General features: G+C 46.7%; 62 protein-coding genes, 1 tRNA gene and 1 pseudogene (1 of these 64 running past the window's edge). 24 read left to right on the top strand and 40 right to left on the bottom strand.

Annotated features, from left to right (window positions below; all coding sequences use genetic code 11):
• The 4 genes from BQ5809_RS03405 to BQ5809_RS11540 all read right to left on the bottom strand — a co-directional run.
• Window positions 1-837, bottom strand: the 5' portion of a protein-coding gene (locus BQ5809_RS03405; protein WP_003785202.1) for a galactose ABC transporter substrate-binding protein. It extends 207 nt beyond the left edge of the window; the window shows 837 of its 1,044 coding nt (coding positions 1-837); its start codon is at window positions 835-837; its stop codon lies off the left edge, out of view.
• Window positions 838-1,072: 235 nt separating this feature from the next.
• Window positions 1,073-1,780, bottom strand: coding sequence for an energy-coupling factor ABC transporter permease (locus tag BQ5809_RS03400; protein ID WP_003785200.1), 708 nt, complete (start codon window positions 1,778-1,780; stop codon window positions 1,073-1,075).
• Window positions 1,781-1,840: 60 nt separating this feature from the next.
• On the bottom strand, window positions 1,841-2,851 hold the full coding sequence (gene pdxA / locus BQ5809_RS03395; RefSeq protein ID WP_032827574.1) for a 4-hydroxythreonine-4-phosphate dehydrogenase PdxA: 1,011 nt from the start codon (window positions 2,849-2,851) through the stop codon (window positions 1,841-1,843).
• A 46-nt stretch (window positions 2,852-2,897) separates the two neighbouring features.
• On the bottom strand, window positions 2,898-3,068 hold the full coding sequence (locus BQ5809_RS11540; RefSeq protein ID WP_420911737.1) for a hypothetical protein: 171 nt from the start codon (window positions 3,066-3,068) through the stop codon (window positions 2,898-2,900).
• Here BQ5809_RS11540 and BQ5809_RS03390 point away from each other — a divergent pair.
• The gene (locus tag BQ5809_RS03390) at window positions 3,057-3,335 is read left to right on the top strand and encodes a 5-oxoprolinase subunit B family protein (RefSeq protein WP_420911736.1); all 279 of its coding nucleotides are present in this window, start codon (window positions 3,057-3,059) and stop codon (window positions 3,333-3,335) included. The two genes, BQ5809_RS11540 and BQ5809_RS03390, sit on opposite strands and share 12 nt — an antisense overlap.
• Window positions 3,336-3,516: 181 nt before the next feature.
• On the opposite strand, the gene putP is transcribed toward BQ5809_RS03390, so the two are convergent.
• A complete protein-coding gene (gene putP, locus BQ5809_RS03385) occupies window positions 3,517-5,010 on the bottom strand; it encodes a sodium/proline symporter PutP (protein ID WP_003785191.1) in 1,494 nt (497 codons plus the stop codon).
• A 159-nt stretch (window positions 5,011-5,169) separates the two neighbouring features.
• Between putP and miaA the strand changes: the two genes are divergently transcribed.
• On the top strand, window positions 5,170-6,126 hold the full coding sequence (miaA, locus tag BQ5809_RS03380) for a tRNA (adenosine(37)-N6)-dimethylallyltransferase MiaA (RefSeq protein WP_032827654.1): 957 nt from the start codon (window positions 5,170-5,172) through the stop codon (window positions 6,124-6,126).
• A gap of 2 nt (window positions 6,127-6,128) precedes the next feature.
• Window positions 6,129-6,644, top strand: coding sequence for an RDD family protein (locus BQ5809_RS03375; protein WP_032134018.1), 516 nt, complete (start codon window positions 6,129-6,131; stop codon window positions 6,642-6,644).
• 175 nt (window positions 6,645-6,819) lie between these two features.
• Here BQ5809_RS03375 and BQ5809_RS03370 read toward each other — a convergent pair whose 3' ends face one another.
• The 3 genes from BQ5809_RS03370 to BQ5809_RS03360 form a co-directional block, all read right to left on the bottom strand.
• A complete protein-coding gene (locus BQ5809_RS03370) occupies window positions 6,820-7,227 on the bottom strand; it encodes a YidB family protein (protein ID WP_003785184.1) in 408 nt (135 codons plus the stop codon).
• Between the two features lie 36 nt (window positions 7,228-7,263).
• Window positions 7,264-8,142 carry an NAD(+) kinase gene (locus tag BQ5809_RS03365; RefSeq protein WP_003785182.1) on the bottom strand — a complete coding sequence of 293 codons (879 nt, stop codon included), beginning with the start codon at window positions 8,140-8,142 and terminating at the stop codon, window positions 7,264-7,266.
• Window positions 8,143-8,361: 219 nt separating this feature from the next.
• Window positions 8,362-9,024: an NAD(P)H-dependent oxidoreductase gene (locus tag BQ5809_RS03360; RefSeq protein ID WP_003785179.1), complete on the bottom strand. Its 663-nt coding sequence runs from the start codon at window positions 9,022-9,024 to the stop codon at window positions 8,362-8,364.
• Between the two features lie 280 nt (window positions 9,025-9,304).
• Between BQ5809_RS03360 and hscB the strand changes: the two genes are divergently transcribed.
• Window positions 9,305-9,808 (top strand): Fe-S protein assembly co-chaperone HscB, encoded by a 504-nt coding sequence (gene hscB / locus BQ5809_RS03355; protein WP_003785177.1) that lies wholly within the window; start codon window positions 9,305-9,307, stop codon window positions 9,806-9,808.
• Between the two features lie 80 nt (window positions 9,809-9,888).
• Here hscB and hemA read toward each other — a convergent pair whose 3' ends face one another.
• Complete coding sequence (hemA, locus tag BQ5809_RS03350) at window positions 9,889-11,139, bottom strand: glutamyl-tRNA reductase (RefSeq protein WP_003785176.1); 1,251 nt, start codon at window positions 11,137-11,139, stop codon at window positions 9,889-9,891.
• A gap of 219 nt (window positions 11,140-11,358) precedes the next feature.
• On the opposite strand from hemA, the gene pdxH reads away from it, so the two are divergent.
• From pdxH to tpx, 4 genes are all read left to right on the top strand, one after another.
• Entirely contained in the window at window positions 11,359-11,991 is a 633-nt protein-coding gene (gene pdxH, locus BQ5809_RS03345) for a pyridoxamine 5'-phosphate oxidase (protein WP_003791386.1), read from the top strand.
• A gap of 79 nt (window positions 11,992-12,070) precedes the next feature.
• Window positions 12,071-13,249, top strand: a complete 1,179-nt coding sequence (locus tag BQ5809_RS03340) for a phosphoglycerate kinase (RefSeq protein WP_003785170.1) — start codon at window positions 12,071-12,073, stop codon at window positions 13,247-13,249.
• Between the two features lie 90 nt (window positions 13,250-13,339).
• Window positions 13,340-13,840: a hypothetical protein gene (locus tag BQ5809_RS03335; RefSeq protein ID WP_003785168.1), complete on the top strand. Its 501-nt coding sequence runs from the start codon at window positions 13,340-13,342 to the stop codon at window positions 13,838-13,840.
• Window positions 13,841-13,933: 93 nt separating this feature from the next.
• Window positions 13,934-14,431, top strand: a complete 498-nt coding sequence (tpx, locus tag BQ5809_RS03330) for a thiol peroxidase (RefSeq protein WP_003785166.1) — start codon at window positions 13,934-13,936, stop codon at window positions 14,429-14,431.
• 59 nt (window positions 14,432-14,490) lie between these two features.
• Here tpx and BQ5809_RS03325 read toward each other — a convergent pair whose 3' ends face one another.
• Entirely contained in the window at window positions 14,491-14,898 is a 408-nt protein-coding gene (locus BQ5809_RS03325; protein ID WP_003785163.1) for a type II toxin-antitoxin system VapC family toxin, read from the bottom strand.
• Window positions 14,895-15,137 (bottom strand): antitoxin, encoded by a 243-nt coding sequence (locus tag BQ5809_RS03320; RefSeq protein WP_003785161.1) that lies wholly within the window; start codon window positions 15,135-15,137, stop codon window positions 14,895-14,897. The genes BQ5809_RS03325 and BQ5809_RS03320 overlap by 4 nt, the downstream gene beginning before the upstream one ends.
• Window positions 15,138-15,277: 140 nt before the next feature.
• Between BQ5809_RS03320 and uvrB the strand changes: the two genes are divergently transcribed.
• Both uvrB and BQ5809_RS03310 read left to right on the top strand, forming a co-directional pair.
• A complete protein-coding gene (gene uvrB, locus BQ5809_RS03315; protein ID WP_003785160.1) occupies window positions 15,278-17,317 on the top strand; it encodes an excinuclease ABC subunit UvrB in 2,040 nt (679 codons plus the stop codon).
• A gap of 86 nt (window positions 17,318-17,403) precedes the next feature.
• Complete coding sequence (locus tag BQ5809_RS03310; protein WP_003785159.1) at window positions 17,404-18,213, top strand: hypothetical protein; 810 nt, start codon at window positions 17,404-17,406, stop codon at window positions 18,211-18,213.
• Between the two features lie 369 nt (window positions 18,214-18,582).
• Here BQ5809_RS03310 and BQ5809_RS11535 read toward each other — a convergent pair whose 3' ends face one another.
• Window positions 18,583-18,885, bottom strand: a complete 303-nt coding sequence (locus tag BQ5809_RS11535; RefSeq protein ID WP_003785157.1) for a transposase — start codon at window positions 18,883-18,885, stop codon at window positions 18,583-18,585.
• A 111-nt stretch (window positions 18,886-18,996) separates the two neighbouring features.
• Entirely contained in the window at window positions 18,997-19,740 is a 744-nt protein-coding gene (locus BQ5809_RS03295; RefSeq protein WP_003785156.1) for an IS110 family transposase, read from the bottom strand.
• Window positions 19,741-20,134: 394 nt separating this feature from the next.
• Between BQ5809_RS03295 and BQ5809_RS03285 the strand changes: the two are divergent.
• Window positions 20,135-20,968: pseudogene (locus BQ5809_RS03285) on the top strand (adenosine deaminase family protein).
• A gap of 79 nt (window positions 20,969-21,047) precedes the next feature.
• Window positions 21,048-21,176 (top strand): hypothetical protein, encoded by a 129-nt coding sequence (locus BQ5809_RS11395; protein WP_003785152.1) that lies wholly within the window; start codon window positions 21,048-21,050, stop codon window positions 21,174-21,176.
• 65 nt (window positions 21,177-21,241) lie between these two features.
• Here BQ5809_RS11395 and BQ5809_RS03280 read toward each other — a convergent pair whose 3' ends face one another.
• A complete protein-coding gene (locus BQ5809_RS03280; protein ID WP_003785150.1) occupies window positions 21,242-21,820 on the bottom strand; it encodes a biliverdin-producing heme oxygenase in 579 nt (192 codons plus the stop codon).
• A 298-nt stretch (window positions 21,821-22,118) separates the two neighbouring features.
• On the opposite strand from BQ5809_RS03280, the gene BQ5809_RS03275 reads away from it, so the two are divergent.
• From BQ5809_RS03275 to murU, 6 genes are all read left to right on the top strand, one after another.
• Window positions 22,119-22,397, top strand: a complete 279-nt coding sequence (locus BQ5809_RS03275; protein ID WP_003785148.1) for an accessory factor UbiK family protein — start codon at window positions 22,119-22,121, stop codon at window positions 22,395-22,397.
• Between the two features lie 10 nt (window positions 22,398-22,407).
• Window positions 22,408-23,910, top strand: coding sequence for a YifB family Mg chelatase-like AAA ATPase (locus BQ5809_RS03270; RefSeq protein ID WP_003785146.1), 1,503 nt, complete (start codon window positions 22,408-22,410; stop codon window positions 23,908-23,910).
• Between the two features lie 114 nt (window positions 23,911-24,024).
• Entirely contained in the window at window positions 24,025-24,489 is a 465-nt protein-coding gene (locus BQ5809_RS03265) for a hypothetical protein (protein WP_003785143.1), read from the top strand.
• Between the two features lie 61 nt (window positions 24,490-24,550).
• The gene (locus BQ5809_RS11080; protein ID WP_003785141.1) at window positions 24,551-24,724 is read left to right on the top strand and encodes a protein MIGRI; all 174 of its coding nucleotides are present in this window, start codon (window positions 24,551-24,553) and stop codon (window positions 24,722-24,724) included.
• 32 nt (window positions 24,725-24,756) lie between these two features.
• A complete protein-coding gene (locus BQ5809_RS03260) occupies window positions 24,757-25,089 on the top strand; it encodes a zinc ribbon domain-containing protein YjdM (protein ID WP_003785140.1) in 333 nt (110 codons plus the stop codon).
• Between the two features lie 14 nt (window positions 25,090-25,103).
• Window positions 25,104-25,805 (top strand): N-acetylmuramate alpha-1-phosphate uridylyltransferase MurU, encoded by a 702-nt coding sequence (gene murU / locus BQ5809_RS03255; protein ID WP_003785138.1) that lies wholly within the window; start codon window positions 25,104-25,106, stop codon window positions 25,803-25,805.
• 73 nt (window positions 25,806-25,878) lie between these two features.
• Here murU and BQ5809_RS03250 read toward each other — a convergent pair whose 3' ends face one another.
• The 9 genes from BQ5809_RS03250 to proB form a co-directional block, all read right to left on the bottom strand.
• Window positions 25,879-26,979, bottom strand: a complete 1,101-nt coding sequence (locus BQ5809_RS03250) for a hypothetical protein (RefSeq protein ID WP_003785136.1) — start codon at window positions 26,977-26,979, stop codon at window positions 25,879-25,881.
• Complete coding sequence (locus tag BQ5809_RS03245) at window positions 26,976-27,671, bottom strand: tetratricopeptide repeat protein (protein ID WP_003785134.1); 696 nt, start codon at window positions 27,669-27,671, stop codon at window positions 26,976-26,978. Before BQ5809_RS03245 ends, BQ5809_RS03250 begins: the two co-directional genes overlap by 4 nt.
• Window positions 27,672-27,774: 103 nt before the next feature.
• Window positions 27,775-28,506 carry an acid phosphatase AphA gene (aphA, locus tag BQ5809_RS03240; RefSeq protein ID WP_003791412.1) on the bottom strand — a complete coding sequence of 244 codons (732 nt, stop codon included), beginning with the start codon at window positions 28,504-28,506 and terminating at the stop codon, window positions 27,775-27,777.
• A 204-nt stretch (window positions 28,507-28,710) separates the two neighbouring features.
• On the bottom strand, window positions 28,711-30,033 hold the full coding sequence (gene miaB, locus BQ5809_RS03235; protein ID WP_003785131.1) for a tRNA (N6-isopentenyl adenosine(37)-C2)-methylthiotransferase MiaB: 1,323 nt from the start codon (window positions 30,031-30,033) through the stop codon (window positions 28,711-28,713).
• A gap of 271 nt (window positions 30,034-30,304) precedes the next feature.
• Window positions 30,305-30,562 carry a type II toxin-antitoxin system YafQ family toxin gene (locus BQ5809_RS03230; RefSeq protein WP_003785127.1) on the bottom strand — a complete coding sequence of 86 codons (258 nt, stop codon included), beginning with the start codon at window positions 30,560-30,562 and terminating at the stop codon, window positions 30,305-30,307.
• Window positions 30,549-30,833 carry a type II toxin-antitoxin system RelB/DinJ family antitoxin gene (locus tag BQ5809_RS03225; protein ID WP_003785126.1) on the bottom strand — a complete coding sequence of 95 codons (285 nt, stop codon included), beginning with the start codon at window positions 30,831-30,833 and terminating at the stop codon, window positions 30,549-30,551. The genes BQ5809_RS03230 and BQ5809_RS03225 overlap by 14 nt, the downstream gene beginning before the upstream one ends.
• A gap of 177 nt (window positions 30,834-31,010) precedes the next feature.
• On the bottom strand, window positions 31,011-31,841 hold the full coding sequence (locus BQ5809_RS03220; RefSeq protein ID WP_162129779.1) for a basic amino acid ABC transporter substrate-binding protein: 831 nt from the start codon (window positions 31,839-31,841) through the stop codon (window positions 31,011-31,013).
• An 83-nt stretch (window positions 31,842-31,924) separates the two neighbouring features.
• Window positions 31,925-32,278 carry an SEL1-like repeat protein gene (locus tag BQ5809_RS03215; protein WP_003785123.1) on the bottom strand — a complete coding sequence of 118 codons (354 nt, stop codon included), beginning with the start codon at window positions 32,276-32,278 and terminating at the stop codon, window positions 31,925-31,927.
• Window positions 32,279-32,332: 54 nt separating this feature from the next.
• The gene (proB, locus tag BQ5809_RS03210; RefSeq protein WP_003785122.1) at window positions 32,333-33,460 is read right to left on the bottom strand and encodes a glutamate 5-kinase; all 1,128 of its coding nucleotides are present in this window, start codon (window positions 33,458-33,460) and stop codon (window positions 32,333-32,335) included.
• A gap of 177 nt (window positions 33,461-33,637) precedes the next feature.
• On the opposite strand from proB, the gene BQ5809_RS03205 reads away from it, so the two are divergent.
• Window positions 33,638-33,713: transfer RNA gene (locus BQ5809_RS03205), tRNA-Phe, on the top strand.
• Between the two features lie 45 nt (window positions 33,714-33,758).
• Here the strand turns inward: BQ5809_RS03205 and BQ5809_RS03200 are convergent.
• The 3 genes from BQ5809_RS03200 to BQ5809_RS03190 form a co-directional block, all read right to left on the bottom strand.
• The gene (locus tag BQ5809_RS03200) at window positions 33,759-34,562 is read right to left on the bottom strand and encodes a tetratricopeptide repeat protein (protein WP_003785120.1); all 804 of its coding nucleotides are present in this window, start codon (window positions 34,560-34,562) and stop codon (window positions 33,759-33,761) included.
• 71 nt (window positions 34,563-34,633) lie between these two features.
• Window positions 34,634-35,179, bottom strand: a complete 546-nt coding sequence (locus BQ5809_RS03195; protein WP_003785119.1) for a hypothetical protein — start codon at window positions 35,177-35,179, stop codon at window positions 34,634-34,636.
• Window positions 35,176-36,909 carry a biotin--[acetyl-CoA-carboxylase] ligase gene (locus BQ5809_RS03190; protein WP_003785118.1) on the bottom strand — a complete coding sequence of 578 codons (1,734 nt, stop codon included), beginning with the start codon at window positions 36,907-36,909 and terminating at the stop codon, window positions 35,176-35,178. The genes BQ5809_RS03195 and BQ5809_RS03190 overlap by 4 nt, the downstream gene beginning before the upstream one ends.
• 258 nt (window positions 36,910-37,167) lie before the next feature.
• On the opposite strand from BQ5809_RS03190, the gene BQ5809_RS03185 reads away from it, so the two are divergent.
• Complete coding sequence (locus BQ5809_RS03185) at window positions 37,168-37,716, top strand: carboxymuconolactone decarboxylase family protein (RefSeq protein ID WP_003785117.1); 549 nt, start codon at window positions 37,168-37,170, stop codon at window positions 37,714-37,716.
• A gap of 89 nt (window positions 37,717-37,805) precedes the next feature.
• On the opposite strand, the gene BQ5809_RS03180 is transcribed toward BQ5809_RS03185, so the two are convergent.
• Both BQ5809_RS03180 and BQ5809_RS03175 read right to left on the bottom strand, forming a co-directional pair.
• Complete coding sequence (locus tag BQ5809_RS03180) at window positions 37,806-38,444, bottom strand: isochorismatase family protein (RefSeq protein WP_003785116.1); 639 nt, start codon at window positions 38,442-38,444, stop codon at window positions 37,806-37,808.
• Between the two features lie 11 nt (window positions 38,445-38,455).
• The gene (locus BQ5809_RS03175; RefSeq protein ID WP_019389810.1) at window positions 38,456-38,929 is read right to left on the bottom strand and encodes a surface-adhesin E family protein; all 474 of its coding nucleotides are present in this window, start codon (window positions 38,927-38,929) and stop codon (window positions 38,456-38,458) included.
• 124 nt (window positions 38,930-39,053) lie between these two features.
• Between BQ5809_RS03175 and BQ5809_RS03170 the strand changes: the two genes are divergently transcribed.
• Window positions 39,054-40,190, top strand: a complete 1,137-nt coding sequence (locus BQ5809_RS03170) for a 5-(carboxyamino)imidazole ribonucleotide synthase (RefSeq protein WP_003785114.1) — start codon at window positions 39,054-39,056, stop codon at window positions 40,188-40,190.
• A 65-nt stretch (window positions 40,191-40,255) separates the two neighbouring features.
• Here BQ5809_RS03170 and BQ5809_RS03165 read toward each other — a convergent pair whose 3' ends face one another.
• Window positions 40,256-40,918, bottom strand: a complete 663-nt coding sequence (locus tag BQ5809_RS03165) for a MarC family protein (RefSeq protein WP_003785111.1) — start codon at window positions 40,916-40,918, stop codon at window positions 40,256-40,258.
• Between the two features lie 130 nt (window positions 40,919-41,048).
• Window positions 41,049-42,344, bottom strand: coding sequence for a trigger factor (gene tig, locus BQ5809_RS03160; protein ID WP_003785106.1), 1,296 nt, complete (start codon window positions 42,342-42,344; stop codon window positions 41,049-41,051).
• Between the two features lie 144 nt (window positions 42,345-42,488).
• On the opposite strand from tig, the gene BQ5809_RS03155 reads away from it, so the two are divergent.
• A complete protein-coding gene (locus BQ5809_RS03155; RefSeq protein ID WP_003785103.1) occupies window positions 42,489-43,331 on the top strand; it encodes a 23S rRNA (adenine(2030)-N(6))-methyltransferase RlmJ in 843 nt (280 codons plus the stop codon).
• Window positions 43,332-43,399: 68 nt separating this feature from the next.
• On the opposite strand, the gene BQ5809_RS03150 is transcribed toward BQ5809_RS03155, so the two are convergent.
• From BQ5809_RS03150 to lpdA, 3 genes are all read right to left on the bottom strand, one after another.
• Window positions 43,400-44,107: a hypothetical protein gene (locus BQ5809_RS03150; protein ID WP_003785100.1), complete on the bottom strand. Its 708-nt coding sequence runs from the start codon at window positions 44,105-44,107 to the stop codon at window positions 43,400-43,402.
• Between the two features lie 12 nt (window positions 44,108-44,119).
• Window positions 44,120-45,613: an HsdM family class I SAM-dependent methyltransferase gene (locus tag BQ5809_RS03145; RefSeq protein WP_032827572.1), complete on the bottom strand. Its 1,494-nt coding sequence runs from the start codon at window positions 45,611-45,613 to the stop codon at window positions 44,120-44,122.
• Window positions 45,614-45,685: 72 nt separating this feature from the next.
• A complete protein-coding gene (lpdA, locus tag BQ5809_RS03140) occupies window positions 45,686-47,116 on the bottom strand; it encodes a dihydrolipoyl dehydrogenase (protein ID WP_003785098.1) in 1,431 nt (476 codons plus the stop codon).
• A gap of 118 nt (window positions 47,117-47,234) precedes the next feature.
• On the opposite strand from lpdA, the gene BQ5809_RS03135 reads away from it, so the two are divergent.
• A complete protein-coding gene (locus tag BQ5809_RS03135; RefSeq protein WP_003785097.1) occupies window positions 47,235-47,657 on the top strand; it encodes an OsmC family protein in 423 nt (140 codons plus the stop codon).
• Between the two features lie 55 nt (window positions 47,658-47,712).
• Window positions 47,713-48,531 (top strand): DNA ligase, encoded by an 819-nt coding sequence (locus BQ5809_RS03130; RefSeq protein ID WP_003785096.1) that lies wholly within the window; start codon window positions 47,713-47,715, stop codon window positions 48,529-48,531.
• Window positions 48,532-48,621: 90 nt separating this feature from the next.
• Here BQ5809_RS03130 and BQ5809_RS03125 read toward each other — a convergent pair whose 3' ends face one another.
• From BQ5809_RS03125 to BQ5809_RS03100, 7 genes are all read right to left on the bottom strand, one after another.
• On the bottom strand, window positions 48,622-49,053 hold the full coding sequence (locus tag BQ5809_RS03125; protein WP_111694396.1) for a transposase: 432 nt from the start codon (window positions 49,051-49,053) through the stop codon (window positions 48,622-48,624).
• Entirely contained in the window at window positions 48,950-49,213 is a 264-nt protein-coding gene (locus tag BQ5809_RS10210) for a transposase (RefSeq protein WP_071461654.1), read from the bottom strand. Before BQ5809_RS10210 ends, BQ5809_RS03125 begins: the two co-directional genes overlap by 104 nt.
• A 33-nt stretch (window positions 49,214-49,246) precedes the next feature.
• The gene (locus BQ5809_RS03120) at window positions 49,247-52,147 is read right to left on the bottom strand and encodes a type III restriction-modification system endonuclease (protein ID WP_003785095.1); all 2,901 of its coding nucleotides are present in this window, start codon (window positions 52,145-52,147) and stop codon (window positions 49,247-49,249) included.
• Window position 52,148: 1 nt separating this feature from the next.
• Window positions 52,149-54,038: a site-specific DNA-methyltransferase gene (locus BQ5809_RS03115; RefSeq protein ID WP_080561216.1), complete on the bottom strand. Its 1,890-nt coding sequence runs from the start codon at window positions 54,036-54,038 to the stop codon at window positions 52,149-52,151.
• Window positions 54,039-54,519: 481 nt separating this feature from the next.
• A complete protein-coding gene (locus tag BQ5809_RS03110) occupies window positions 54,520-54,957 on the bottom strand; it encodes a DNA adenine methylase (RefSeq protein WP_003789006.1) in 438 nt (145 codons plus the stop codon).
• A 143-nt stretch (window positions 54,958-55,100) separates the two neighbouring features.
• Window positions 55,101-55,457 carry a hypothetical protein gene (locus BQ5809_RS03105; protein WP_003789002.1) on the bottom strand — a complete coding sequence of 119 codons (357 nt, stop codon included), beginning with the start codon at window positions 55,455-55,457 and terminating at the stop codon, window positions 55,101-55,103.
• Window positions 55,402-55,611 (bottom strand): hypothetical protein, encoded by a 210-nt coding sequence (locus BQ5809_RS03100; RefSeq protein ID WP_032133698.1) that lies wholly within the window; start codon window positions 55,609-55,611, stop codon window positions 55,402-55,404. Before BQ5809_RS03100 ends, BQ5809_RS03105 begins: the two co-directional genes overlap by 56 nt.
• Between the last annotated feature and the right edge of the window lie 104 nt (window positions 55,612-55,715).

Genomic DNA, 55,715 nt, shown 5'->3' with positions numbered 1-55,715 from the left:
GGCTTCTAGCGCAGTTTTAGAACCATCAATACCAAAAATCGGTAATTTAACGCCATGTTTTTTCAATGTGTTGATTGCACCTAATGCCATACTGTCGTTGTTTGCCAAAATCACTTCAACATTTTGGAATTCTGGCAATGCAAGCCATTTTTCCAAAAGCTCTTCTGCTTCGGCGGTTTGGAACATGGCAGTATCTTGCAAAACTTTGGCAACAGGTACACCAGAGTTTGGATAAAACTCCATAGTGCTAACCGACCATTTGGTACGCGCTTGTGCACCTGCGTGTCCTGGAACGCCTTCAATCATGGCATATTGCACCACGCCATCTTTGTTTTTGTCCCATTCTGGGTGAGCTTTCCATGCGTTTAACACTTGCAAACCTTGCAATACGCCAGCCTGCGCGGCATCGCCATCGACAAAGTATGCCGTGTCGCAAGAAGCCAAGTTTTTATCGCCAGGGCTACGGTTGATGTACACCACAGGGATTTTGGCTTGACACATTTTGCGAACAAAATCGCCGCCTTTGCTCACATCTGCCAAATTGACTACCAAGGCTTTTGCGCCACGTTGAATCATGTCTTGCAACTGAGCATCTTGTTTGTCTTGATTGTCTTCTGCGCTCTCGACAAACAATTTTAGGCTGCTGTGGTCTTTGCCTGCTTGTTCAAAAGCAGCATACATACCTTGGAAAAAGGGGTTAGTGCGAATATCACTTACGTTTGCGCCCACTGTGGCGGTGGGATAATTGTTTTTTTCGGCTGCTGCAGTTTGTTGTGTGTTTTGACCACACGCAGCAACAGAAAATAGCACAAAAGGTAGTAAGGTTAGCATTTTCATAATTTGCTCCCAATAAAATTCATCATTTAAATATGTTAGTTATTTGTAATGAAACAATATTCTGAATGGACGTACTGTTTGATAACGAATTGTAAAGAATTACAAGGCATTTCGCTATACATTCGACTATATTATTTACAAATATTTGTTTGTGTTGTATTTCAATCAAACAAAAAAAGCAGCCTGCACTTTCAAAAATAAAAGTGCAGGCTGCTTTGAATTAGGTGCAGGCTGCTTATTCCTTATCCCAAATGCGATTGGTTGGCTGGCGCAAATAAACGGCATCGTCAAACGTGGCGAGTTGTTCGGGTTTGAAGGCGACACAAACGGCTGCGCCAATGCCGCTTAAAAAGGCTTCGCCCCACGCCAGTAAAAAGAAAATGGGAAAGGCTTGTTGCCAAATGATTGCGCTGGATAAGACATCGGCAAAATACAATACGCTACACACCAGCAAGCCTGTCAGCAGCATACCGAATGCGCCCGATAGAAAGCCTGCACAAAAAATGTAGATGAACACGTTTTTAGGTAGCCTGCACAATAATTGTTGCCGAATCAGCGCGTTGAGCAAACACGCTGGTACAACCACACACAAGGCGTTCAACGCGAATGGGGCGACAAAACCGCTGCTTTGTTGGGCGATGCCAAACAGCAGCAAGATGCTGCTGCCCAGTAAAAGTGCCATAGGCGTACCAAGCATTAGGCTGATTAAATTGAGTCCCAACAAATGATAGCTCATACCTGCCAGTTGTCCTGCTTCTACGCGCACGTTCAATGCCCACAACAAGGCGAACAAGGCGATGGCTATGGGTAAGCGTGGTAGCTGGGATAAAAGGTGCAGGCTGCTTTTGTGGCGAACAAAGCAGCCTGCAATTAGGCAAGCGTATGCGAGCCATGTTGCCCAAATCAAACCGATATGGGGCAACCAGTGGGGCAAAAAAGTCATGATTGAGTTGATTAATGTGGATAATGCGTTTCTTCGTATTCGTGGATTGGCTCGGCGGCTTCAATGGGCGTTTCGTGAATCAAATCGGCGGCTGGCGCAAACCATTTCCCAAGCGACTTCAACAGCGGTTTTTAAACTGCCCGAATGCGCCTTGCCTGTGCCTGCCAAATCCAACGCTGTGCCGTGGTCTACCGATGTGCGGATAAACGGCAAACCCAGCGTAATGTTCACACCACCACCAAAACTGGCGTGTTTCAACACAGGTAAACCTTGGTCGTGATACGCTGCCAACACCGCATCGGCATCGTCCAAATAAAACGGCTGAAACAGCGTGTCGGCTGGCAATGGGTCGGTGATGTTTACGCCACGTTGGCGCAATATTTGGGCGGTTGGCTGCATGATTTCCAGTTCTTCACGCCCCAAATGTCCGCCCTCGCCTGCGTGTGGATTGAGTCCTGCCAACAAGATTTTGGGCGATTGAATACCAAATTTGTTTTGCAAATCGTTGTGCAAAATGGTCGCCACACTGTCTATCAATTCGGGCGTAATCGCGTCTGCCACTTCACGCAAGGGCAAATGGGTGGTCAGCAACGCCACGCGCATTCCGCCGCCTGCGAGCATCATCACGACTTGTGGCGTGTGGGATTTTTCGGCTAGGTATTCAGTGTGCCCGCTAAAATAAAGTTGTTCGCCAAAGTGGTCGTTGATGACACCTTTGTGGACGGGCGCGGTTACCATACCTGCAAATTCGCCGTTGTTGATGCCGTGCATGGCGCGGTCTAGCAATTCAATCACATACGGTGCGTTGTGCGGATTGAGTTCGCCTGCCGTGCAATCGGTTTTGAGTGGAATGTGTAGGACTTCTAGCTCATTGGGTGCAGGCTGCTTTTTTGCGTCAAAATCGCGCAAAGCAATCGTTTTGCCCAGCATTTTGGCGCGATTTGCCAGCAGGTTTTTATCGCCCAACACGACAACGCGACAGGGCAAATTCATGTGCGCCAAATCCAAGCAAATGTCTGCGCCAATGCCTGCGGGTTCGCCTGCGGTTATCGCTAAAATTGGGGTGTTCATGGGCTGCTTTCTTGTGAAAATGCACGCATCATACCTGAATTTGCGTTCAGCAACATAACAAAGCAGCCTGCACACCATTTGGCACAATACGCAAGCTGCAAACTATGTTGGCAAACACGTTCAAATTCCCGTGGTGTATGGCGGCGAATTTGGCATGGATTTGGCGGCGGTAGCGCAATTTCATCGCGTGTCGGTCGAATAATTGGTGCGCGAACACACGCGTTACACCTATACCGTTTTTATGATGGGCTTTCAGGCTGGTTTTCCGTATTTGGGCGGCTTGCCCGAGCATTTGCACACGCCGCGCACGCGCATTGCCACAGGTTCGGTGGGCATTGGTGGCGCACAAACAGGCGTGTATCCGTTTGCATCGCCAGCAGGTTGGCAAATTTTGGGCAAAACCGATTTACCTTTGTTTGATGCAGCCTGCAATCCACCCACTTTGTTGAGCGCAGGCGATACGGTGCAATTTATAGTGGATTAAATTTAGATTAGGACAAGGCGACAACGACCGCCGTGTACAGCTAGTACATAAGGGAGTTGGCAACGCTGTACTAGTTTAAATTTAATTCACTATACCTAAATCAAAGATTTGGACAAAAAAGCAGCCTGCACTTTTTGGTTGATGAAAAGTGCAGGCTGCTTCGGTTGTTTAGATGATTCAATCAACTAGACGCTTTTTTAAACGCAGCATCGGCATCATCAAAGCGTTGTTGTACGGCTGCGCTCGGTGCTGGGCTCAACAGCGAACCTACGACAATCGCCATCACACAAGCAATAAAGCCTGGCACAATTTCATACAAACTGCTGCCTGTGAGTGGCTTCCACGCTACCACCACCGCCGCGCCTGCTACCATGCCAGCCAACGCGCCTGCTGCGGTCATACGTTTCCAAAACAGCGAGAAAATCACCGCAGGCCCAAACGCCGCGCCAAAACCAGCCCACGCATACGACACCAATCCCAACACTTTGCTGTTTGGGTCAGACGCAATCAAAATCGCAATCACGGCAATCGCCAACACCATGACACGTCCCACCCACACCAATTCGGCTTGTGGGGCGTTGGGGCGCAGAAAGCCTTTGTAGAAGTCTTCGGTAATCGCACTAGAACACACGAGCAGTTGGCAAGACAAGGTGGACATGACTGCTGCCAAAATCGCCGACAAAATCACGCCTGCAATCCATGGGTTGAACAAAATAGTAGTCAGAGCGATGAAAATGCGCTCGTGGTCGCCATTCATGATAGCGGCTTCTTGTGAGTGCTGACCAAAGTAAGCAATACCAAAATAACCAACGGCACACGCGCCACCCAAACACAAAATCATCCAAGTCATACCAATGCGGCGTGCGTTTACCAGCGATTTCACGCTTTCGGCTGCCATAAATCGCGCCAAAATGTGCGGCTGACCAAAATAGCCCAAACCCCATGCGGCGGTAGAAATAATGCCCATCAGCGTTGTGCCAGCCAGCAGGCTATCGTATTGTTTGCCTGAACTTTGCACCATCATTTGCAAAGCAGCCTGCATTTCGTCTGCGCCACCCAAGCTCAAATACACCATAATTGGGGTAACGATGAGCGCGAAAATCATCAAACTGGCTTGAATCGTGTCCGTCCAGCTCACTGCCAAAAAGCCGCCAATGAACGTGTACACAATGGTTGCGCCTGCGCCCAACCACATGGCTTGTGTATAGGAAATATCAAACAGACTTTGGAACAATCGCGCCCCTGCCACAATGCCCGAAGCGCAGTAAATTGTGAAGAAAAACAAGATGATTGATGCCGAAATCACTTTCATTGCATGACCTGTTGCGCCAAAACGATGATAGAAATAATCGGGCAAGGTGAGTGCGTTATTGTTGTATTCAGTGTGAACACGAAGTCGCCCAGCCACCAGCAACCAGTTCAGCCACGCGCCAACGGTTAAGCCAATCGCAATCCACGATTCGCTCAAACCAGTCAGATAAATCGCGCCTGGCAAACCCATCAGCAGCCAGCCCGACATATCGGACGCGCCTGCCGACAACGCGGTTACGAACGCGCCTAAACTGCGTCCGCCCAGAATGTAGTCATCAAAGTTGCGTGTGGAAAAATAAGCTGCCATGCCAATGAGCAATACGACAATCAAATAAATGCCAAAAGTTATATACATCGGATTCATGTGAAATCCTTTCGTAAACAAGATTAAAAAAGATGCAAATTGCACCGTGTTTGTTTTTCTGATAATGGCATTTAACCTGAATTAACAAAAATCGTCAAGATTTTCACGTTTGAAATGATGCGTTTACCAAAATCCGCAAACGCCCTACAATACGCGTCCATGAAGACACAAAACTCAACTATTCCCACCGCTTTGGCGATTATCGCGCCGACAGCCAGCGGCAAAACTGCGTTGGCATTGGCAATCGCGCAAGCTGTGCCGTGCGAAATCATTAGCTTGGACAGCGCGTTGGTGTATCGCGACATGGACATTGGCACGGCAAAACCCACCGCGCAGGAATTGGCAAGCGTACCGCACCATTTAATCAATATAATCAGCCCATTAGAAACATACAGCGCAGCGGATTTTGTGCACGATTGCTTGCATTTGGTGGACGAAATTCGCGCCAAAGGCAAATTGCCGCTTATTGTTGGCGGAACGATGATGTATTACCACGCGCTCACACAAGGCTTGAACGCACTGCCCGAAGCCGATGCCGCCACGCGCGAACGCTTACAACAGGTCAAACAGGCGCACGGTTTGGCGCATTTGTATGATTTGTTGCAACAAGCCGATCCAGTCACCGCCCAACGTTTATCGCCCAGCGACACACAACGCATTGAACGCGCTTTGGAAGTGTTTTGGCTCACAGGCAAGCCCTTGTCGCAACATTTTGCCGAACAAACCATGCAGCCTACATTATTGAATCTGCCGACCATTGCGCTGATTGCCGAACAACGCCACGCGCTGCACCAGCAAATCAACCAACGCTTTATCCAAATGATAAATAACGGTTTTTTGGACGAAGTGCGCCAGTTGCAACAACGCTATCCTGCGCTGCACCCCGATATGCCGTCTATGCGCTGCGTGGGCTATCGCCAAGCGTGGGCTCATTTGGCTGACGAAACGGACTTTGAAAACTTTGTGGAACAAGGGCAAGCTGCCACGCGCCAGTTGGCAAAACGCCAGCTCACTTGGTTACGCAAAATGCAGCCTGCACACGTTTTTGACCCATTTACCCAACGCGATTATGTGCCACGCGCCATAGAAATAGCTCAACAACTACAATCGTCCTAATTATGTTTACTCCCGCTCCACTTCGCCGCCGCCTGTTTGCCCTGTGTTACGAATCTTTGCTAGTCGGCTCTGTTTCGCTGCTGGCAGGTTTGTTTGCTGGTGGCATTTTGACCTTACTGCCCAGCGCAATCGCCCAACACAACTGGTTTTCATCACTTTTAACCGTGTTGATTTTACTCGGCTCGTGGTGGCTTTATTTTCGCCTAAACTGGCAACGCGAAGGGCAAACCCTGCCCATGCGCGTGTGGAAAATCGGCTTATCCGACAAACAAAGCAGCCTGCACCCACACCGCAGCGTGTTGTTGCGCCGTTATTTGTGGGCGTGCGTGTTTTTGGTGTTTATTCCATTGCTGGCGTATCAAACCTTGCGTTATCAAGGCATTGCGCCGCGTTCTGCCACTTGGTTGTCGCTGTTTTGGTGGATTTTGCCGTGGGGATTTGCGCTGCTGAATCGCCGCCGACAGTTTTTGTATGATTACTTGGCTGGCACGGAATTGGTGGATTTGCGCGAGCGGTAATCCATGTGAAAAAGCAGCCTGCACTTTTGTTTATGGAAAGTGCAGGCTGCTTTGTTCTTTATTGGTATTATAGTGGATTAAATTTAGATTAGGACAAGGCGACAACGACCGCCGTGTACACCTAGTACATAAGGGAGTTGGCAACGCTGTACTAATCTAAATTTAATTCACTATATTACTTCAAAAACTGCTGGGCAATGCGTAACACATCGTCCAAACCAAAGCCATCGGCATCGGCGGCTGTGCCGTTTGGCGTGATAGCGTTGATGATTTGCGGCAAATATTGCGACAACACATTGCCTGCATCGCCCACATTCAAGCCCACGCTTTGTGCGGCTTGTTGCAAATGATTGCCCAGCGCGTTTTGCAAATCACCACCGCTAACCGCTTGATTTGCGCCATTGCCAATCCAGCTTTGCAACGCGTCGCCCAAACCGCCTTGTTGCAACTGCCCAAGCAAGCCGCCAATGTCGCCGCCATTTTGTTGCACCAGTTGCGTAATTAACTGAATCGCTTGTCCTTGTTCGCTGTTGCCTACCATTGCCGATGTAGCAACGCTCACCAAAGAATCAAAAAGTCCCATGTGTGCGTCCTTGTTATAAAGGTTAAAAAAATCAAATTAAACCAACTGCTCGCCCCAATGCAATTTTTGACGCAAGGTTTTGTAATACTGGTAATCGATGGGGTGCAGCACGCGCAAATTGTGGCGATAGCGGCGAATGGTAACCACGTCCATGCTTTGAATATCCACCACCGATTGTCCGTCATAATGCACACGCGCATCGCCTGCTTTGGTAATCAAAATGCAGATTTCGCCTGTGTCGGAAATCACAATCGGGCGATTGGTCATGGATTGCGGACAAATCGGCACAAGCGTAAAAGCGCGAAGTGTGGTCTGCAAAATTGGGCCACCTGCTGCCAATGAATACGCGGTAGAGCCTGTGGGCGTGGACACAATCAAGCCGTCCGAGCGTTGTGTATAGACAAATTCGCCGTTGATAAATACTTCAAATTCAATCATTTGACCTGTACCGCCGCGCGATAACACGGTGTCGTTCAACGCCAATGCTTTATGTATGACTTCGCCTGCGCGTGAAATAGACGTTTCCAGCACCAAGCATTCGTCCACCAAATATTTGCCGCGCAACATGCTGTCTAGTTCGGGCAACATTTTGTCACTGGTTACTTGGGTTAAAAAGCCCAAATGTCCTTGGTTTACGCCGATGAGTGGCACGCGATAGGGCGCGGCTTGTCGGGCGGCGGCTAAAAATGTGCCATCGCCGCCTAGCACCAAAATCAAATCGCATTGTTTACCCAAATCTTCGCTGACTTGGCAGCCTTGTGGCAAGGGTTCGTGTGTGCTGGCGGCGTATTCTGTATCTACATAAACATTGAGTTCTTGCTGTTGCAAAAAGCTGGACAGCTCGGCAATGACCGATGCGATGTTGGGGGTGCTGGGTCGGGTTACTAAACCGATGTGTTGGAATTGGCTTTTCATGGTGGCAAAGTCAATCAGAAGGAAAAGGCGATATTATAACGAAAAAGCAGCCTGCACATAGCTAGCTCAAAATTTTTAGAAACGCCGTCATTCTCGCGCAGGCGGGAATCCAACGAAATCATTTAGTTATCTATATTATTGTTTATTAACAAGAATACAACGTTGGATTCCTGCCCACGCAGGAATGACGACGCAATCTATTTCACAAAGCAGCCTGCACTACTCAAACCACCGCACCACTTCATCAACCGTTTTACGCGCTTTGGGTTTAATTTCGCCAGCGCGATAACCAAAGCTCACCATCACCGACACGCGCCATTCGTTTGTGTCCAAGCAGCCTGCATCGCTCAAAATTTGGTTTACGGCGGCGTAATCAAAGCCTTCAATCGGGCAAGAATCAATGCCCAGCAATGCCGCGCCTGTCATCATGTTTGCCAACGCAATATAAGTTTGCTTGCCAGCCCAATCCAACACGCTGCGTTCGCTGGCAAGAATGTCGGCATCGTGCTGCTGAAAACGCTGATATTTGGCGCGAGCGGCAACGGCGGCATCGCCTGTAAAACCGCGTCTGGCGATGATGTCGTCAAAAAATGGCGTGTCAAATCGGGCGTTGGTTTTGGCGGCAATCACAACCAAATGACTGGCATCGTCCACTTGCGTTGCCATGCCCCACGACACGGGTTTGAGTTTAGCGCGTAAATCGCTGTTTTGAATTACCAAAAATTGCCACGGCTCGCTGCCCACCGAGCTGGGCGACAGGCGCGCGCATTCCAAAATAGCCGCAAAATCGGCATCGCTAATCGTGCGATTGGGGTCGTAGGCACGCGTGGCGGCACGGCGGCGGAAGACTTCTAGTAATTGTTCGGGTGTGAGCTGGATCATAAAATTTCTTTCGTTATCTATAATCAAATGGAAAATTGTCCAACAACTGACGGTGTATGCCCATTGCTAGCTGAATAAATTTATAGTGAATTAAATTTAGATTAGTGCAGCGTTGCCAACTCCCTTATGTACTAGCTGTACACGGCGGTCGTTGTCGCCTTGTCCTAATCTAAATTCAATCCACTATAGCACATAAGGGCGTTGGCAACACCGTCCTATTGCAATTTCATTTCACTTTATCCGCTATAATCCGCTTTATTTTTTGGAATAGGAATACACCATGTCTCGCGCTTTTCAGCTTTTTGGCTTGCCTGTGCAGTTTGATTTGAACGCCGAGCAACTACATCAACAATATCGCACGCTTGCCGCACAATTTCACCCAGACCGTTTTGCAGCGGCAAGCGCATTTGAGCAAAAGCAGGCGATGATGATGTCGGCGGCAATCAATCAGGCGTATGAGCAATTATCGCACCCACTCAATCGCGCTGCCGAATTGTTACGCACCCAAAATATTGATGCCGATGCGCCCGAACATACGTCTTTTGCGCCCGAATTTTTAATGCAACAAATGCAATGGCGCGAAACGCTCATGGACGCGCAAATGGAGCAAGACGAAGCAGCAATGTTGGCATTGGACTCGGAAATCGCTGCCGAACAGCAAACTTCGTTGATTCAACTGCGCCAAGCCTTTGAGCAGCAGCAATATGAATCGGCAGCGCAACTGGTGCGACAAGGGCGATTTTTGGATAAGATGCGACAGGAAATTGCTAGCGCGTTGCCGTGATGTGATTGGGTATATAAAAAGCAGCCTGCACTTTTGCTTAATTCAAAGTGCAGGCTGCTTTTTCCATTTTAATGATTAATTTACGAACGGCTCGGCAAGCGATACACCTGCGCCAAAGCGTGAACCACGTTAGCATCATGCACACCCGCTTTGTTGAGTGCGCGTGTGGGCGAATGCAGCAATTTGTTGGTTAATTGCACCGACAGGCGTTCCAACACTTCTTCGGCTGGCGTGCCTTTTGCCAGTTGGCGCATGGCGTTGTCTAGCACTTGTTTACGCGCTTTTTCGCCTTCATCACGCAAGGCGCAAATCAACGGCACGCGCTGACGGCTTTGTTGCCATGTTAAAAATTCGCCCACTTTGGCTTGCACCATTTCTTCGGCTTGCTCGGCTGCGATTTGACGCGCTTCTTTGCCTTGTGCCACTCGTGCAGCCATGTCGTCCACCGTAAACAAAACCACGTTATCCAACTCGGCAACGCTGGCTTCAATGTCGCGTGGCACGGCTAAATCCAGCAAAAATTGGGTTTTGCCTGCGCGTTGGCTTGTCGATTTCGCCACCATTTCGCGCGTTACCACTGCATCTTGGCTCGCTGTGCAAGAAATCACCACATCGTAGCGCGACAAAATTTCTAGCACATTGTCCAAAGCACAAGCGGTTGCGCCCTGCCCTAACTGGCTGCACAAATTGGTTGCGCGTGTGAGCGTTCGATTAGCAATCATCAGGCTTTTGGGTTGTTTGGCAGCAAAATAAGTTGCCACCGATTCGTTCATTTCGCCTGCGCCAATAAACAAAACATTTAGGTTGCTAATATCGCCCAAAGTTTGCTCTGCCATACGCACGGCTACCGATGCCATGCTGACCACATTATCGCCCACGCCACTCATGCTGCGAACGTCTTTGGCAGCAGCAAACGTGCGTTGAAACAGCGCATTAAGCCATGTTCCCACGCCACCTTGTTCACGTGCCACTTGCACCGCGTTTTTCATTTGACCCAAAATTTGCGCTTCGCCCAACACCATGCTGTCCAAGCCGCAAGCGACACGGAATGCGTGAGCAATCGTTTGGCTGCAACCCAATGTGTACAAATAGGGGCGGATTTCGGCTTCGTTTACGCCTTGATAATTTGCCAGCCAGCGAATCACGGCATCGGCATCGCCCACGCAATACAATTCGGTGCGATTGCAAGTAGATAAAATAACCGCTTCGGCAACGATGTTTGTGCTTAAATCGTACACAGCATCGGGCAAATTGGCTGCGGCAAACGCCAATTTTTCGCGAATCGCCAAAGGCGCGGTGTGATGATTCAATCCAATAACAGTGAGTTTCATAATATTCAACGATTTATATGTTATACAAGCAGCCTGCACTTTGGGGCTGCTCGTTGGTTTATGACTGCGTTGAATTATAGCAAAAAATTAATGACATTTAAAAAATTTAAGTTTTTGGCTATCAAAATGCGAGGCATTCTCATTTAAGTAATGGTTTTTTGCAGGCTGCTTGCGTGTCGGTCTATAATGCGGTTTATTTTGTTAATAAAGGGCTGCGCTATGGATTTGCACGCCATTCGCCAAGAATACAGTCAGCGCGAATTGTCTGCGACACAATGCGCCGACAATCCGATTATCCAATTTGAACAATGGCTACGCGATGCCATGAACGCGCAAGTTGCCGAACCCACCGCCATGAACATCGCCACGGTTGATGCAAATGGTCGCCCCAGTGCACGGATTGTGTTGCTCAAAGAAGTAAACGAACAAGGCTTTGTTTTCTTTACCAATTATGCAGGACGAAAAGGTCAGGCATTGGCATATCAACCGTTTGCCGCACTCACATTTTTTTGGGCGGAATTGGAACGACAAGTCCGCATTGAAGGCAAAGTCAGCTTGCTATCCGAAGCCGAATCGGACGCTTATTTTGCCAGTCGCCCCTACACCAGCCGCATTGGCGCGTGGGCAAGCGAGCAAAGTCAAGTTATTGATAACAAATCTGTTTTACTGGCACGCGCTGCCAAATTTGCTGCCACGCACCCTGTTAATGTGCCACGCCCACCGCATTGGGGCGGCTATGTATTGCAGCCTGATTGCATAGAATTTTGGCAAGGTCGCCCCAGCCGTTTGCATGACCGCATTCGCTATCGCTTGCAAGACGATGGCTGGATTAAGGAACGCCTTGCTCCGTAAAATCGCATAAACAAAAAGTGCAGGCTGCTTTTTCGTATTTCTACTATTTTCGTAACCACCTTATATAAAGGAATTATCCATGAGCTTTTTGAAATTAACCGAACAAAACGTAAACGGTAAAACCGTGTTAATCCGTGCGGATTTAAACGTACCATTCAAAGACGGCAAAATTAGTGATGACACGCGCATTCGTGCGTCTTTGGCATCAATCCAATATTGCTTGGACAATGGCGCAGGCGTGATTGTGATGAGCCACTTGGGTCGCCCAACCGAAGGCGAAAGCAAACCCGAAGATGACGTTGCACCCGTAGCCGCACATTTGGGTAACTTGTTGAATAAAGAAGTCAAAGTGTTGAATGATTGGCGCGACAACAAACCAACGGTAAACGCTGGCGAAGTATTCATGTTGCAAAACGTGCGTATCAACAAGGGCGAAAAGAAAAACAACCCTGAATTGGGTCAAGCCTATGCGAGCTTGTGCGATGTGTTTGTGAACGATGCGTTTGGTACGGCGCACCGTGCGGAAGCATCAACCGAAGCGGTGGTGGCGGCGGCGCCTGTGTCTTGCGCGGGCATTTTGATGGCGGCTGAGTTGGACGCTTTGAGCAAGGCGTTGAAAGAGCCTGCGCGTCCGATGGTGGCGATTGTGGCTGGCAGCAAGGTTTCTACTAAATTGACGATTTTGGAAAGTTTGGCAGATAAAGTGGACGTGTTGATTGTGGGCGGTGGCATTGCGAATACTTGCTTGTTGGCGCAAGGCAAAGAGTTGGGCAAATCGTTGGTGGAAAAAGATTTGGTAAACGAAGCCAAAGCGATTATGGAAAAAATGGAAAAACGCGGCAATCCGATTCCATTGCCTGTGGACAGCATTGTGGCAACTGAATTTTCTGAAACGGCAACGCCAATCGCGCGTAACGTGGACGAAATCAAACCCGAAGAAGAAATTTTGGACATCGGCGAACAATCTCGCGCTCGTTTGGCGGAAATTTTGAAAAACGCTGGCACAATCGTGTGGAACGGTCCTGTGGGCGTGTTTGAATTTGACAACTTCGCGGGCGGTACAAAAGCAGTGGCAGAAGCGATTGCAGCAAGCAACGCATTCTCAATCGCTGGCGGTGGCGATACGTTGGCTTCTATTTCCAAATTTGGCGTTACCGACAAAATCAGCTACATTTCAACGGGCGGTGGCGCGTTCTTGGAATTTTTGGAAGGCAAAGAATTGCCAGCCGTTGCTGCGTTGGAAAAATTTGCTCAATAATTCAATCTAAATAAAAAAAGCAGCCTGCGTTTTTTGTCCGAATCTTTAATTTAGGTATAAAAAAGTGCAGGCTGCTTTTATTGAATCATCATGAATATTCAAGAAAACAAACCCTACACGCCTTTTGCGCTGGCAATGGTCTTTTTGGCGTTGCCTTTGTTTGCCCTACTCTACGACATTTTAACCGTGTGGATTGGACGACAATCGGGCATTTTGTGGGCAGTTAAACACGAACAAGTGTATTTGTTGCCATTGTGGGACACAGGCTTGCTTGCCATGAGCATGGTCGGCTTTATTTTTAACGCGATTATCGCGCTGTGTTTGGCAAAAGTCGCCGCGCAAAAACGAATGCGCCGTCATGTGCGATATGCGCTATATTTGGCTGGCGTGGGCGCGTTTGTGGCGTGGGGCTTTGCCATGATTTTGAGCGGTGCGCTGCAACTGGGTTGGCAAAAATCCAGCAGTGCAGGCTGCTTTTGCTATGCGATAACCGTGTTGATTTTGGCGACACAATTTCTGCCCAAACAGCTCACATTGGCGGTGGAACAGCCGATTGTGTTTCATAAGAATACGTTTCGTAGTAAAAAATAAGCGAAAAGCAGCCTACATTTTTTTAGTCTTGGCAAGCACATCAAAAACCTTTATTCTTGCCACTCTTTTCCACACCACACAAAGGACTGTTTTATGGCACAAGTAACATTCAAAGGCACGCCCGTAGAAGTACAAGGCACGTTGCCGCAAGTAGGTCAAACCGCACCCGATTTCACTTTGACCGCCACCGATTTATCCGACAAAACGCTGGCGGATTTTGCAGGCAAACGCAAAATTCTGAACATTTTTCCCAGCATTGACACAGGCGTGTGCGCGACTTCGGTACGCAAATTCAACGAACACGCCGCAAATCTGAACAACACTGTGGTGCTGTGTATTGCAGCGGATTTGCCCTTTGCCTTTGCGCGTTTTTGTGGCGCAGAAGGCATTGAAAACGTGGTGTCGTTGTCGTCATTCCGCAGCACATTTGGCGCGGACTATGGCGTGAATTTGGCAGGCAGCCCATTGCGCGGTTTGACCACTCGTGCCGTGGTTGTGTTGGACGAAAACAACCAAGTTTTGCACGCCGAATTGGTTGCCGAAATCGGTCAAGAACCGAATTATGATGCGGCTTTGGCGGTATTGGCGTAAGTGGTTTTCAGATAAAAAAGCAGCCTGCACTCTGTAAACAGAAAGTGCAGACTGCTGTTTTATTCTTCTACCCAGTCTTCTAGTTGTAAATTATTGATTCGTGAAAATTCTTTTGTGTTATGCGTAACCAACACCGCACCCACCGCCAACGCATGAGCAGCAATCCATAAATCATTATTGCCAATCGGTTTTCCTTGTTTTTTCAGTTGATTCGCCCAGTTGGCGTAATGTTCAGGCATCGCTTCGTGAGATGGCAACACGGAAATAATCCGCGTAAGTGCGTTTAAATTGGCTTGTGCTTTTTCGAGATTTTGGCTGCCATACGTGCCTTTTAGCAATTCAGCGTAGGTAACAAAACTCATCACTAATTGTGCACTATTCGGCAAATTATTGATTTTTTCGCGCACAGTTGGCGGATTATTTTTTTGAATATAAATCAAAATATTGGTGTCTAATAAATACATCATAATACTTCGCGTTCCTGTGGCGGTTCATTATCTCGCGCTTCAACGGTTGCGATAAAATCATCATCAAATTGCTGCAAAATCGCAAATAATTCATCACCGCGATTTTGCGGTTTGGGCGAACGCAAAACTACATCGCCATTTTCTGTGCGGAAAATTTCCACCGTGTCCACATCAAAACGAAAATTCATTGGAATACGAACGGCTTGGCTGTTGCCGCTTTGGAATACTTTGGTTAGCATGGTTTTCTCCGTATATATTGAAAATTTGATTGTATATATTAAATGGGATTTTTGCGGAAATCAATGTTTTCAGGCAGCCTGAAACCTAAAATCGTATAATCCCAAGTTCTCAAAATTTCACATTCAGGCAGCCTGAAAAAATGCAAATTATCCAATTCCCAAATTCCCCCTTCAAACTCCACCAACCCTTTCCCCCAGCAGGCGACCAACCCACCGCCATTGCAGGTTTACTAGACGGATTAGCGGACGGCTTGTCTAGCCAAACCCTACTCGGCGTAACAGGTTCAGGCAAAACCTACACCATGGCAAACGTCATCGCCCAAAGCGGTCGCCCAGCCATCATCATGGCACACAACAAAACCCTAGCCGCCCAACTCTACGCCGAAATGCGCGAATTTTTCCCCGAAAACGCCGTAGAATATTTCGTGTCCTACTACGACTACTACCAACCCGAAGCCTACGTCCCCAGCCGCGACCTATTCATTGAAAAAGACAGCGCAATCAACGAACACATTGAACAAATGCGCCTGTCCGCCACCAAAAACCTGATGACGCGCAATGACGTAATTATTGTCGCCACTGTGTCCGCCATTTACGGTATCGGCGACCCGACCGAATATCAACAAATGGTTTTATCGGTCAAAGAAGGCGACCAAATCGACCAACGTGACATCATCGCCACACTCGTGTCCATGCAATACGAACGCGGCGACGTGGATTTCAAACGCGGCTCGTTTCGCGTGCGTGGCGACGTGGTGGACGTGTACCCAGCCGAAAGCTCGGATTACGCGCTGCGAATTTCGCTGTTTGACGATGAAATTGACCGCCTATCGCTGTTTGACCCACTTTCAGGCAGCCTGCACCAACGTGTCGGGCGATACACCATTTTCCCCAGCAGCCACTACGTTACCCCACGCGACACCGTGTTACGCGCTTGCGAATCCATTAAAGAAGAACTGCGCCAACGCATTGAATTTTATACAAATGAAAACCGCCCAGTAGAACAACAACGCATTGAACAACGCACACGATTTGATTTAGAAATGCTGTATGAAATGGGTTTTTGCAAAGGGATTGAGAATTACAGCCGCCACTTTTCGGGCAAAAAAGAGGGCGAACCACCGCCAACTTTAATGGATTATTTGCCGAAAAACGCGATTTTATTCATTGACGAAAGCCACGTTACCATTGGGCAAATTGGCGCGATGTACAAAGGCGATGCCAGCCGCAAGCAAAATTTGGTTGATTACGGTTTCAGGCTGCCGTCCGCGCGTGATAATCGTCCGCTCAAATTCCACGAATTTGAACGCGCCATGCCGCAAACCGTGTTTGTGTCCGCCACGCCAGCCGCCTACGAAGCCGAACACGCAGGGCAAATTGTGGAACAAGTCGTGCGCCCGACTGGTTTGCTTGACCCTGAAATCATTATCCGCCCAGTTGGTACGCAAGTTGATGATTTATTGAGTGAAATCAATATACGCAAAGAAAAAGGCGAGCGCGTGTTGGTAACAACCCTAACCAAACGCATGGCGGAGCAACTGACTGATTACTATACAGAATTAGGCGTAAAAGTCCGCTATTTGCATAGCGATATTGACACGGTGGAGCGCGTGGAAATTATCCGCGATTTGCGTTTGGGGCTGTTTGATGTGTTGGTGGGGATTAACCTGTTGCGCGAGGGCTTGGATATTCCCGAAGTGTCGCTTGTCGCCATTTTGGACGCGGACAAAGAGGGCTTTTTACGCTCGCACCGCAGCCTAATCCAAACCATCGGACGCGCCGCCCGAAACGTGAACGGTGTGGCGATTTTGTACGCCGACAAAATCACCGACAGCATGAAATCCGCGATTGACGAAACCGAACGCCGCCGCGAAAAACAGATGAAATTCAACGAAGAACATGGCATTGTGCCGCAGCAAATCAATAAGAAAGTGAAAGATTTGATTGATGGTGTTTACAATGCAGAAACCGAAGTTTTAGGCAGCCTGAAAACGAAATCGAGCAAGAAAAAAGCATCGAAAACCGAAATCCGCACGGAACAGGACGCGATTGATGAAATTACGCGGTTGGAGAAACAGATGCAGCAAGCGGCTAGGGATTTGCAGTTTGAAGAAGCGGCTGTGTTGCGCGATAAAATTAGAGTGATTAAGGAGAGTTTGTTGTTTGGAGTAACAAATTAATTATTTTCTTACTATATCTATTGAAAATTTGAGACAGCATCTTAATTTTATTGAAATCTTTTAACCTACTAAATGTGAGGTATTCTATGGATAACGCTTTTTGTACATTAAACAATCAGACTTATACTGCGTACACATTTTCGCAATTAAGCCCAACTGTAATTTCTCAATTCAGAAGATTTCTGCAATGCCCTAGTTGCCAAGCTCCTGCTTTTTTTAGAAAAGCAGCTAGAAATGGACAAGCTGCTTGTTTTGGAGCGCGCCCACATAATGCAGGTTGTACTGAAAATGCTCCATTAACTCGACTAATTCATGGTGAAAATGATGATGAAGATGTCTTGCGCAATGATGGGCAACGAATTGTTCTAGATTTAAACTACGGCGCAGCTGAACCAGTAAATCATATCGATGAAAATGTGATTGATAATGGAGGCGCAAGAGGCGCACGATTTATAGGAAATGGAAATCGTCCCAATGCTGTTGCTCATCGTAGATTAAGAACATTATTACGCAGTTTGGTTTGTAATCCAGATTTTAAAAATTCAACACAAATTCTTGAAATTAATGGACAAGAAAGATTAATCAACGAATTTTTTGTCCAATTTAATCAGATTACCGCAAATTATATAAATCAATTTCATGGATATTGGGGGCAAATTACTGATATTGGTATTTCTCCTAATGATGGCACTATTTGGTTAAATTCAGGAGGTCGTGATGATGTGAGCTTATGTTTACCTCCTGAAATTCAAGCGGCTTTTCTTGATAGATTTCGCAGAAATGATGCCGAAGATTTAGTTAGTGATTACATATTATATTTAGGTAGTTTACAACGGTCTCAAAATAATAAATATTACATATTAATTAACGATATAGCATTTGTATCACTTTACTAACTAATACAATAAGCAAGCGTAGATACTGTCGCTCAAGTCAATCCCAAAAACTAAAAATATTGACTAAACAGGTTCTGCCACACGAGCTTCGTAAACCGATTGATGCTTAAGCACACCAAAGCAAATATGCACCAACTTACGCATTGCTGCCCCTACCGTTTGCATCTTCACCTTACCACGCGCAAGCATACGCTCTCGGAGTAGCTTAATATCAGGATTAAAACGACAAGCATTAATTACAGGAAAGTACAGCAATGCTCTCATGGCATTGTTACCGCGTTTGCTCAATGTTACCTTGCCTTTGTTGACCCGATTCCCTTTTTCTTGGAACTATAGTGATTTAAATTTAGAACCTGTATTCACAAACAACTATTTGATAAATTTTAATATTTGTGAAATATACCCTAGTTTAACAAAATTTTCAGCAAATAAATTCGTCTGCTCAAAATCTTTTGCTAAACGTCCAGACCAACCTAACCATGCAAACGTTCGTTCTACAATCCAACGTTTGGGCAAAACAGTTAAACCCAATTGCTCTGATACTTCACACTCAAATATATTCCGATAACCTGTGTCTGCACAGAAACCTTTTAAACTCGGATAGGTCTCAAACGCTTTTTTTGCTACAAAAATACCTGCTTTTGTGTCATGAATATTGGCTGCATGAACCACAACAGACAATATAGTGAATTAAATTTAGATTAGTACCGCGTTGCCAACTCCCTTATGTACTAGGTGTACACGGCGGTCGTTGTCGCCTTGTCCTAATCTAAATTTAAACCACTATAATCCTAAAAACGCTGTCATTTGTGATGCTTTGGTAAACTGTTTGCTTCGATATAATACTTCCATTCGCGTAGACGTTTCTCTGCCTACGCAGGCAATGGTTTGCAACAATGCCACATCATTTTTCAAATCAGGGTGACGGTTAATGTGGTCGTCCATATCATGTTCCAAATCAGCAATGCTTTGGGTTAATGCTTGACGGATTTGGTGGATGGACAATATCACTTCATCAGGTACTCCGCTAATTTGTGCAACGTGTAGGCGATTGTCTTCCCGTTGCAAATCAGGTTTCAGCGCATCTAGACGGTTAAGTTTGGCTTTCAATTCTCGTACAGATTTGGGCTCTGGTTGCCATATAGCTGGATTTCGTTCTGCACCAAATCGGGCGATGATTTGGCTATCACCTTTGTCAGTTTTGTGTACTGCGCCTAGCGATTGTGCGTAGCTGTGAATATAGGCTGGATTGACAATACTCACTGCTACTCCTTGATCATTCAGGAAGTAGGCAAGTAGTTCGTGATAAACACCTGTGGCTTCCATAATGATGTGTACGGTGGTTAAATTGGTGGTGATGTTTTTGCGAATACATTCGAGTAATTTTAGGCAGCCTGCAGGATTGTTCTCTAGAACTTTGCTGCGGTAAGTATGCTTATTGCGGTCTTTGAGCCATGAGACATCAAATTTTTGTGATGCTGCATCTATGCCGATAATGTGTGTATAGGGTAATGTTGGATGATCCATCAGTGTCTTTCCTTGTTCATGCAGTGTCTACGGGTATGATACCGTGCACTTGGATACTGTTCAGATTGAAAGATGGGTAGTTGAGTAGGTTTATCTACACTTCGGTGTCTTGGTACTTAGGGTGGGCTCAATTTCCTACTCAACTGGTTTAATGTGAATAATACGTTGTTATCCACAGGGTGGGAATGATACAAGGGTGGGTGCTCGCATCCACGCATTGTTAAATTCACTCAAACTTTTCAATGCCGCCAATTGTTGAAAACTGCGTGGGTGCAAGTACCCACCCTACACCCCAAAAACACAGGCAGCATGAAACATATCCCATACCGATTACCAAACTTTTCAGCCAGCCAAAATGCTATAATCGCGCACCTTTCAACCACTCTCTAAACTTATCAAAAATGACCCCCCCCTAATCCAAACTCTTCCCAAAGCCGAATTACACGTCCACATCGAAGGCACATTCGAACCCGAACTCATGTTCCAAATCGCGCAACGCAATAGCGTGTCTATTCCGTATGCCAATGTTGATGAAGTCCGCGCCGCCTACGATTTCCACAATCTGCAATCCTTTTTAGACATCTATTAGGCAGGCGCAAAAGTCTTGCTGCACGAACAAGATTTCTTTGATTTAACTTATGCTTATCTGCAAAAATGCCGCCAGGACAACGTAACGCACACCGAACGCGGCGTAGCGTTTGAAAGCATCGTCCGCGCTTGCGACACAGCAAAACGCGAATGGGACATCAGCAGCGCATTGATTATGTGCTTTTTGCGCCATTTGTCGGAAGAATCTGCATTTGAAACGTTGGCACAATCCCTGCCGCATCGCGACAAAATCATCGGCATAGGCTTGGATTACAGCGAAGTCAGCAATCCACCGTCTAAATTTGCGCGTGTGTTTGCCCACGCTGGCGAAGAGGGTTCGCCCGATTATGTGCGTGAAGCCTTGGATTTGCTGCACGTATTGAAAGTGGTGGACAATATGCGCGAACACAATTTGCACCGTATGCTCAAACGCGGCATGTTGGTTACGGTTAATTCGGACGACCCTGTGTATTTTGGCGGTTATGTGAATGATAATTTCATGGCGTTGGCGAATGCGTTTGATTTGAGCGCGGCGGAAATTGCTCAACTTTGCAAAAATAGTTTTCAGGCTGCTTTTTTGAGCGATGATGAAAAATCGGCATGGTTTACGAAAATTGAAAATTCATTAAACATGAATTAAATAAATTGATATAAATCAAACTATTTTAATCGCAAAAATCGTATGATACCCGCTTCATTAACCCTGTTGAAGCAACAAAATGAGCCAAGAAAATCAACAAGTAAACGAAAATGAAAAAGTGCAAGAAACCCAAGAAGTGGAATTGCCTGTGTTGAATACCGAAGACAAGCCAAAAGAAAGCGGTTGTTGTGGCGCGTGTGGCGGTTAATCACATTTCAAATAAAAGCAGCCTGCACTTTGACAAGTTAAAGTGCAGGCTGCTTTTTATGTGGATTACGCTACTTCAAAAATCGCGCGTAATAATTTTTTGTAAAATGCAAAGGCTTCCAACGAACCTTTTAATGCGGTTTCACGTTCTTCATCTTTTAAATTTAAATTATTCAAATGCACGGCAAATTCGCGCCAATGTTTGCCGCGTCCATCGGCGTGTGGTGCTAAATGACGCGCACCGTGCTCGCCTGTAAAGCCCAAATTGGCTTGCGCATCTTTGAACAAGAATGCCGCGCCCACGTTTGAACCTTCGGCACAATACAGCCAGCCAATCGCTTCCGCGCCTTCTGGTTTGGGCAATTCTAAATCTACCGCTTTTTCTTGCGCGTTCAAATCTTGTAAATCTTGTATCACAAAATCGTATCGCGCTAACGATGCTAAATTTGGAATTTGTTGATTTAATTCTGGATTTTTGTAAATATCATCTACAATTTTATGGAACACCGCTTGCAGTTGCAAAAATTTGGTGTAGTTTTCGGGCGATGAAAATGGTTTCATCGACATCACTAATTCGTCTACGCTGTCGTGTGTGGCGCGGCTGTTGTCTTTAAGATATTGGGCAAACGTGATGGTTTCACTCATGGCAAATAGTCCTTTATAGATGGTTAAGAAAATTCATAAAATGAAATTTGTTACTATTATATGTAAAAATGTGTGATAAAGACAATATGACTGCTTAATTTGATGTGCAGGCTGCTTTGAATCAATCAAAAAAGCAGCCTGCACTTTTATTTGTTACAATCTCGCCTTTCATCTCAGTGTACGACAGAAAATTGTGTATTAAAGCAATCTTGCTCCCTCTCCCACAGGAGAGGGAGCAAGATTGCTGCAACCGCACGTTTTGTCGCATACTTAAATCTCACTTAAAAAAGGAAACACCATGATTGCCAAACAACTTTTTGAAGACATGAGCCATAAAATCAGCGAAACCATTGCCAACAGCCCAGCCAAAGATTTGGAAAAAAACGCCAAAGCAATGTTGAGCGGTGCGTTGAACAAAATGGACGTGGTAACGAGCGAAGAATTTGAAGTGCAACAACAAATCTTAATCAAAACTCGTTTAAAGGTAAGCGAATTGGAAGCGCGTTTGGCGGCTTTGGAAGCCTTGCTCAAACCTGAAAACGCGGCATCTAGCGAAACTGAATCAACCGAACAATAAGGCAACCAACATGACGTTTGCGGTGGTCAATAGTCGTGCGCTCAATGGTATGAACGCGCCTTTGGTGGAAGTGGAAGTGCATTTGGCAAACGGTTTGCCGCAATGCAACATTGTGGGTTTGCCCGACACCGAAGTCAAAGAAAGTCGCGACCGCGTGCGTGCGGCAATTTTGCAAAGTGGCTTTGAGTTCCCCATGCAAAAAATCACGGTCAATCTTGCGCCTGCGGATTTGCCCAAGGAATCGGGGCGATTTGATTTGCCGATTGCGATTGGTATTTTGGCAGCCAGTGGGCAAATTATCGCCAACGATTTGGAGCGATACGAATTTGCTGGCGAATTAGCGTTGTCGGGCAACTTGCGTCCGATTCGCGGTGCGTTGGCAATGGCGTGGCAGGGTCAGCAAGCAGGCAGAGCGTTTGTGTTGCCCAGCGACAATGCGATTCAAGCCGCCAGCATGGGGCAAATCACGGCATACGGCGCGAACAGTTTGTTGGAAGTGGCGGCGCATTTAAACGGCACACAAAGCCTTGCGCCCAGCCGTTTGCCCGATGTACCAAAGCAGCCTGCACCCGATTCTTTGCCCGATTTGCGCGATGTGAAAGGACAGCACACGGCGCGATTGGCATTGGAAATTGCCGCAGCAGGCGGACACAGTTTGTTGATGATGGGGCCACCAGGCACCGGCAAATCCATGCTCGCGCAACGTTTGCCGTCTATTTTGCCGCCTTTGACCGATGATGAATTGACCAGCGTCTGGGCGTTGCGCTCGCTGTTGCCGCAGTTCACAGGCAGCCTGCAACACGATAAACGCCGACCGTTTCGTGCGCCACATCATTCGGCAAGTTCTGCTGCGTTGGTGGGTGGCGGTTCAGACCCGAAGCCCGGCGAAATTTCGTTGGCGCATCAAGGCGTGTTGTTTTTAGACGAATTGCCCGAATTTGACCGCCGTGTGTTGGAAATGTTGCGCGAACCGTTGGAAAGCGGCGAAATTCATATTTCTCGGGCGACGCGGCAGGCGACTTATCCAGCCAAATTTCAATTAGTGGCGGCGATGAATCCTTGCCCATGCGGCTATTTGGGACACCCAAGCAAACCGTGTCGCTGCACGCCCGATAGCGTCAAACGATACCGTGACCGTATTTCGGGCCCGCTGCTTGACCGCATTGATTTGACGATTGAAGTACCCACCCTATCGGCAGCGGAACTGGTTAGCGCACAACAAGGCGAAGACAGCGCAACCGTGTTACAGCGCGTGTTGGCAGCGCGAGAACGCCAATATGCGCGACAAAGCAAAATCAACGCGGCATTGTCGTCCAGCGAATTAGACCAAGTGGCGCAAATTCAATCCGAAGCGCGTGAAGCGTTGGGGCAGATTTTGGAAAAATTGTCGCTGTCGGCGCGCAGTTTTCATCGCATTTTGCGTGTGGCACGGACGTTGGCGGATTTGGCGCAAGACGATGAAGTTAATCGGGCGCACATTATTCGAGCAGTAAGTTTTCGCCGTGCTGTGTAAACAAAGCAGCCTGCAATGCTAAATCACGCAAATTAAACAGAACTTTATTTGACAAACCTGATGCGATTGCGTTTAATCGCGTTTTGATTTTTTTGCACAACCAAGGAGTGCTTTATGAAATGGAATCAAACCATCACCGCTATTTTATTGGCAGGCAGCGCGGCATTGGCTGGCGCGGAAACCGCACCGACTATTGCCGCAGCCACCACGCCAACCAATGTTGATGGTAAAAAAGAAGTGGCTTATGTTTGCACCGCACAAATTGCAGGCAAATCGGTTCAACAAAAAATGACGGCAATGTATGGTTTTGTTGGCACAAACGTGGAAGTGGTTCAGCTTAAAATCAACGGCGAAATAACCCCAGGTATGTGGCGCGATGGCTTTGTGCCAATGAACCGCTTTGTGAGCCAAGACCCAGACGTTCGCACAGTAGTGTGGACGGCAATGCCTGCTACGTCGGAAAATGTCGACAAGGTTGATGGCGGCAAATTCTCGGTAGCGCAAACCGAAGGCGCACAACAAAGCATTGTGTTGGACAACTGCAAATTAGACCGTGCAGCAACGGCAAAATTGAATTAATCGCATTGATAAAATGTGCAGGCTGCTTTTGAAATAGAAAAAGCAGCCTGCACTTTATTGTATGAATATCATCTTTAAATATTTTACGGTTTTATTCTTTTTGCTGATGATTGGCTTAATCATCAAAAACTTTTTAAGCAAAAAGCAGCAAAAAACCGTACACGAATTGGTGTCGCTCATGGCAAAAATTTTGCTGTTGGTGGCGTTTTTATCGTTGCTATGGAGAATGTGGTAGCACATTTTTTGTAAACAAATTAAGGAACAACCATGAATTTACCGCATTGCCCACAATGCCAATCCGATTTGACTTATCACGATGGCGCACAACTGGTTTGCCCCGAATGCGCTCACGAATGGCAAGAGTCTGACCAAACTGCCAGCGAAGAAACCGTTATCGTTAAAGATGCCAACGGCACACCCTTGGCAGACGGCGACACCGTTGTTTTGATTAAAGATTTGAAAGTTAAAGGCAGCAGCATGGTCATCAAACAAGGCACAAAAGTCAAAGGCATTCGCCTGCAAGACGGCGACCACGACATTGGCTGCAAAATTGACGGCACGCCCATGAACTTGAAATCGGAATTTGTCAAAAAAGCCTAGAAAGCAGCCTGCACATGAAAGCGATGATTTTAGCCGCAGGACGTGGCGAAAGAATGCGCCCCCTAACCGACCACACGCCCAAACCACTGTTGCGCGTGGGCGAAGAACCGCTCATTGGTTGGCATTTGCGCCGACTCGCCGCTGCTGGTATCCGCGAAATTGTCATCAACCACGCATGGTTGGGGCAGCAACTGGAAGACACGCTGGGCAAAGGCGACGATTATGGCGTGAACATCGCCTATTCGCCCGAATGTGCAGGTGGGCTGGAAACCGCAGGCGGCATTGCAACCGCCCTACCCTTGCTGGGCGATGAGCCGTTTTTGGTGGTGAATGGCGATGTGCTGACCGATATAAACTTCAAAGCAGCCTGCACTTTGACAAGCCAATGGCAACCCAATCAACTGGCGCATTTGTGGCTGGTGGATAACCCAGAACACAATCCAACTGGCGATTTTTCGTTGCAACAAAATGGTTTGCTTGATGCCAATCCACAAAACGGCAAAGCAGGCACATTTAGCGGTGTGGGCGTGTATTCGCCCGATTTGTTTGCCGACACGCCTGCGAACACGGTGGCAAAACTCGCGCCCTTGTTGCGACAAGCGATGACGCAAAATCGCGTGTCGGGGCAATGGCATAGCGGTTTGTGGCTCGATGTCGGCACGGTGGAACGCTTGCAGCAAGCCAATGAATGGGCATTGCAGGGGCGATTGAAGTAAACAACACAAAAAGTGCAGGCTGCTTTTGAAATCATCAAAAAGCAGCCTGCATTTTTTTATTCATTTGGCTAACTCAATGCACCGTACCATTGCCAAACAGTGGATTATGCCCCATCAAATCTGGCGCTTGGGCATAGCTCGGCAATTCGGCATTTTCGGATAGCGGCTCGTGCAGCAAATACACGTTTTCCACTTGGCAATCGGTGAGCAAATCCAAAAAGTTTTGCTGAATGCTGGCAATGTGGTCGCGCGGCAACAAATTCCATGTAAACACCAAGTTAGGCAAATTGTATGCCGATTCGGTGGCGTTGAAGCCAAACAGCAATTTGCCGCCCGTTTGCGCTGCCATCACCACGCCAACTCGCGGACTTTGCAAACGCACCGCACGAATCGCGTTGGCAGCAAACACGTCCAACGCCATGCGTAGGCGCATTTGGCTGGCATCAGCAAGCGCGGCAATCGGCGATTGGGCGTTGAGCGGATTGGTAAACAAAGTCATACCCGATTGGGTCAAATGCTGTTGCCACACTTGCATCAACGGCAAAGCGGCTTCGCGCAAGTTTTGTCCCAAAGCAGCCTGCACTTCGGTTGAGCCATAGCCCAAGGCATACAAAACGTGTACCGATTGGTCTTTGGGCAATTCAGCAGCGCGAATCAGCAAGTTTTGTGCGAATTGTTCGGCAGCCTGCACGCTTTGTTTGGCGGCATACCAATCTTCGGCTTTGATTTGCGCGAAATCATCGGCACGAAGCAAATTGGGTAGCCAAGTGGCGTGGGTCAAGGGGCGCAAAGCTGGGTAATTTGCCAACACGCCACACAGCTCGGCAGCAGGGCTGGCGGTGAGCAGCGCGGTGGCTTGTTTTGTGCCTGCAACCACAATCACAGGCAAGGCAAACCATTGCACTTCGTCGTCGTGTTTGGCGCGTAATACGTCATCTACCGTGTCCATCAACACGGTGTAGGTTTCGCGGTCGGCAGCCATGCTCATCGCCACAGACAGCCACAAAGGGTGGCGTTGCGCGAACATTTCGCTGATTTTTGCCGCCAAATTGCCTTGCGCCAACGTGCGCGATGCGTTGGACGTGGCGTGGGCGACTTGTCCTGCATACAACAACAAATCACTTTTAACAGGGTCAGTGGGATAGGGGCGCGTGTCGGGTAATACGGCGGTCATGGCGTGTCCTTTTTAACTGAGTTTGATGAGCCTGCGCGGCGTGCGGCAGGGGTGTTTGGGTAGCGCAAAACAAGATTGCGCCATGTTTCTTTGGCGATGTCGCGTTGCTGGATTTGCCATTGGCATTGTCCTACGGCATACAAGGCTTCGGGCGCGAAATCGTGTTGGGCAAATAAGGTCGCAAATCGCTGTCCAATTTGGATAACCGACTGACAATAGCCCAATTTTTGATTACTTTGTAACAACAAAATCATGCTCTGCTGCGCGTTTGCATCGCCGTTGCCACCGCTATCGTGTAAGCGCAATAAATCCAGCACTTTTTGATATTGACCTTGTTTGTACCACGTTTGCGCTTGCGATAGTGGCGATGTGCTGGCTTCGGGTTTACTTTGGCTGACTGCGGGCGCAGTTACACGTTTGGGTGCAGGCTGCTTGGTTTGGTTGCGCGATGTGTTGCGCGAATGATGCTTTGTTTCGTGTTGATTGAGTTGCTCGGTTAAGACAGCGATTTGCTGCTCCAAACGCGCCACTTGTATCGCCAGTTGATTGATTTGCTCGGCTTGTGTCGGTTCGGGATAAGGAATGCTGGTAGGTACAGAAGCAGCCTGCACAATAGGGGGTGCAGATTGGGGCGATGTGGCGCAGGCGGCTAAACCCAGCAGGCTGATAATCAATGAAAGCGGTTTGGTCATGTGTGTGAAGTAAATTTTTTGTTTATTTAATATTTAATAGTTAAGTGCAGGCTGCTTTTCCCATTCCAGCAAAAGCAGCCTGCATTTTTTATGTTGATTCAAATTAGTAAGACGAATCCACCAACACTTCTTCGCCATAGCCGCCATTGATTGGCAATGGGCGGTTGGTGCTCACTTGCGGACGAATCACGCGAATGCCGCGAATGCCTGCTTCACGCGCAGCCAACACATCATCATTGCTGTCGCCGTAGTGAATTTGCGATTTATGTTTCACAATGTAATACGTTTTGTCGTATTGATACGGCGCAACAGGCGTGTCTTTGGTGTAGTTCACGGGTTGCATATTTTTCACGTTAAACGCACGTTCCAGCAAAGTGGCAAGCACGTCCAAGCGCGTTGGGTCGTTATTGGTATGACCTGTACGTCCCGTGATAAACACCACTTGGTCGCCACGTTCTTGGTGCATTTTAATCAAAGCAGCAGCCGATTCTTTGGGGATAGAGCTGCGGTCGCAACCATCGGCAACATAGTTCCAAAACGCTTGATTTTTCAAATAGCTATAATCGTTTGGCGAAAACGTGTTTTTACCATAATAGAAGCATTGCGATGACACCAGCACTGTGTCGTCAATGTCAAACGATACTGTCATAGGCGGTTTATTTTTCAGGCTTTCGCGGATTTGCTCTACCGTTACCCATTTGACTTGGTTGGCGTTTTTCATGTCAATGGCTGTGATACCTGGGTGCGTATAGTCCACTTTTGGGCCTTTGGCTTGAACGCCCATGCTCACGGCGGCTAATACGGTGGCGGCGATGATTTTTGCTGCTAATTTCATGATTTTCTCCTGATTATATTCATCAATAAATGCAAACTTTCGCAAGTTTACGTTAGCTATTCTATGCCTTTTTACAAGGTTTTTAAAGCAGCAAAAACACAAAAAAAGCAGCCTGCATTTTTTTATTGATGAAAAATGCAGGCTGCTTTGTGCGGTTACAACGTAGGTCGGCGGTCTTGACCTCGACACTCGTTATATTTCCGATTAAACCAATTCGCCCGTCAAAGAGAACGTACGCGCTTCGGTAATTTCCAATTCCACCATTTGATTGATTAAATCAGGCGTGCCATAGAAATTCACAACGCGATTGTTGGCGGTACGCGCTTGCAGTTGGTCAGGGTCTTTTTTGGATACGCCCTCCACCAAACAGCGTTGAATCGTGCCAAGCATAGACTGGTTAATCTGCGCTGTTTCGGCTTCAATCACTTCGTTCAAGGCTTCCAAACGACGCACTTTTTCTTCGTGTGGCGTGTCGTCTGGCAAATTCGCGGCTGGCGTACCAGGGCGCGGACTGTAAATAAACACGAAACTCAAATCAAACGCGATGTCTTTGACTAATTTCAATGTTTGTTCAAATTCGCGTTCTGTTTCCCCTGGGAAGCCGACAATAAAATCCGAACTCAAACACAAATCAGGGCGAATGGCGCGTAATTTGCGAATAATGGATTTGTATTCCAACGCCGTGTAACCGCGTTTCATCGCGCTCAACACGCGGTCAGAACCGCTTTGAATTGGCAAATGCAAATGCGAAACCAATTTCGGCAAATCGCGATAGCATTCAATAATCGCGTCCGAAAATTCGCGTGGGTGGCTAGTTGTGAAACGCATACGTTCAATGCCAGGGATTTCATGCACGATACGCAATAAAGTCGCAAAATCGCAAATTTCGCCGTTGTCCATTTCGCCGCGATAGGCGTTTACGTTTTGTCCTAACAGATTGATTTCTTTCACACCTTGTTGCGCCAAGTTCGCGATTTCCGTCAGCACATCATTGAGTGGGCGTGAAAATTCTTCGCCGCGTGTGTACGGCACAACGCAGAATGAGCAATATTTTGAACAGCCTTCCATAATGGAAATAAACGCACTGCCGCCTTCCACACGCGCTGGCGGCAAGTGGTCAAATTTTTCAATTTCGGGGAACGAAATATCCACTTGCGACAAGCCTGTGGTTTCTTTGTCCACAATCATTTTAGGCAAGCGGTGCAAAGTTTGCGGCCCGAAAACGACATCCACATACGGCGCACGTTCAATAATCGCCTCGCCCTCTTGCGAAGCCACGCAACCTGCCACGCCAATGATTAACTGCGGATTGTCTTTTTTCAAATGTTTCACGCGACCCAAATCAGAAAACACTTTTTCTTGTGCTTTTTCGCGCACCGAGCAAGTGTTAAACAAAATAATGTCTGCGCCTTCGGGTTCGGCAACTTGTTCAATACCGCCGTGTTCTTCGGCTAATACAGCGAGCATTTTTTCGCTGTCGTATTCGTTCATTTGGCAGCCAAAGGTGCGGATAAATACTTTTTTCATGGTTTGTGTTCTTTCAGGTAGCCCGTAATAGCGGGGCTGATGGTTAAAATAGTGCAGGCTGCTTGTTGTTGTCCAAAGCAGCCTGCAATGAGAAGACGCGCATTATACTGATTTTGCAATAGGAATTATAGTGAAATGAAATAAAAATAGGACAAGGCGACAACGACCGCCGTGTACATCTAGTACATAAGGGCGTTGGCAACGCTGTACTATTGCGACTTCATTTCACTATAAAATCATCATGGTCGTGATTGTTGTTGTAGCACAATAATTAGCCAAATACTTCGGAATGCGTATCCAAACGGTGCAATTCCAATAGCTCGCCGTTATCGCGATAAATCAGCACCAAATCAGGCTTAACGTGGCAATCGCGAAACCCAGCAAACTCGCCTTTAAGTGCATGGTCTCGGTATTTTTCGGGCAAGGTTAAACCGTTTTGCAAATAATACAACACGTCCACCAATTCTGCGGCTAAACCATGCTTTTTCAAATCTTTTTTGAATACGTTTGATGTTTTAAGCGTTTTCATCGGCTACTCTGGCAAGGGCTTGAATATCGGCAAAGGTTTCGCTGTTGCTGTCCATTTCAGCAATGGATTGTTTGAGCAACGCCACAGCTTGCGGTGTCATGCCGTTTGGCTCTGGGTAGTCAAATGAAAGCGGCAAAGTGTTCGTTGCCGCAGCTTGGGTTAAAAATAGCTTAAATGCTTGTGCTGGCGATAAACCAAAGCGTTCAATCACAGGAAAAGCACGGTCTCGCAATTCGGTGTCCAAGCGCATATTAAAGTTTACGGTAGGCATGATAATTCCTTTTTGCAGTACATTTGTAAGCAATAGTAAAACATTTTCTTTACTTTTTCAATTTGAGAATGAAGCTGTTGCCAAGATAAGAACAATTTAAATGTGAGATTTAAAGCACTATAAATTGCAGGCTGCTTTTTCGTATTCAAAAGCAGCCTGCACTTTGTTTATGCGCGATTATTTCGCGAAATATTTGCTTTCAATTTGCGTGTATTCGCCACTTTCGCGGACTTTTTTCAGCGCGGCATTCAGCATATCCAAAGTTTCTTGGTTGCCTTTTTTCACTGCAATACCGTAGTTTTCCACAGTAAAGTCAGGTACTTGAACCATGGTAAAGCCTTTGCTTTCGTTGTTTTTAACGTAGTTTGCTACCACCGCGCTGTCGCTAATACCTGCATCTACGCCGCTGCTTTCCACTTCTTTCAGCATCAAAGGCAGCGTTTTGAAGCGTGCGATGTTACCACTGGTTGCGCCAAAAATTTTCTGTGCAGCAAAGTCGCCTGTATGACCTGTTACCACGCCCACTTTGGATAGAGATTTTACATCATTGATATTTTGTACTTTTTTACCTGGTGTAACCAAAACCACTTGTGTGATTTGGTAATACGGCTCGGTAAAGTCCATCGTCATTTTACGCTCGTCTGTGATGGTTACGCCCGACATCACCACGTCCACATCGCCTTGCGACAACGCTGGGAACAAGCTATCCCACGGTTGATGTTGGAATTGCACTTGGAAATTGCCTGCTTTTGCCATCGCGTTCATCAAATCCACATCAAAGCCTTCGATATTTTGTTGCGCGTCCAACGATTCAAACGGCGCGAACTCGGCATTCATCGCCACGCGCAATACTTTGCCCGATGCTGGTGCAGAAGCGGTTGATGCGCTATTGGTGTCCGAAGCAGGTGCTGGCGCAGCAGTTTGATTGCCGCTGTTGCTGCCACCACAAGCGGTTAAAGAAAGTGCCACGCAAGATACGGCTGCGGCAAGCCATTTATTCGTTAAAATCATGAATCTAGTCCTATTTGGAAGTGGGAAAAAAGTGCATACTACACGCTACACGAAGCAGTCGCAATGTGCAGGCTGCTTTTTTATTTACTGCTCGCCAATTCGTCCAACGCTTGCTGTGCCAACGCGGCGATTTCTGCATTATCGGCTTGTGCAGCAGCGCGTTCATACCACAATTTTGCTTGGGCGATGTCTTGTGCTGTACCTTCGCCATCGTGATACAAAGTCGCCAAAATATATTGCGCTTCCACAAAACCCAGCTCGGCTTGTGCTTTAATCGTAGCAAAAGCAGCCTGCACATTGCCCGATTGCAAATCGCGATTTGCCGATTGCATGGCTTGGCGATAGGCATACACTTCGGCTTCGGTACGCGGCGTTTGCGCGTGCAGGCTGCTTGCTAAACACACGCTGGCGAGAAAAATTGCTATTTTTTTCATGATTTTTGTTCCTGTTGTTTTTTTAAGTTTGCGTCAGTGGTAAATAACCACCCGTTAAACATGCAACGCCAAATTATCGCGATGAATCAATTCATCTTCAAACGCAAAACCGAGTTTTTGGCTGATTTCATTGGCATGGCAACGCAAAATTTTCGCCGTTTCCGCGCTGCTGTAATTGGTTAAACCACGCGCGATTTCCTTGCCGTTTTCGTTTAGCACCGCAATCAATTCGCCACGATGAAAATGTCCGTTCACGCGCACGCAGCCGACTGGCAACAAGCTGCCGTTTTTCTCCAACAACGCTTTTTCTGCGCCCAAATCTACGTTCACGCTGCCTGCGATTTGAATATGCCCCAACAGCCATTGTTTACGCGCATTCACACGGCTAAATTCGCTGGTAAACAGTGTGCCAATGCTTTCGCCCGAACACAATCGCGCCAACACGTTTTCTTCGCGCCCAGAAGCCACCACCGTGCTTGCGCCACTCAAAGCCGCGCGTTTGGCTGCCAACACTTTGGTATACATACCGCCTGTGCCAACGCCTGTGCCTGCGCCGCCAGCCATGTTTTCCAATTCGGGGTGAGCGGCAGAAATTTCGCTGATGAATTGGGCTTGCGGATTTTTGCGCGGGTCGCTGTCATACAAACCACGTTGGTCGGTCAAAATGATGAGCGCGTCTGCGTCCACCAAATTGGTTACCAATGCACCCAGCGTGTCGTTATCGCCCAATTTGATTTCATCGGTGGTAACGGTGTCGTTTTCGTTGATGACAGGCACAATGCCTTGCGACAACAGAGTTTTGAGCGTGCTTCGTGCATTCAAATAGCGCGTGCGGTCGCTTAAATCTTCGTGGGTCAATAAAATTTGCGCGGTGTTGAGCTGGTGCGCGGAAAATGCGCGTTCGTAGGCTTGCGCGATACCCATTTGTCCAACCGCAGCAGCAGCCTGCAATTCGTTGATAGCGGTGGGGCGTTTTGCCCAGCCCAAGCGTTTAACGCCCTCGGCAATTGCACCGCTGGACACCAAAATCACGTCTGTGCCAGCGCGTTTGATGTGCGCGATTTGCGTTACCCAGTTGTTGAGCGCGGTTTGGTCAATGCCTTTGCCCTCGGCAGTGACCAAGCTAGAACCGACTTTGACCACCACCAATTTGGCGCAAGATAAGTTTTGTGTATTTGTCATCGCAAGCAGCCTGCAATTTGGTAAACGAAAGGGGCGGTTATATCATTTTTTGCGATGTGGCGAAAGTGCAGGCTGCTTTTTGATATTTTTTCCGTTAATAAACAAAGTCGGTTGGTTTGGGGCGATATTTTTTGCTTGCCACCGTTTACGTTTTCTGCTTTAATTCGCATCTTTCTTGGCCAGATAGCTCAGTCGGTAGAGCAACGGATTGAAAATCCGTGTGTCGGCGGTTCGATCCCGCCTCTGGCCACCAAATTTAAAAAAGCCCAAGCGATTTGCTTGGGCTTTTTGTTTTGCGCTATTCTTGCCGAATCTTTGCTAATTCTTTCAACGCGGCGGCGGCATCGGCGTTATCTTGTGCGACGGCGCGTTTCCACCATTTGGCGGCTTCATCGTAGTTTTGTGCTACGCCTTCGCCTTGTGCATACGATAAACCTAAATTGAATTGTCCATCGGCATCGCCCAATTCGGCGGCCTGGCGAAAATAGTGCGCGGCTTGTGTCCAATCTTGCGCTACGCCGTAGCCTTCTTGATACAGCAAACCTAAATTGACCATAGCATCGGGGTTGCCCAATTCGGCGGCTTGGGTGTAGTAATCGGCGGCTTTGGCATAATCGGCAGTAACGCCCAAACCGTCATCGTAAACCACGCCCAAGTTGTATAGGGCTTCGTCATCGCCTTGTTCGGCTGCCATGCGCCAGTATTCGGCGGCGCGTGGGTAGTTTTGTTCGCCCAACAAGCCTTCGGCATACAGGCGTGCCAAGTTGTTTTGTGCGTCTATGTCGCCTTGCTGGGCGGCTTTGTCGTACCAAAAAGCAGCCTGCACATAGTCTTGAGCCACGCCTACGCCATCTTCCAAGCATTCGGCATAGTTAAATTGGGCGGCAACGTCGCCTTGCTGGGCGGCTTTTTCATACCAAAAAGCAGCCTGCACTAAATTGGTTTTTACGCCCAATCCGTGTTCGAGCATAAAGGCGTATTGGTATTGCGCGTCTAAATCGCCCTGTTCGGCAAAACGGCGCAATACGGGGGCAGCGGCGGCGTAGTTGCCTTTGTCTATGTGAGCAAAGGCGGTGTCGAGTTGGAGTTGGTTTAGGTTCATGATGTAGTTTTCCAATGAAAATGAAAAAGCAGCCTGCAAGTCAAACCAAAAGTGCAGGCTGCTTTTGAATATTATTGATTACACGGTGTGCGGTTCAACTGACCATATCGCCCCACTACGGCTTGAATCGCGCTGGCATCTTGGTCGGTTACATTCATAAACAGCACATTCATGCGTGTTGAACTTTGCGCGTTGCCCTCGCCGCCGCCCTGCACGACTTGGCTGGTTGCTGCGTGTGGGAAATTGTTGAGCAAGCCTTTGATGCGATGATAGTCATCGGCAGGCATACTCACACGAGCGGAACAAGCACGATGCGCTGGGCGAGATTCAGCTGCGCCTTCGTTGGCGGTGTTGCGTGACGTAGTGCTGCTGGTCGTGCGTGGTGCAGGCGCAGAACGTGGCGCATTTGCAACAGGACGAGCCGTATTGGCACCGCCATTGCTCGGAATCGCCACTGCGCCCGTGCCTGTGTTGATGATGACTTGGCTGGGTTGTTGTGGCGCAGATTGGGGCGCAACCACCGCCGCAACAGGGGCTGGTTGATAGATTTTACGCGCTAGCATGCCTGCAAACACGATTAAATTTAAAGCGACAAGGGTAAAAAACAGCCATTTCATTGTTGGTTTATCCAGTTTAGCAATCCGAAAATCACAAGATTATCTACAATTTTGACGTTGTTGTCTAAAACAAAACGCTCGGGCAAGGCTTTGGCGACTTTGAGTGCGCCACCGCCTGTAATAATAATATCGACTTGGGTGTGGGTGCGTTGTTGCAAACGCGCGTGCATCATCATAATCGCGCCACAAATCGCATCGGTCATGCCTGTGGTAATCGCGTTGGAAGTGGTGGTGGGAAATTCGTAATACTCCCCTTCTGGGCGATTTAATTGGGCGGTACGGCGCAACAGCGATTCGCGCATCAAATAAAAGCCTGGCATGATACTGCCGCCCAAATAGTGATTGTTGTGCGTGAGCGCGTCCACCGTTACCGCTGTGCCACAGCTCACCACCACACAAGCGTTTTGCGTGAACTTGCGGCTGCCCAACACATTGAACCAGCGGTCTGCGCCATGTTCGTTTACATGACGATAGTGATTGCGAATGCCCAACGCTTGCTCCATTGACCCTAGCCATTGAATCGGCAAAGGCAAAGCAGCCTGCACTTGTTGCAGCTTTTCCGCATCGCACACCGCCGAACCAATAATGCGCGTATGCGGTTGGCTATGACGCTGCCAATCGTTCGCCAATGCGGTTAAATCGCGATAGTGGGCGGCATGAGTCTGCAAAATCTCGCCATTTTGTACCCATGCCCATTTGAGCCGACTATTGCCGCCGTCCAATAATAAATAGTGCGATTCCGTTGGCTGTGTTGGCACGGCGCATTGTTCTGGGCGGCGCAAACTAATTTCGCCGCTCACAATTTTTTGTTCGCCCGATTGGGTTTGCAAACGCAACGCGCCTGTGTCATCAATACCCAGCACGCGCCCTTGATGCTGCAACACGCCATCGTTGAGCAGCACCACATCTTGTTGTTGGTCGCGATGTGCCGCTTCATAAACAGCCTGCATCGGTGCAAAGCCTTGTTGTTCAAATTGCGGCAATAAATCGTTTAATTGTTGTACGACTTCGTTTAACACATCGTGCGCGGTTGGCTTGCTGGTGCAGGCTGCTTGGACGGCGGCGATTTGTTCGACATTGGGTGACGATAAAAAGTTGATGCCAATGCCAATCACCAAATGCGTTTGACCATTGTGGCGCACCGATTCCACCAAAATCCCACCCAATTTGTCCAAACCGATGACCAAATCGTTGGGCCATTTGATTTGCACTTCGCAGCCCAGTTTTGCCAACGCTTGCTGACACGCCAACGCCACCACCAATGTAACCGCACCCACTTGGCTTTGCGCTACCGACATCGTCCAACCCACGCTGAACATCAAACATTCGCCCACACGATGTTGCCACGTTCTGCCTTGTCGTCCACGCCCTGCACTTTGACGATGCGCCACCACCACTTTGCGATGAATTGACTCGCCATTTCGCGCAGCGTTGAGCAACACATCGTTGCTGGACGTGGTTTCGCGCAACACGGTCAGCGCAAATGGCGCAAGATTTGCCGCATCGTCCAACCAAGCCAATGGGCGCGAAAGCTGCCACACGCCATCTCGTTGGCGCAACAAAGGTTGCAAATGCGCTGGCACTTGCTGCCAAATGGAATTAAGTTGCTGCGGTACGCGCTCTATTGCCCGAGCCAATTCGGTAATATGATGAGCGCGTCCATCTGCCAAAAGGGTGAGTAAACGAAATGCAGGCATGGATACAAAGTAAACAAAAAGAAAAGCCACCATTTTACCCGAAATTTGAGTGCAGGCTGCTTTGTATAGTGGATTAAATTTAGATTAGGACAAGGCGACAACGACCGCCGTGTACATCTAGTACATAAGGGAGTTGGCAACACTGTACTAATCTAAATTTAATTCACTATATTTCCATCTCACTTATTCTTATTGCTTTTGGTTATAGCCACTAGCATCAATCAATCTTTGCACAAAATCCATGCTGACATATAATGCGCCATCTTTTTTATTGATATAAGGACACGCATCATGGCACGTTTAACCATTCACACCGTAGAAACCGCACCCGAAGCCGCTAAACCACGCGTAGAAGCCGCGTTGAAAAACAATGGCTTTTTGCCTAACCTGATTGGCGTGCTTGCCAATTCGCCCGAAGCTTTGGCGTTTTATCAAGAAGTGGGCAAATTGAACGGCAACACGACTTTGACTGCTGGCGAACGCGAAGTAGTACAAATCATCGCTGCCAAACGCAACGAATGCGGTTTTTGCGTGGCAGGTCATACCAAATTGGCAACGCTGAAAAAATTGTTGTCTGAAAACGCGATTGCAGCTTCTCGCGCCGTGAATCCAGCCGATTTTTACGATGCCAAATTGAGCGCGTTGGCAAACTTTACCGTTGCGGTAATGGAAAACAAAGGCGCGGTGTCGGACACAGAATTGGCGGCGTTTTTGAACGCGGGTTACACGCAACGACAATCGGTAGAAGTCGTGTTGGGTGTGGCATTGGCGACTTTGTGCAACTACACCAACAATTTGGCAAAAACCGAAATCAATCCTGAATTGATTGATTTTGCATGATTTAAATCGTACAGATAAATATTAAAGTGCAGGCTGCCTTTGGATAGTTTTCAAAAGCAGCCTGCACTTTTTTATTTGTTAGATAGACGTTACTCGCCTTGATTCAAATATCGCCCAATCTCCGCCGCATTGTCCAACACCATCGCGCCTGCATTTTGCATCGCCAACCAAGCAGCCTGCACCGTATCGGGCGCAATGCCACGACACGCAGCACGGTTCACAATCACGCGCCATTTGCCTGCCGCCAATAGCTGCAACACGGTCGCCTTGACGCAATAATCGGTTGCCAAGCCACCCACAATCAACACGCTGGCGTTTTGGGCGTGCAGCCATTCAATCAAGCCTGTGCTTAATCGCTCGGCAATGTCGTGGTAACACGCACCATAGGGGTGCAATTCGGGGTCTATGCCTTTCCATACGCAAAAATCGTATTCGATGCTACTGGGCAAACCGTCCAATAATTCAAAGCCACGGCTGCCAACTATGGCGTGCGATACCCATGTTTCGGGCGCGTTGGGCAAACCTGTTGGGCGAAGTTGTTCGGCGTGGCAAGCGCACAACCATTTGGCGCGGGGCGAATGCGCGTCTTTGCTCATGACGCGTAAATTTGCCAAAGCAGCCTGTGCGTTGAGTTCCCCCACAATTTCATCGCCGCCTTGCACAGGCAATTCATCGGGGCAAAGTGGCGTGAAGGTTTTTTGCGCGTCAATGTCTAGCGAAATAATCATGGCGATTCCGTTTAGTTAGTTTTGCCGCAAGCCACATCAAACAAGACTTTGGCTGGCGTGTTGGGTTGAATGGGCATCGGTGGCGTTTGCTGATGCGTGTAGCTGTGTTGCGCCAACACATTGCGTTTGACATCAAAAAAACTCATGCTCTGCAAGCGATAAGTTTGTTTGGCACACACCATTTCCCATTCGCCCACCGCGGTTTTGTAGTCTGGCGTGTTGATGAAGTTTTCTTTTTCCATATCGCGCACCACGGTTCGGCTGCGGATTTGAATAATGCCTTGCGTAACGTGCAGGCTGCCTGTGTCGTAGGACACTTCCATATTGCCGTTGCTGATTTTGCCCAATGATTGCCATTTGCCTTTTGCGTTAAGTAGTTGGCTAGTTTGTTGATTGGCTGGATTGGATTGCGATGATTGGGTCGTACCGCACGCGGTTAAAAACAATGCCAGCAGCACGCTGGTCGCACGAATAAAAGTCTGCATGAAAAAACCTTTGTGAACAAAACAAACGCAGATTGTGCCACGAAGCACACGATTTGTGCAGGCTGCTTTGCCGAAAACTGCTAAAATTCGCGTTTTCCCATTTTGTTGATGTAAAGGCGCACTTATGAATCCGATTCTACCCCCAGCCATGTTGGGCATTTTGGGCGGCGGACAGCTAGGCAGTATGTTTACGCTTGCCGCCAAAACCATGGGCTACCGCGTAACCGTGTTAGACCCAGACCCGAACGCCCCAGCCGCACGTTTTGCCGATAAACATTTGTGTGCGCCATTTGACGATGCCACCGCCTTGCAAGAATTGGCACAATGCGCTGCCGTTACCACCGAATTTGAAAACGTAAACGCCCAATCCATGCGCGATTTGGCGCAACACACCAATGTGTCGCCCAGTGGCGATTGCGTTGCCATTGCCCAAAATCGCATTGCCGAAAAAGCATGGATTCGCCAAGCAGGTTTGCAAACCGCACCGTATCAAGTCATCAACCAAGCCAGCGACATCACGCCCGACACGGCAAATTTGTTGCCTGCAATTTTAAAAACCGCCACATTGGGCTATGACGGCAAAGGACAAATTCGCGTGCAAACACTGGAACAAGTGCAGGCTGCTTTTACCACACACGGCAACGTCCCCTGCGTGTTGGAACACATGGTGGATTTACGCGCCGAAATTTCCGTTGTGGTTTGCCGATTAAATAACCAGCAAATCGCCACGTTTGACCCAGCCGAAAACCACCACGAAAACGGCATTTTGGCGTATTCCATTGTGCCAGCCCGTTTGCCCGAAGCCGTACAGCAGAAAGCCAAAGAAATGGCAATTCGCCTTGCCAACGAGCTGGATTACGTTGGCGTGTTGGCGGTAGAAATGTTTATTGTGGGCGATGAACAGCAAATTGTGGTGAACGAAATCGCACCACGTCCACACAACAGCGGTCATCACACGATTGACGCTTGCGCCAGCAGCCAATTCCAACAACAAGTGCGACTGATGTGCCACTTGCCACCAGCCACCACCGATTTGTTATCCCCTTGCACCATGGCAAATATTTTGGGCGATGTATGGGGCAGCGATGGCAGTGAGCCAAACTGGGCAAGCGTGCAACAACACACCCACGCACATTTGCATTTGTATGGCAAATTATCGGCAAGAGTCGGGCGCAAAATGGGGCATTTTACCGTGTTGGCGGACAGTGCCGATGCGGCGCATCAAACCGCGCAACGTTTGCATGGTGAATTAAAAAAATAATCGTATCAATAAAGTGCAGGCTGCTTTTGAATACGAAAAAGCAGCCTGCACTTTTTATAAACATATTATTTCATCAACATCGGAAACAACGATTTAAGCCCTGCCACCACAATTTCCACTGCCACCGCTGCCAGCAGCATACCCATCACCCGATTCAAAATTGTCAAACCCGTTTCGCCCAACAATTTGCTAATTTTATTCGCCGCCAGCAACGAAATCAGGCAAATCAACGAAATCACCGCGCCTGCAATAATCACCAAAGCCTTGTCCAGCAGCGTGTTGGCAGAAGACGTATAAATCACCACCGTCGAAATGCCGCCCGGCCCAATCATCATTGGAATCGCAATCGGCACAACAGAAGTCGAAACCAATTTGGTGTGATCGATTTTTTGGATACTGATTTCATGGTATTCGCCGTCGCCAATGGTCGGTTTTGCCATATTGTCGCCACTACTCATCATCGATATCGCAATCAAAAATACCAAAATGCCGCCACCCACTTGGAACGCGCCTGTGCTGATGCCAAACAGCTTCAAAATAAAATTGCCCGACAGCGCGAACACGGCAATGGTAACGAACAGCGTAAAAGACGCAATTTGCGCCACTTTGCGGCGTTCGGCTTTGTCGTATTGCTTGGTCAAATCCAAATACACGGGCAACGCGCTAAACGGGTTAATCAACACCATAAAAGCGAGAATGATTTTGGCGATTTCAATTTGTAGCTGCATACGACTTCTCCTATATGTGTAAAAAAACATTGTAACACGAAGTAAATAAAGAAAAAGCAGCCTGCACATTTGGAGCGCAAAATGTGCAGGCTGCTTTTTATTATTGTATAGATTGTTTTGACTGGGGCGATTACATACCCGCAGCCATCACTTCATCAAAGCTAACGGTTTTTTCGGTTACTTTGGCTTTGCTCAACACAAAGTCCACCACATTGGCTTCAACCGCCAAATTGGTTACGCCAGCCAAGCGAGATGGGTCAGCAAAATACCAATCAATCACTTCTTGTGGATCTTCGTAGCTATCGGCAAACTCGGCTACCAAAGTTTTGATTTGCTCTTCGGTGGCTTTCAAATTGTTTTGCTCAATAATCACAGGCAACAACAAGCCCAAAGCCACGCGCTCTTCGGCACGTTCGATAAACATATCCGCAGGCAAATTGAAGCTAGCCGTGTCCAAACCTTGTTGCGCGAAGTTTTGTTTCATTTCTTCTGCCAAACGTTGCGCTTCGTCTTTCACAAAAGTTTGTGGCAAGGCAAACGAATGCGCTTCACGCAAGGCTTTCATCACCGCATCGGTGTTTTGTGCAGCCACGCGGCGTTTTACTTCGCGACCTACGTTTTTCTTCACTTCTTCGCGCATTTTTGCTACATCGCCATCGGCAATGCCCAATGCTTTGGCAAATTGCTCGTCCACTTCTGGCAATTCAGCCGCTGCAACATTGTGAACCGTAATCGTGAATACTGCCGTTTTACCAGCTACATCTTTGCCATGGTAGTCTGCTGGGAAGCTCACTTCCACGTCTTTGCTTTCGCCTTCTTTCAAGCCCAACACGCCATTTTCAAATTCTGGCAACATTTGACCTTGACCCAACACGAAAGGATAGTTTTTAGACGAACCGCCATCAAACGCCACACCATCAATTTTGCCTTCAAAATCAATAATCACGCGGTCGCCGTTTTGCGCTTCACGTTCTACGCGGTTGTAGCGAGTGCGTTGTTTACGCAAGATTTCAATCGTGTTGTCTACTTCTTTGTCGCCCACTTCGGCAACGGCTTTTTCAATTTCCAAAGCAGACAAATCGGCAACTTGAATGTCTGGATAGGTTTCGTAAACAAAAACCACTTGAAATTCGTCTGATTTTTCTTGATTTTCAACAGGTTCAATGCCTGTTACTGCTGCGATACGCAAGTTTTGTTCTTGCGCTACTTTGTTGAATTGCGCTTGTGCCAAATCATTCAACACATCGTTTTGAATGCTCGCGCCATACATAGACGCAATCATTTTCAACGGTGCTTTACCTGGACGGAAGCCATCTACACGGGCGCGACGTTGCGTTTGTTTCAATTTTTTATCGGTTTCTGCGTTGATGTCCAACCAAGACAAAGATACGGTTACTTTGCGTTCCAAAGATTCTGTTGCGCTCATTTGAATTTCCTAATGTAAAAAAGGGTTACAATAACAAAGCTGGATATAGTAACATAAAATTATCGCTTTTGCACTTTCGCTGATGTGCAGGCTGCTTTTTGCATATAATGATGGCTATCTGATTGAAATTGAGATTTAAAGTTTATGTTGAGTTATCGTCATGCGTTTCATGCAGGCAATCATGCCGATGTGTTGAAACATTTTATTTTGTATGCGGTGTTGGATTATTTTAATCAAAAAGACAAAGCATATTGGTATATAGACACGCACAGCGGTGCAGGTTTATACGATTTACACGGCGAACAAGCGCAAAAAGTTGGCGAATTTGCAGACGGCATTGCCAAATTGCAGGCTGCTGACAATTTGTCTGCGCCCGTGCAGGATTTTGTGGACACGCTGCAACGCATTTTGCCTGCGGAACATTTGTATGCAGGCTCGCCTTGGTGGGCGCAAAGTTTGCTGCGCGAGGCGGATAAGCTGCGTTTGTTTGAATTGCACCCTGCGGATTTTGGACATTTGACGCAAAATATGCGCGAAGCCAAATTGGGACGGCGTGGCATCATCAAACAAGAAGACGGCTTTGCAGGTTTGTTGAGTTTGTTGCCGCCGATTACGCGCCGTGCGATGGTATTGATTGACCCGCCTTACGAGCAAAAACAAGATTATGCGCGAGTGGTGCAAACGCTCAAAGACGCGCTCAAACGCTTTGAGCAGGGCTGTTATATGGTGTGGTATCCATGTTTGAGCCGCGCCGAGAGTGTGGAATTGCCCAAAAAATTGAAAAAATTGTCGCGCAATTATGTGCAGGCTGCTTTGCACGTTCACACGCCACGCGCCGATGGTTTTGGTATGCACGGCAGCGGTATATTTATCATCAATCCGCCGTATGTGTTGCCCGATTTATTGCGCGATGTGTTGCCCGAATTGACGCGTTTGTTGGCGCAAGATAGCGGCGCGAAGTTTGAGTTGGATTATTGTATTGCGTAGGAATGGGGTTTGCATGATAAAAGCAGCCTGCACTTTTTTTGTTTGATGAAAAGTGCAGGCTGCTTTGTTTATATAGACAAAATACGATGTGTGATTTTGTTCATAAAATCAACATAGTCATTATAAATTAAATCGTTACCAAAAGACAAATTGCTGGGGCTGGGCTGCATAATAAGCTGTTGATTTTGGTGCAGTTGCAAATATTGCTGCACATAATCGTCCTTGGTGGCAGGTTGTTGAATGTTGGGCAAATCCAATACGCATAGCAAAGTTTTAGCAGGCGTGTGCGCCCATGCCTGATTATCCTGAGACAAAACCACATATTTTTGAATATGATGGGCGTTAAACTGTTCCCATTTATCAAATTGCCCCGATTTTTTGTAATAGGGCAACGTTTTGGGAATAACCATGATTTGAAAATACGGAATGCGTTGGCTTTGAATATTAGCCGTTTCGCCCAACATATTTTCAAAATAATTATTGGCATTTTGCGCGTAGTTTTGCATGACAAATTTCACGCCAATGCCTGCAATCGCCTGTTGATTTTTGTACACCACAATATCCACATTTTTGTTGATGTATCGCCCTGCAATTTGTCCTTCTTTATCGTTGCCGTGTCCAAGCGATTGTATGCGATAAGACTCGCCCAGCCGTGCGCTTAAATCTTGGGCGATTGCCCCGTGCAATACTTTGAGCTTGGCATTACTGCGCGAATGCGTATTCAAAAAAACGACAAACGATTGGGTTAAACATTGTATAAATTCGGCATTATTCATGATAACGATTTCTTAAAATAGACTATTTGGGCACGAAATGGGTAAGGCAAATCCTTTAATTTGCTTGCTAGACAGTGATTTATATCCGCCTGACATATCTTTGCCAGTCAATCGCGCATAGTGGAAAAACTCTGGCGAGCGCAAGGCATTTTCGGCAATTTCCCAATCGTGTGCAGGCTGCTTTTGCGTGATAAAAATACCCGAATAAACCAACACATTTTTGGGCAATCTAAATAACGTAATGCAATCATAAAACAAGGTGCTAACCACAATTTTTTCGCTGTGCGAAGTTTGCAAACCTTGACTGCGACCAAATTCAAACCATTGTACATTTTTGTCTATATCGCGTTCGGACAGCGTTTGTTTGTGGTGCAACAAATACGCATAAGCCAACGGAAATTGTTGCGCAAAATCGGCTTCGGTATAAGCCACATAACGCCCATTGCATAAATAATACGGAAAAACAACGTGTTCTATATCTTCTGGCAAACCTTTGTAGCGTGAGCCTTTCACAATCGGGCGCAAAATCGCATTTTCTATGTTAAACCCATTGAATTGACTGTGTGTTTCATCAATAGGCGTGGCTTTGGCAATAAAAATTTTGTCGCGCAATGTGGCAAAACCATATTGCACGTTGAATAAATCGCCCAGTTGTGTGCCAGTTTGCAAGCGTTGCAGAAATTGCGCGTTTTCGCTGCTGGCAAGTGTCCATTTTTTGGGATTAAGCTGATGAAAAGCAATGCGATTAACCGTTACACATTTGCCGTCTTGGTATTCTAGATAGGCAAAATCGCTTTGCTGGTGTTGCTTATCAAAAATGCTGATGGCGGTGTAGGTAGAAAAGCCTTCAAATAATTTGTTAGATTTGAAATCGTACAAAGCGATGAGATAACCTTGCTGCTGCAAAAATTGGCGAAAGGCTTGATAAGACGTGTTGTGCAGAAAACTATTGGGCGTGATAAACCCCAATTTGCCTTTTGGATTGAGCATGGCAAACGCCATTTCAAAAAAGGCAAGATACATATCGGTTGTGCCGTGCGTAAAGCGAAACTGCTGTTTCAAACGCGCTCGCATGGCTTCGTCTAAACGATGTAGGCGAATATAGGGCGGATTGCCCACAACCCAATCAAAATAGCCCACATAATCACGATAAAAATCCAGCGTGTTTTGATTGTGAATGCGCCACGCAATGTTGGGCAACCCCAATTCTTGTTGCACAATGTGATTTAAGCGCGTGATGCAATCGGCATAAGCAACGGGGTCTAGCTCCACGCCCACAATATATTGCGCCAATTCGGCTGCAATTTGTTCGTTGGACTGTTGTTCGGCTTTGGCTGCGGCAATGTAGCGCGACACCATTTCGCTCAAAAATGCACCATTGCCGCAAGCAGGTTCAAGTACGTAGCGGCGCAAAATAGAGCAGCCTGCATAATGGCAGGCATCTAAAATTTCATTCACAATCCAAGCTGGCGTGATAACTTGTCCTAGTTGTTTGCTTTTATTCATTTTACTCTCAAAAGCAGCCTGCACTTTTTGTTTAACCCAAAATGCAGGCTGCTTTTTTATTGTTTCACTAAATTAACCATGCAACGCACGTTTATCTGCTGCCAATGCCGCTTCGTGCAACACTTCCGACAGCGTTGGGTGGGCGTGAACAATGCGCGCAATGTCTTCGCTGCTGGCTTTAAATTCCATTGCTGCAACCGCTTCGGCAACCAATTCACTCACCATCGGGCCAATCATGTGCACGCCCAAAATGCGGTCGGTTTTCGCGCAAGCCAGCACTTTAACCGTGCCTTTGGCTTTGCCCAAGCCCAATGCGCGACCGTTTGCGCCAAAGCCCGATGTGCCTTTTTTGTATTCCACGCCCTCGGCTTTGAGCTGCTCTTCGGTTTTGCCTACCCATGCGATTTCTGGGTCGGTGTAAATCACCCAAGGAATGCAGTTGAAATCCAAATGCGGTTTTTGTCCTGCAATGCGTTCGGCAACCGCCGCGCCTTCATCGCTGGCTTTGTGTGCCAACATCGGGCCGCGCACCACGTCGCCAATCGCCCAAACGTTTGGCAAATTGGTTTGGCAATGCTCGTTCACTGCGATGAAGCCACGCTCGTCCACCGTTAAACCCACTTTGTCTGCGCCCAAACCTTGTGTGTTGGGGACGCGACCAATCGCCACAATCAATTTGTCGTACACATCGGTGCGTTTTTCGCCGTTTACTTCATATTCCACGCGCACACCATTGGCTTCGTTTTGAATTTGTTGAATTTTTACGCTCAATTCAATCGCGATACCTTGTTCTTTGGTAAAGTATTTGAACGCTTCTTTGGCGATTTGCTGGTCGGCAGCCGCCATAAAGGTTGGCGCGGCTTCCAAAATGGTTACGTCTGCGCCCACGCGCTTCCACACCGAACCCATTTCCAAACCAATCACGCCCGAACCAATCACGCCCAATTTGGCTGGAACTTCGGTCAAATTCAACGCGCCTTCGTTGTCCAACACGTTCACGTTATCCACTTGCACCAACGGCAAAGGACGCGGCACAGAACCTGTTGCCACAATCACGTGTTTGGCTTCTACCACGCTTTGTTCCGCGCCATTGCTGATTTGGATTTGCCACAAATCGCCGTTTTTGCCCACAAAAGAACCCGTACCAAACAGGCTTTCTACTTTGTTTTTTTGAAACAGAAATTTAATACCGCCCGTTAGTTTTGTCACAATCGCATCTTTGCGCTCAATCATTTTGGCGGCGTCAAAGTGCAGGCTGCTTGCGCTGATACCGTGTTCAGCAAAATCGTGTTGCGCCGCGTGGAAGTGTTCGGACGATTGCAACAAAGCTTTGGACGGAATGCAACCCACATTCAAGCAAGTGCCGCCCAGCGCAGGCGCGTTGCCCACTTTGTTTACGCCAGCGTCAATACACGCGGTTTTAAAACCCAGTTGTGCGGCACGAATCGCAGCAATATAACCGCCTGGCCCTGCACCGATGACTACTACGTCAAATTGAGACATGATGATTTCCTTTGTGTTTGTTTGACTTATTTACATTAAGCAATATACGCTTACTGCAAGTAGAATATTTTAATCTATAATGCACCGCTTGAACACACGAAACCGAAAGGAAACAATCATGAAAATTACAAGTCGCTGGGTAGATGGACGCTGCTTTATCGCCAGCAACGAATTGGGCAACAGCGTCGTGATGGAAGGCGCAGCAGACGACAGCGCAACACGCCGTGGTGCAAGTCCTATGGAAATGTTGTTGATGGGCGTGGCAGGCTGTTCCAGTATTGACGTGGTGGACATCGCGCGCAAGCAACGCCAAAAAGTAACCGATTGCATCACAACGGTTAGCGCAGAACGTGCCGACAGCATTCCCAAAGTGTTTACCAAAATCCACATTCATTTCAAAGTGCTGGGACACGATTTGAAAGAAAACAGCATTGCCAAAGCGGTGCAGTTGTCGGCAGAAAAATACTGCTCGGCTTCTATTATGCTGGGCAAAGCGACGGAAATTACCCACAGTTTTGAAGTGGGCGCGGCGGCGGAATAAGCTATATAACAATGTGCAGCAATGCGGTCATTTAAAATCTAAAAAGGAGAGCCAAATGATAAATATCAAACCTTTCGCTTTACTCTGTTTACTGCTACCGTGCATCGTGCAGGCTGCTAAGCCCGATTTATTGCTGGCGCAAGAATACCAAGGACAAAATATTCAAGGCTGGGCGATGAGCGAAAAGCTAGATGGCGTGCGCGCCTATTGGGATGGAAAACAACTCATCAGCCGACAAGGCAATGTGTTTACGCCGCCTGCTGGTTTTACGCACAACTTCCCACCATTTGCATTGGACGGTGAACTGTATATCGGACGCGGACAATTTGAAGCCGTGTCTGCCGCCGTTCGCAGCGCAGGACATTCGTGGCAAGGCATCAAGTTGCATGTTTTTGATGTACCTTCTGCACAAGGCACGCTGTATCAACGCTTGGACAAAGCCAAACAACACTTGGCAAAATATCCACAAGCGCGATTTGTTGTCATACCACAAATTGTGGTCAAAGACGAAGCACACGCTCGTCAATTTTTGCGCGAAATTGAAGCCAAAGGCGGCGAAGGCGTGATGCTGCGCAACCCCAATACACCGTATCGCGGCGGACGCAGCGCACAGTTGCTCAAACTCAAAACCGCGCACGATGCCGAATGCGTGGTAACTCAACACCACGAGGGCAAAGGCAAATATGCAGGGCTACTGGGCGCGTTATCGTGCAAAAATGATAGAGGTGAATTTCGTATTGGCTCTGGTTTTAAAGATGCCGACCGTCGCCAGCCGCCCAAAATCGGCAGCACCATTACTTATAAATATCGTGGGTTTACCAACAAAGGCGCGCCGCGATTTGCTACGTTTTTGCGCGTGAGAAGCGACAAATAGAAAAAGAACTTGGTTTACAAAAAACCAATCCCTTGAATTTATTGGTCTGAGTGAGAGGATTCGAACCTTAGAACCTGTATTCACAAACAACTATTTGATAAATTTTAATATTTGTGAAATATACCCTAGTTTAACAAAATTTTCAGCAGATAAATTCGTCTGCTCAAAATCTTTTGCTAAACGTCGAGACCAACCTAACCATGCAAACGTTCGTTCTACAATCCAACGTTTGGGCAGAATATGCCAAGAAATATCTTGAATTCTCTTTGAAATCTCAACAGTTAAACCCAATTGCTCTGATACTTCACGCTCAAATGTATTCCGATAACCTGCGTCTGCACAGAAACCTTTTAAACTCGGATAGGTCTCAAACGCTTTTTTTGCTACAAAAATACCTGCTTTGCTTGTTTTTGATGGATTAAACGTTTTTTTGAACCAATGCCAAAAGAATTCTATCCCATAAGCCTGATTGATTGGCTCTGCGATAGAAACTCCATACGGTTGAATAAGGTGGAAAATCATTGGGCAGCATACGCCACTGGCAACCTGTTTTGGTCATGTACAAAACGGCATTCACTAATTGACGTTTATCCCATTTGTAGTGGCGTAGCTGGTTAAAATATGGCTCAATCGCTTGCCATTGGGCATCTGTTAAGTCTGTTGGGTAGGATTTTCTAGTCATAAAGATATTTTATCATTTTTGTGAATACAGGTTCTAACTTTTCAGCAGCGATTGATTAAGCAATTTCGCAATCTTATCACCTTCAAATTGTGTTTGAAAAACAACATTTACATCGCGGCTAATTTCGCTAAACAATGCCTGCGCGTGCGCGATTTTTTTCACTTCTTCTTGACGTAAAGAATCGTTGTCTTGGACATTTTTCGTTTCTAAAATCAAGTTTAGCGTTTCGCCTAAATCAGTTTTCACAATATAGGCGAAATCGGGCGAATAACTACTGCCGCCTGCAACAGGTATTTTGATTGAGTTTTTCGGGATTTTGGTAAAGACCACCACTTCTCGAACCTGCTTATCAATCATGTTTTCCTGCTCTAATGCGCTATCATAAAACACACTTTCAAACAAAAATTCCGCCAACGGATTATGTTCATTATCAAATTGCGTACCCAAATCAGCCGCATTGATTTCCGCCAATGGTTGTCCTTTTGCATTGGTAAACTTGGTTGGGTGAATACTGCCATTAACACGGTTGTAACCAATTTCAAAAGCATTAAATGAGTTTAACAACAGCCAGCGGTCAAAGCCTGCCTGAATTTTGGTAATTGTTTGTTCATTCAGATACTTGGTTATATCCAATGTATTGCGCACCGCAACAAATGCTTGGTGCAAAGTAGAGCGTTGAATCAAGGCAACTTGCGATAATTTCAATAAAAACGCTGGATAATCCATCGTATTGATTGACTCAAACGTTTCATCATGCAAACCATCAATTTGCGTTACCGTTAAACGGCTATTTTCTACACGAATTTCATTTTGAATCGTGCGAATACCTGTTGGCGTAAATTTATCGGTATTTTCGCGCAAAAACTGGGTAAACAGTTTTAAAAACTCGATTTCATTGCCAATTTTGTATTGCAACAAAGCTTTTTGGTTAATGGTTTCCCATAATACTTTTAATTCATCATATTTGCCCTCGCGCATTTTGACTTTGGTCGCTTTATCGCCTGAACGCGTGATTTTGCCGTTTTTCAGGCTGCCTGCACTTTCAAAGGCTTTCGGGAATAATTTTCTGGTTTGGGCAAAACCATTTTCTAAAAATACATCATCGTCATCGGTTAAATCCGCTAATTTATTGCGAATGCTCTTTTTGCTTTCATCGGGATAAACAGTCCGAATTTTCTCAATCAATTCATCTGTTAAAGCAATAAATTCAATTGGTTTCACAACCGCATTATTCACTTCATCGGTCAATTTTTTGACAAAATCCGTTTCGCTATTATCCACAAAATAATTCAAGAAAAACTCATGGTCTTTTACGCGTGCCATGTATTCATTCACAGGCAACCGCAAGCCACGCCCTACTTCCTGTAATTTATTGGTTTCAGAACCACTTGAACGCAATTTGCAAATCTGAAACACATTTGGATTATCCCAACCCTCACGCAACGTCCATTTGGAAAACACAAAACGGCGCGGATTGTCCAACGATAATAACTTTTCTTTATCGTGCAGAATTTCATTTACTTCCTGCTCGATTTTTTCGTCTTTGTCGCTGTTATCGCGTGAAAAATAACCGCCATGCGTTTTGGAAATATCGTTTAATGCCGTTTGCCAATATTGACGTAAAAATTCATCGTTTTCGGTTTTTAGACAGCTTTCCAATTCCGCTTTAACCATTTGTTCAAACAGCGTTTTCAGGCTGCCTGAAAGTTGATTTTGTTCATCACGATAGCCAGCAATATCATCAATGAAAAACAGCGTAAGCGGTTTAATCCGTCCGCCATTGCGTGTGAGTAATTGTTTTTCCAAAATAAAATGTTGTCTTACCGCTTGACGCATCATTTTATCTCGCACCGTATCGCTGTATGAATACGGATTGATGGTGTCGCCTTTTTTCAGCTCCATGCCATTACTCAACACCAGCGTAGTTTTATTCATTTCCGACACAAACAAATCGTTAATGGCTTGATGAATACGGCTTAAATTATCGCCTTTGCTTAATTTAAATTCTTGTTTATTTAAAACAAAAGTTGCCTCTTTGCAGTCCAAATCCAACAATTTAATCCGCTCGCCATTGTCGCCGTCAATCTGTTCGGTAAAGGCGCGAATGCCTTTGACCAAATCATCATTAAACGCATCAACGGCGGTTAGGCGATACAGTAAATTTTCAAATTGATTATTGAAAGTCGCGCCATAACGCAAAATAAATTGGGCATTGAATTTCAATAAATTTTTCCAAGTCTTTTTGCCTTGGGGAAGTTTATGCGGTTCGTCCACAATCACAAACGGCTTCACCGCCGCCAACGCCTCAAACGGCACATGATATTTGTCCTTAATCAGACGACTGCCATCATTGCCCTTGTCTTTGCCAGCCATTGTGTCGGAGTTAATCATACCTGCGTTAATCAGCAAAACATGGATTTTCTGCGTATCGTCTGTTTCCACGAAACGCACGATTTCAGATGGCATAGATGATTTTTTCGCTTTGGATTTTTGGCTTTCCACCACATACAATTTAATTTCCGTTTCGCCATAAAGCCCTGCAAAATCCTTGCGAAAATGCTCGACAAGCGTGGGACTTTGCAGAAAATTTTTCGTGCCTGCCTTAATAGAAAGGGTCGGCACAACCACAATAAACTTGAAAATACCCAACACACGGTTCAATTCAAACATGGTTTTGGTGTAAGTATAGGTTTTGCCCGTACCCGTTTCCATGGTAATATCAAGCACATTGCTACCTGAAAGCGCAATATCGCTTACGCCGTTAATTTGCTGGATTTTTTGCAAATTATCGGCTTTCAGGCTACCTGAAAACACGATTTCGGGATTTTCATCACGGCTACCATTTTTTAAATACACGCGGTCAAACACGCTCAAAACCGATTCAATCGCTCGCTTTTGGTGGGGTAAATTTTTTTCGTAAGTAAAACCAGCCATTTTAATACCTCGCCAATACGCTTAAATTGTTCAAGCCTTTTTTATTGGCATAGGTTTTCACCGCTTGGGCAAGTTCTTTTTGCATAGCACTGTCCATATTTTCACCAAATAAAACAATGCGTTCAGGGATAAAATCCTTGTCATTGTCCAGCTTTTCAATCAAGGCTTTGACGCATTCAGACGAAAAACCGCTCGCCAACAAATACAAATGCTGACGGCAGTAATAAGCCGTATAGCCTGCCAAATCAATAGGTTGTACATTTTCAGGCAGCCTGCAACCATCATAAACACGCCAAGTGGTTAAAAGCGTGTGTAATTGTTCATCGCTCAACATGGCGTTTTTGCTATCGGGGATTTCTGTTTGTGCAGGGTCAAAATCCACGTCCAATGCCGTCTGAAAATTCGGTTCGGTTTGGAAAATTTTAAAGCCCAAATCGCCTGTGTAATCAGGGTTTTCAGTTTGGATTTTAGCGGCGGCTTTTTCAATACGCGCTTTGGTAATATCAAAAATAGTTTGATAGCCAGCTTTATGCGCTTCGGATTTTTCATCGGTTTTTTCAGGCAGCTGAACGCAAATAAAACGGCGATTGCCATTGTCTTCGGTATTCAGTTGCATCACGGCGTGGGCGGTTGTGCCAGAACCTGCAAAGAAATCTAAAATTAAATCTTTGGGTTGAATGGTAATACTAGCCAGTCTGTGTATCAGTTCTATTGGTTTAGGGAAGGAAAAAACTTCCATATCATCAAATAATTCTTTGATTGCGTTTTTCCCTGAAATAGATGTTTTCACACCCGAAAAAATGGAACTTTGAATACTCATGAAAGCGTCTGTTTTAAACATCTTTAATCTTGGCACGCCATTCCCATCTTTGCCGAAATAGATTTTGTTATCAGCCAATAGCGTTTTGTATTCGTCTTCATCAATCGTCCAGTTTCTTGAATACTCAATGCCTGTTGGTGTTGTGATAGTGAAATATTTGCTGCCAGTTGTTGATGTGATGCCGTTTCTTGAAATATTGCCCGAAAACCATTCTCCGCGTGGGTCATTATCAGCGTTGGTTAAATCAGTTCTATCAAGCAAGCGATATTCTTTGTATCTGCCTAAAGATTTATTCTTTTTATAACAAGCAATAATATATTCATGTTCAAAACGGACGGTGTGAGATGCTGTTTTGGTGAAGGAACTCTCTTCAAAATCAGATAGATTCCACACATATTGCTCTACGTTGGATTCGCCAAAAATTTCATCACATAATATTTTTAATTGGGATACTTCATTTCCGTCAATGCTGATAAAAATCACGCCGTCATCGCGCAACAATTCACGCGCAATATACAAACGCGGATACATAAACGTCAGCCACGCGCTGTGGGAATTGGATTTTTTCGCGGTAAATTCCAGCACGCGCTTGGCTTCGTCCAAATCCATGCCGCCTAACTCCGCCAGTTGTTCAGGTGTAAATTTGCGGTTATCTTGATACACAAAATCGTCCGAACCTGTGTTATATGGTGGGTCAATGTAAATCATCTTAATTTGATTTTTGTAGGCGTGTTTTAAGTGTTTCAACACTTCCAAATTATCGCCTTTGATTAGGATATTTTCGCTGTTGGCGTTTTCAGGCAGCCTATTGTGCGCTGTATGTTCAACTAATAAGGTTTCAGGCGGCAAATCGCGTAATACTTTGGCATAGGATTTACCCAGCCAATTTAGGCTGTAACCTTCTTTTTGCGTGGCAACGCCTTTTGCGTGCAATTCTTCAGCCATTTTTTCAGGCAAAAATGCGCCGTTTTTATCAAAGCAGTTAGGAAAATGCTGTTTTAAGAGTGCGAGCCGTTCGTTTTCAGGCTGCGTGTTGGATGAAAACAAAGTTTCGTGAGCTAAATTGGTCATTGGCTTCTCTAGAATGGTTGCAATCTTGAAATAAGCCCATTTTAGTTTTAACGTAACTTTAAGTAAAGAAAATAACGTAACTATCAATCATATTTCTGTAATGTAAGTTACATAATTTAACGTAACTTGATGCTACGCGCGAAATTCTCCCCACATTTTGCAAGATAAACCCACTTACTATTTATTTCATACCGTGCAACAAAGTTTCAAATCCTGCTTATTGCAAGCAGGATTTTTTACAACTGTGCAAATTGAGCAATCTCATCGCTGGCTATTACCATAAACCAAAGGCATCATGCAGTCATCAATTAATGGAGACAGGATGATGAATATCCCTAATACCCACAATCCTGAATATGGCTTCTTTGGCCTATAAAACCGCTGCACCTTTGATACCATAAACGTTTGGATTTGAATTTATAGCATCAAACATAACAACAGCGACGTTTCAGTCGCTTTTGTTGTTGCAGGCTGCTTGAAATCAGTAGTTACAAATAACCAACTCACCACGCTGTATGCGGCTTTCTGCTTTGCGCCCCACAGAATAAGCTAGCTGCAATTCTGTAATATTAAACTCGGCAAACAATGCGCGAATATCGGGGTGGTCATTAATACTCAACATCATCTTACCTTGCATGGTTCGCATCGTTTGAGCAAGCTGTTCGTATTCCGTCCAATCAAATACACGCTCGTAACCTGTGACTTGCCAGTACGGTGGGTCGGCATAAAAGAATGTATGCGGTCGGTCGTAGCGTTTGACACAACGTTGCCACGGTTCGTTTTCAATGAATACCCCACCTAGCCGTTGTCGTGCAGCCTGCAATTTTTCGGCGATTTGCGTTGCATTCCATGCTTTTTCTGTCGTCGCTGTACCAAATGTTTGACCCGTTGTTTTGCCACCAAAGGTATTGCACTGCAAATATAAAAGAACCGTGCTGCACGTTGAATATCAGTCAGTAATTCGGGTGGCGTAGCGTGCAGGCGTGGGAACGGTGCTCGTTACACCGCCACGCAGCCGTTTTTGTTTTGTCTACCCTGTCTGTGTTTCAGACAGGGTTTTTGCTATTTCAGGCTGCCTGAAAGCTGTTTCGCCAACCCATTCGGACTAAACCGCGCAGGCTGGTCATAACCCAAGCAGCCTGCACACCATTCGCTGCAAAACCATTTTTTCACGTTTTGGCGCAAGGCAGGTAAGGCAATCCCCAAACAGCCAGCCCAATCGTACTTCGCACCTTTGGTTTGAGCGTAAAACTCATGTATGCGCTGCTCAGGCAAATCCACGCGGATTAAATCCCACTTGTCAGGCGGCAAGGGCATGACTTTGAAGCGCACACCGCCGTCTCGGATTGAACTGGAATAGCAGCTATATACGCCATTTACCGTTCTGCCAAACGTGCGCGGTACTTGGGCGCGGTACAATTTGCAAATCTTGGGTAATGTACGCGCCTTGATTTAATGCATTTAAAAAGGCTTGGTGCTGCTCGGCAGTAATGGTTTGCGCGGTTTGAGGTACGGTTTCGTGAATGGTGTCGTCAAAAAATGTTTGTACGCCGTAATCAAAATAAATACTCATCGATTATCTCCTTTAAAAACCGATTGCAAACCAGCGCACTCCGCCAGCCTCTGCACCTGTGTACATTTCTCGTACATAGGCTGTGAAATTGTGATTACGCAAAG

Source organism: Kingella kingae ATCC 23330 (genome assembly GCF_900111845.1).
Taxonomy (GTDB): domain Bacteria; phylum Pseudomonadota; class Gammaproteobacteria; order Burkholderiales; family Neisseriaceae; genus Kingella; species Kingella kingae.
The sequence above is the reverse complement of the archived record's forward strand: the minus strand, read 5'-3'. Positions and strand labels throughout refer to the sequence as shown.

Excerpts from the sequence above, each read along its gene's own strand:
- BQ5809_RS03400 (WP_003785200.1), bottom strand. The coding sequence starts at position 1,780 with ATGACTTTTTTGCCCCACTGGTTGCCCCATATCGGTTTGATTTGGGCA.
- pdxA (WP_032827574.1), bottom strand. The coding sequence starts at position 2,851 with ATGAACACCCCAATTTTAGCGATAACCGCAGGCGAACCCGCAGGCATT.
- putP (WP_003785191.1), bottom strand. The coding sequence starts at position 5,010 with ATGAATCCGATGTATATAACTTTTGGCATTTATTTGATTGTCGTATTG.
- miaA (WP_032827654.1), top strand. The coding sequence starts at position 5,170 with ATGAAGACACAAAACTCAACTATTCCCACCGCTTTGGCGATTATCGCG.
- BQ5809_RS03375 (WP_032134018.1), top strand. The coding sequence starts at position 6,129 with ATGTTTACTCCCGCTCCACTTCGCCGCCGCCTGTTTGCCCTGTGTTAC.
- BQ5809_RS03370 (WP_003785184.1), bottom strand. The coding sequence starts at position 7,227 with ATGGGACTTTTTGATTCTTTGGTGAGCGTTGCTACATCGGCAATGGTA.
- BQ5809_RS03365 (WP_003785182.1), bottom strand. The coding sequence starts at position 8,142 with ATGAAAAGCCAATTCCAACACATCGGTTTAGTAACCCGACCCAGCACC.
- BQ5809_RS03360 (WP_003785179.1), bottom strand. The coding sequence starts at position 9,024 with ATGATCCAGCTCACACCCGAACAATTACTAGAAGTCTTCCGCCGCCGT.
- hscB (WP_003785177.1), top strand. The coding sequence starts at position 9,305 with ATGTCTCGCGCTTTTCAGCTTTTTGGCTTGCCTGTGCAGTTTGATTTG.
- hemA (WP_003785176.1), bottom strand. The coding sequence starts at position 11,139 with ATGAAACTCACTGTTATTGGATTGAATCATCACACCGCGCCTTTGGCG.
- pdxH (WP_003791386.1), top strand. The coding sequence starts at position 11,359 with ATGGATTTGCACGCCATTCGCCAAGAATACAGTCAGCGCGAATTGTCT.
- BQ5809_RS03340 (WP_003785170.1), top strand. The coding sequence starts at position 12,071 with ATGAGCTTTTTGAAATTAACCGAACAAAACGTAAACGGTAAAACCGTG.
- BQ5809_RS03335 (WP_003785168.1), top strand. The coding sequence starts at position 13,340 with ATGAATATTCAAGAAAACAAACCCTACACGCCTTTTGCGCTGGCAATG.
- tpx (WP_003785166.1), top strand. The coding sequence starts at position 13,934 with ATGGCACAAGTAACATTCAAAGGCACGCCCGTAGAAGTACAAGGCACG.
- BQ5809_RS03325 (WP_003785163.1), bottom strand. The coding sequence starts at position 14,898 with ATGATGTATTTATTAGACACCAATATTTTGATTTATATTCAAAAAAAT.
- BQ5809_RS03320 (WP_003785161.1), bottom strand. The coding sequence starts at position 15,137 with ATGCTAACCAAAGTATTCCAAAGCGGCAACAGCCAAGCCGTTCGTATT.
- uvrB (WP_003785160.1), top strand. The coding sequence starts at position 15,278 with ATGCAAATTATCCAATTCCCAAATTCCCCCTTCAAACTCCACCAACCC.
- BQ5809_RS03310 (WP_003785159.1), top strand. The coding sequence starts at position 17,404 with ATGGATAACGCTTTTTGTACATTAAACAATCAGACTTATACTGCGTAC.
- BQ5809_RS03295 (WP_003785156.1), bottom strand. The coding sequence starts at position 19,740 with ATGGATCATCCAACATTACCCTATACACACATTATCGGCATAGATGCA.
- BQ5809_RS11395 (WP_003785152.1), top strand. The coding sequence starts at position 21,048 with ATGAGCCAAGAAAATCAACAAGTAAACGAAAATGAAAAAGTGCAAGAA.
- BQ5809_RS03280 (WP_003785150.1), bottom strand. The coding sequence starts at position 21,820 with ATGAGTGAAACCATCACGTTTGCCCAATATCTTAAAGACAACAGCCGC.
- BQ5809_RS03275 (WP_003785148.1), top strand. The coding sequence starts at position 22,119 with ATGATTGCCAAACAACTTTTTGAAGACATGAGCCATAAAATCAGCGAA.
- BQ5809_RS03270 (WP_003785146.1), top strand. The coding sequence starts at position 22,408 with ATGACGTTTGCGGTGGTCAATAGTCGTGCGCTCAATGGTATGAACGCG.
- BQ5809_RS03265 (WP_003785143.1), top strand. The coding sequence starts at position 24,025 with ATGAAATGGAATCAAACCATCACCGCTATTTTATTGGCAGGCAGCGCG.
- BQ5809_RS11080 (WP_003785141.1), top strand. The coding sequence starts at position 24,551 with ATGAATATCATCTTTAAATATTTTACGGTTTTATTCTTTTTGCTGATG.
- BQ5809_RS03260 (WP_003785140.1), top strand. The coding sequence starts at position 24,757 with ATGAATTTACCGCATTGCCCACAATGCCAATCCGATTTGACTTATCAC.
- murU (WP_003785138.1), top strand. The coding sequence starts at position 25,104 with ATGAAAGCGATGATTTTAGCCGCAGGACGTGGCGAAAGAATGCGCCCC.
- BQ5809_RS03250 (WP_003785136.1), bottom strand. The coding sequence starts at position 26,979 with ATGACCGCCGTATTACCCGACACGCGCCCCTATCCCACTGACCCTGTT.
- BQ5809_RS03245 (WP_003785134.1), bottom strand. The coding sequence starts at position 27,671 with ATGACCAAACCGCTTTCATTGATTATCAGCCTGCTGGGTTTAGCCGCC.
- aphA (WP_003791412.1), bottom strand. The coding sequence starts at position 28,506 with ATGAAATTAGCAGCAAAAATCATCGCCGCCACCGTATTAGCCGCCGTG.
- miaB (WP_003785131.1), bottom strand. The coding sequence starts at position 30,033 with ATGAAAAAAGTATTTATCCGCACCTTTGGCTGCCAAATGAACGAATAC.
- BQ5809_RS03230 (WP_003785127.1), bottom strand. The coding sequence starts at position 30,562 with ATGAAAACGCTTAAAACATCAAACGTATTCAAAAAAGATTTGAAAAAG.
- BQ5809_RS03225 (WP_003785126.1), bottom strand. The coding sequence starts at position 30,833 with ATGCCTACCGTAAACTTTAATATGCGCTTGGACACCGAATTGCGAGAC.
- BQ5809_RS03215 (WP_003785123.1), bottom strand. The coding sequence starts at position 32,278 with ATGAAAAAAATAGCAATTTTTCTCGCCAGCGTGTGTTTAGCAAGCAGC.
- proB (WP_003785122.1), bottom strand. The coding sequence starts at position 33,460 with ATGACAAATACACAAAACTTATCTTGCGCCAAATTGGTGGTGGTCAAA.
- BQ5809_RS03200 (WP_003785120.1), bottom strand. The coding sequence starts at position 34,562 with ATGAACCTAAACCAACTCCAACTCGACACCGCCTTTGCTCACATAGAC.
- BQ5809_RS03195 (WP_003785119.1), bottom strand. The coding sequence starts at position 35,179 with ATGAAATGGCTGTTTTTTACCCTTGTCGCTTTAAATTTAATCGTGTTT.
- BQ5809_RS03190 (WP_003785118.1), bottom strand. The coding sequence starts at position 36,909 with ATGGTGGCTTTTCTTTTTGTTTACTTTGTATCCATGCCTGCATTTCGT.
- BQ5809_RS03185 (WP_003785117.1), top strand. The coding sequence starts at position 37,168 with ATGGCACGTTTAACCATTCACACCGTAGAAACCGCACCCGAAGCCGCT.
- BQ5809_RS03180 (WP_003785116.1), bottom strand. The coding sequence starts at position 38,444 with ATGATTATTTCGCTAGACATTGACGCGCAAAAAACCTTCACGCCACTT.
- BQ5809_RS03175 (WP_019389810.1), bottom strand. The coding sequence starts at position 38,929 with ATGCAGACTTTTATTCGTGCGACCAGCGTGCTGCTGGCATTGTTTTTA.
- BQ5809_RS03170 (WP_003785114.1), top strand. The coding sequence starts at position 39,054 with ATGAATCCGATTCTACCCCCAGCCATGTTGGGCATTTTGGGCGGCGGA.
- BQ5809_RS03165 (WP_003785111.1), bottom strand. The coding sequence starts at position 40,918 with ATGCAGCTACAAATTGAAATCGCCAAAATCATTCTCGCTTTTATGGTG.
- tig (WP_003785106.1), bottom strand. The coding sequence starts at position 42,344 with ATGAGCGCAACAGAATCTTTGGAACGCAAAGTAACCGTATCTTTGTCT.
- BQ5809_RS03155 (WP_003785103.1), top strand. The coding sequence starts at position 42,489 with ATGTTGAGTTATCGTCATGCGTTTCATGCAGGCAATCATGCCGATGTG.
- BQ5809_RS03150 (WP_003785100.1), bottom strand. The coding sequence starts at position 44,107 with ATGAATAATGCCGAATTTATACAATGTTTAACCCAATCGTTTGTCGTT.
- BQ5809_RS03145 (WP_032827572.1), bottom strand. The coding sequence starts at position 45,613 with ATGAATAAAAGCAAACAACTAGGACAAGTTATCACGCCAGCTTGGATT.
- lpdA (WP_003785098.1), bottom strand. The coding sequence starts at position 47,116 with ATGTCTCAATTTGACGTAGTAGTCATCGGTGCAGGGCCAGGCGGTTAT.
- BQ5809_RS03135 (WP_003785097.1), top strand. The coding sequence starts at position 47,235 with ATGAAAATTACAAGTCGCTGGGTAGATGGACGCTGCTTTATCGCCAGC.
- BQ5809_RS03130 (WP_003785096.1), top strand. The coding sequence starts at position 47,713 with ATGATAAATATCAAACCTTTCGCTTTACTCTGTTTACTGCTACCGTGC.
- BQ5809_RS03125 (WP_111694396.1), bottom strand. The coding sequence starts at position 49,053 with ATGATTTTCCACCTTATTCAACCGTATGGAGTTTCTATCGCAGAGCCA.
- BQ5809_RS10210 (WP_071461654.1), bottom strand. The coding sequence starts at position 49,213 with ATGACTAGAAAATCCTACCCAACAGACTTAACAGATGCCCAATGGCAA.
- BQ5809_RS03120 (WP_003785095.1), bottom strand. The coding sequence starts at position 52,147 with ATGGCTGGTTTTACTTACGAAAAAAATTTACCCCACCAAAAGCGAGCG.
- BQ5809_RS03115 (WP_080561216.1), bottom strand. The coding sequence starts at position 54,038 with ATGACCAATTTAGCTCACGAAACTTTGTTTTCATCCAACACGCAGCCT.
- BQ5809_RS03100 (WP_032133698.1), bottom strand. The coding sequence starts at position 55,611 with ATGAGTATTTATTTTGATTACGGCGTACAAACATTTTTTGACGACACC.